The 42,882-nt window shown below is 70.9% G+C and carries 34 protein-coding genes and 1 pseudogene; 15 read left to right on the top strand and 20 right to left on the bottom strand.

Annotated features, from left to right (window positions below):
- Window positions 1–133 precede the first annotated feature (133 nt).
- The 3 genes from FF096_RS27595 (at window position 134) to npdG (ending at window position 3,201) form a co-directional block, all read left to right on the top strand.
- Window positions 134–751 (top strand): histone H1-like repetitive region-containing protein, encoded by a 618-nt coding sequence (locus tag FF096_RS27595; RefSeq protein WP_375335385.1) that lies wholly within the window; start codon window positions 134–136, stop codon window positions 749–751.
- A gap of 80 nt (window positions 752–831) precedes the next feature.
- The gene (locus tag FF096_RS24495; RefSeq protein ID WP_155221914.1) at window positions 832–2,265 is read left to right on the top strand and encodes an RNB domain-containing ribonuclease; all 1,434 of its coding nucleotides are present in this window, start codon (window positions 832–834) and stop codon (window positions 2,263–2,265) included.
- Between the two features lie 237 nt (window positions 2,266–2,502).
- Entirely contained in the window at window positions 2,503–3,201 is a 699-nt protein-coding gene (gene npdG, locus FF096_RS24490; protein WP_155221937.1) for an NADPH-dependent F420 reductase, read from the top strand.
- Between the two features lie 60 nt (window positions 3,202–3,261).
- On the opposite strand, the gene FF096_RS24485 is transcribed toward npdG, so the two are convergent.
- The 3 genes from FF096_RS24485 to FF096_RS24475 all read right to left on the bottom strand — a co-directional run bounded on the left by FF096_RS24485 (window position 3,262) and on the right by FF096_RS24475 (window position 6,667).
- Window positions 3,262–3,777: a hypothetical protein gene (locus tag FF096_RS24485; RefSeq protein WP_155221913.1), complete on the bottom strand. Its 516-nt coding sequence runs from the start codon at window positions 3,775–3,777 to the stop codon at window positions 3,262–3,264.
- Between the two features lie 103 nt (window positions 3,778–3,880).
- A complete protein-coding gene (gene panB / locus FF096_RS24480; protein ID WP_309223875.1) occupies window positions 3,881–4,726 on the bottom strand; it encodes a 3-methyl-2-oxobutanoate hydroxymethyltransferase in 846 nt (281 codons plus the stop codon).
- A 168-nt stretch (window positions 4,727–4,894) separates the two neighbouring features.
- Window positions 4,895–6,667, bottom strand: a complete 1,773-nt coding sequence (locus tag FF096_RS24475) for an NAD+ synthase (protein ID WP_155221912.1) — start codon at window positions 6,665–6,667, stop codon at window positions 4,895–4,897.
- 203 nt (window positions 6,668–6,870) lie between these two features.
- Here FF096_RS24475 and glnA (FF096_RS24470) point away from each other — a divergent pair, with 203 nt between their 5' ends.
- Window positions 6,871–8,220, top strand: a complete 1,350-nt coding sequence (gene glnA / locus FF096_RS24470) for a type I glutamate--ammonia ligase (RefSeq protein WP_309223872.1) — start codon at window positions 6,871–6,873, stop codon at window positions 8,218–8,220.
- Between the two features lie 113 nt (window positions 8,221–8,333).
- The gene (locus tag FF096_RS24465) at window positions 8,334–8,759 is read left to right on the top strand and encodes a DUF350 domain-containing protein (protein WP_309223871.1); all 426 of its coding nucleotides are present in this window, start codon (window positions 8,334–8,336) and stop codon (window positions 8,757–8,759) included.
- A 107-nt stretch (window positions 8,760–8,866) separates the two neighbouring features.
- Here FF096_RS24465 and FF096_RS24460 read toward each other — a convergent pair whose 3' ends face one another.
- Both FF096_RS24460 and FF096_RS24455 read right to left on the bottom strand, forming a co-directional pair.
- A complete protein-coding gene (locus FF096_RS24460) occupies window positions 8,867–9,406 on the bottom strand; it encodes a hypothetical protein (protein ID WP_155221911.1) in 540 nt (179 codons plus the stop codon).
- A 147-nt stretch (window positions 9,407–9,553) separates the two neighbouring features.
- Window positions 9,554–10,429 (bottom strand): LD-carboxypeptidase, encoded by an 876-nt coding sequence (locus FF096_RS24455; protein WP_155221933.1) that lies wholly within the window; start codon window positions 10,427–10,429, stop codon window positions 9,554–9,556.
- Between the two features lie 210 nt (window positions 10,430–10,639).
- On the opposite strand from FF096_RS24455, the gene FF096_RS24450 reads away from it, so the two are divergent.
- The 5 genes from FF096_RS24450 (at window position 10,640) to mptB (FF096_RS26890) (ending at window position 19,556) form a co-directional block, all read left to right on the top strand.
- Entirely contained in the window at window positions 10,640–11,404 is a 765-nt protein-coding gene (locus FF096_RS24450; RefSeq protein ID WP_309223870.1) for a type 1 glutamine amidotransferase, read from the top strand.
- The gene (locus tag FF096_RS24445; RefSeq protein WP_155221910.1) at window positions 11,404–14,526 is read left to right on the top strand and encodes a bifunctional [glutamine synthetase] adenylyltransferase/[glutamine synthetase]-adenylyl-L-tyrosine phosphorylase; all 3,123 of its coding nucleotides are present in this window, start codon (window positions 11,404–11,406) and stop codon (window positions 14,524–14,526) included. Before FF096_RS24450 ends, FF096_RS24445 begins: the two co-directional genes overlap by 1 nt.
- Window positions 14,527–14,606: 80 nt before the next feature.
- Window positions 14,607–16,232 carry a hypothetical protein gene (locus FF096_RS24440; protein ID WP_155221909.1) on the top strand — a complete coding sequence of 542 codons (1,626 nt, stop codon included), beginning with the start codon at window positions 14,607–14,609 and terminating at the stop codon, window positions 16,230–16,232.
- A gap of 57 nt (window positions 16,233–16,289) precedes the next feature.
- The gene (mptB, locus tag FF096_RS24435; RefSeq protein ID WP_309223869.1) at window positions 16,290–17,702 is read left to right on the top strand and encodes a polyprenol phosphomannose-dependent alpha 1,6 mannosyltransferase MptB; all 1,413 of its coding nucleotides are present in this window, start codon (window positions 16,290–16,292) and stop codon (window positions 17,700–17,702) included.
- Between the two features lie 45 nt (window positions 17,703–17,747).
- Window positions 17,748–19,556 (top strand): polyprenol phosphomannose-dependent alpha 1,6 mannosyltransferase MptB, encoded by a 1,809-nt coding sequence (gene mptB, locus FF096_RS26890; RefSeq protein WP_309223868.1) that lies wholly within the window; start codon window positions 17,748–17,750, stop codon window positions 19,554–19,556.
- 179 nt (window positions 19,557–19,735) lie between these two features.
- On the opposite strand, the gene FF096_RS24420 is transcribed toward mptB (FF096_RS26890), so the two are convergent.
- The 3 genes from FF096_RS24420 to glnA (FF096_RS24410) form a co-directional block, all read right to left on the bottom strand.
- Entirely contained in the window at window positions 19,736–20,737 is a 1,002-nt protein-coding gene (locus FF096_RS24420) for a hypothetical protein (RefSeq protein WP_155221907.1), read from the bottom strand.
- A complete protein-coding gene (locus FF096_RS24415) occupies window positions 20,734–21,093 on the bottom strand; it encodes a PadR family transcriptional regulator (RefSeq protein ID WP_309223867.1) in 360 nt (119 codons plus the stop codon). The genes FF096_RS24420 and FF096_RS24415 overlap by 4 nt, the downstream gene beginning before the upstream one ends.
- Window positions 21,094–21,191: 98 nt before the next feature.
- A complete protein-coding gene (glnA, locus tag FF096_RS24410; RefSeq protein WP_309223866.1) occupies window positions 21,192–22,616 on the bottom strand; it encodes a type I glutamate--ammonia ligase in 1,425 nt (474 codons plus the stop codon).
- Window positions 22,617–22,952: 336 nt separating this feature from the next.
- Between glnA (FF096_RS24410) and FF096_RS26885 the strand changes: the two genes are divergently transcribed.
- Window positions 22,953–23,351, top strand: coding sequence for an RDD family protein (locus FF096_RS26885; RefSeq protein WP_309223865.1), 399 nt, complete (start codon window positions 22,953–22,955; stop codon window positions 23,349–23,351).
- A gap of 167 nt (window positions 23,352–23,518) precedes the next feature.
- Here FF096_RS26885 and FF096_RS24400 read toward each other — a convergent pair whose 3' ends face one another.
- Both FF096_RS24400 and lipA read right to left on the bottom strand, forming a co-directional pair.
- Entirely contained in the window at window positions 23,519–24,208 is a 690-nt protein-coding gene (locus FF096_RS24400) for a DUF4191 domain-containing protein (protein ID WP_155221906.1), read from the bottom strand.
- Window positions 24,209–24,356: 148 nt separating this feature from the next.
- Window positions 24,357–25,406 carry a lipoyl synthase gene (lipA, locus tag FF096_RS24395; protein WP_309223864.1) on the bottom strand — a complete coding sequence of 350 codons (1,050 nt, stop codon included), beginning with the start codon at window positions 25,404–25,406 and terminating at the stop codon, window positions 24,357–24,359.
- A 282-nt stretch (window positions 25,407–25,688) separates the two neighbouring features.
- Here lipA and aspS point away from each other — a divergent pair.
- Window positions 25,689–26,879 (top strand): annotated as a pseudogene (gene aspS, locus FF096_RS24390) (aspartate--tRNA(Asn) ligase); the annotation flags it as partial.
- Between the two features lie 63 nt (window positions 26,880–26,942).
- Here aspS and lipB read toward each other — a convergent pair.
- Complete coding sequence (gene lipB / locus FF096_RS24385; RefSeq protein ID WP_309223863.1) at window positions 26,943–27,584, bottom strand: lipoyl(octanoyl) transferase LipB; 642 nt, start codon at window positions 27,582–27,584, stop codon at window positions 26,943–26,945.
- 47 nt (window positions 27,585–27,631) lie between these two features.
- Window positions 27,632–29,449 (bottom strand): DUF2079 domain-containing protein, encoded by a 1,818-nt coding sequence (locus tag FF096_RS24380; RefSeq protein WP_309223862.1) that lies wholly within the window; start codon window positions 29,447–29,449, stop codon window positions 27,632–27,634.
- Window positions 29,450–29,714: 265 nt separating this feature from the next.
- Here FF096_RS24380 and FF096_RS24375 point away from each other — a divergent pair, with 265 nt between their 5' ends.
- Window positions 29,715–31,028 carry a PHB depolymerase family esterase gene (locus FF096_RS24375; protein WP_309223861.1) on the top strand — a complete coding sequence of 438 codons (1,314 nt, stop codon included), beginning with the start codon at window positions 29,715–29,717 and terminating at the stop codon, window positions 31,026–31,028.
- 4 nt (window positions 31,029–31,032) lie between these two features.
- Here the strand turns inward: FF096_RS24375 and FF096_RS24370 are convergent, their stop codons facing one another.
- The 7 genes from FF096_RS24370 to FF096_RS24340 form a co-directional block, all read right to left on the bottom strand.
- A complete protein-coding gene (locus tag FF096_RS24370; RefSeq protein ID WP_155221904.1) occupies window positions 31,033–31,932 on the bottom strand; it encodes a TIGR01777 family oxidoreductase in 900 nt (299 codons plus the stop codon).
- 47 nt (window positions 31,933–31,979) lie between these two features.
- Window positions 31,980–32,987: an aldo/keto reductase gene (locus FF096_RS24365; protein WP_155221903.1), complete on the bottom strand. Its 1,008-nt coding sequence runs from the start codon at window positions 32,985–32,987 to the stop codon at window positions 31,980–31,982.
- Window positions 32,988–33,223: 236 nt separating this feature from the next.
- Window positions 33,224–34,465 carry an erythromycin esterase family protein gene (locus FF096_RS24360; protein ID WP_155221902.1) on the bottom strand — a complete coding sequence of 414 codons (1,242 nt, stop codon included), beginning with the start codon at window positions 34,463–34,465 and terminating at the stop codon, window positions 33,224–33,226.
- Window positions 34,466–34,595: 130 nt separating this feature from the next.
- Complete coding sequence (locus tag FF096_RS24355) at window positions 34,596–38,009, bottom strand: DEAD/DEAH box helicase family protein (protein ID WP_155221901.1); 3,414 nt, start codon at window positions 38,007–38,009, stop codon at window positions 34,596–34,598.
- Between the two features lie 113 nt (window positions 38,010–38,122).
- A complete protein-coding gene (locus FF096_RS24350; RefSeq protein WP_155221900.1) occupies window positions 38,123–38,437 on the bottom strand; it encodes a hypothetical protein in 315 nt (104 codons plus the stop codon).
- Window positions 38,438–38,439: 2 nt separating this feature from the next.
- Window positions 38,440–38,733 (bottom strand): hypothetical protein, encoded by a 294-nt coding sequence (locus FF096_RS26425; RefSeq protein WP_196222632.1) that lies wholly within the window; start codon window positions 38,731–38,733, stop codon window positions 38,440–38,442.
- Between the two features lie 53 nt (window positions 38,734–38,786).
- On the bottom strand, window positions 38,787–39,911 hold the full coding sequence (locus tag FF096_RS24340) for a helix-turn-helix domain-containing protein (RefSeq protein ID WP_309223860.1): 1,125 nt from the start codon (window positions 39,909–39,911) through the stop codon (window positions 38,787–38,789).
- 579 nt (window positions 39,912–40,490) lie between these two features.
- Here FF096_RS24340 and FF096_RS24335 point away from each other — a divergent pair.
- Window positions 40,491–41,294: a helix-turn-helix transcriptional regulator gene (locus FF096_RS24335; protein WP_155221899.1), complete on the top strand. Its 804-nt coding sequence runs from the start codon at window positions 40,491–40,493 to the stop codon at window positions 41,292–41,294.
- The gene (locus FF096_RS24330) at window positions 41,285–41,479 is read left to right on the top strand and encodes a DUF397 domain-containing protein (protein ID WP_155221898.1); all 195 of its coding nucleotides are present in this window, start codon (window positions 41,285–41,287) and stop codon (window positions 41,477–41,479) included. The genes FF096_RS24335 and FF096_RS24330 overlap by 10 nt, the downstream gene beginning before the upstream one ends.
- A gap of 93 nt (window positions 41,480–41,572) precedes the next feature.
- On the opposite strand, the gene FF096_RS26420 is transcribed toward FF096_RS24330, so the two are convergent.
- Window positions 41,573–42,882 (bottom strand): restriction endonuclease subunit S (locus tag FF096_RS26420; RefSeq protein ID WP_230462920.1); only part of this gene is annotated, 1,310 nt, incomplete at its 5' end.

Here is a 42,882-nt window from a genome sequence, read left to right as displayed (position 1 = left end):
GGCGAAGAAGACGGCCCCCGCGAAGAAGGCGACGGCGAAGAAGACGGCCCCCGCGAAGAAGGCGACGGCGAAGAAGACGGCCCCCGCGAAGAAGGCGACGGCGAAGAAGACGGCCCCCGAGAAGAAGACGACGGTGAAGAAGACCGTCTCCGCGAAGAAGACGGCGACGCCCGCGAAGAAGGCGGCACCGGCGAAGAAGACGACGGCGGCGGCGAGGAAGGCCGCTCCGGCCCGTAAGACGGCCCCGGCGAAGAAGGCGACGGGTACCCGGAGCACCTCGGCGGCGCGTACCGTCCCCGCGCGGACCGCGACCTCGGCGGCGAAGAAGGCGGCGGCGCGCAAGACGGCGGCGAAGAAGTCACCCGCGAAGACGGCGGCGAAGAAGTCACCCGCGAAGACGGTGGCGGCCCGGAAGGCCCCGGCCCGGAAGAGCACGACGGCGTCGACCCGCACGTCGGCGGCGAAGAATGCCTCCGCGACCAAGACTGCGGCGCGGACGGGCTCCGCGACCAAGACTGCGGCGCGGACGGCCTCCGCGACCAAGGCGACGGCGAAGAAGGCCCCGGCGACCAAGGCGGCGGCGCGGAAGGCCCCGGCGACGAAGACCGCCGCGAAGAAGGCCCCAGCGACCAAGACCGCCACCAAGAAGGCCGCGGCGAAGAAGGCACCCGCGACGAAGACGGCGGCGCGTAAGACGGCGGCGAAGAAGGCGCCCGCCAGGAGCGCCGGGCGGGGCGGCAGCACGCGGTAGACGCCCGCCGACCCGGCGTACGCCGACCACCCGTCACTCGGAGGAGGGCGCGGGGTGCCCGGCACTGTCAGGATTGGCCCATGGTCATCCGACGTGTCGTGGCACCGCGCATCGACTTCGGGGCGCTGCGCCGAGAACTGGGGCTGCCCGAGCTCTACCCGGCGGCGGCGCAGCGGGAGGCCGACGAGGCCGCCGCCACCCCACCCCGCCCCGCTCTCGACCACACCGACATCCCGCTGGTCACGGTGGACCCGCCCGGCTCGCGGGACCTGGACCAGGCGATGCATCTCAGCCGCCGATCCGGCGGCGGCTACCGGGTGCGGTACGCGATAGCCGACGTCGCCGCCCACGTACGTCCCGGCGGTGCCATGGAGGACGAGACCTGGCGTCGCGGGCAGACGATCTACCTCCCCGACGGCAACCTGCCGTTGCACCCGCACTCGCTCGGCGAGGGCGCGGCGAGCCTGCTGCCCGACGTGGACCGGGCTGCCGTGCTGTGGACCATCGACCTCGACGCCGACGGTGGCACCAGCGCGGTGGTGGTGCAGCGCGCCCTGGTCCGCAGCCGGGCCCAACTGGCCTACCCGCAGGTGCAGGCGGACGCCGACGCGGGTCGGCTACCCGAGCCGATCGCCCTGCTGCCCGAGATCGGTGAGTTGCTCACCGCCCGAGGGCTGCGTCGGGGAGCGATCAACCTGCCCATCCCCGAGCAGGACGTGGAAGCCGACGGCGACGGTTGGCGGCTCGTGTTGCGGGCACCGGTGCCGATGGAGGAGCACAACGCGCAGATCTCCCTGCTCACCGGGATGGCCGCCGCCGACCTGATGCTGGCCGGCGGGATCGGCCTGCTGCGGACCATGCCCGCGCCGAAGCCCGAGGCGGTGCAGCGGCTACGGGCCGCTGCCGCCCCGCTGGGCGTGCACTGGCCCGACGACGTGGGCGTCGGCGAACTGCTGCTCCGGCTCGACCCGGCGCAGCCCCGGTCCGCCGCGTTCATCGACCAGGCGGCCGAGCTGATGCGGTCGGCCGCGTACACCCCGTTCGACGGCGAGTCGCCGGAGCAGCCGACACACGGCGGGGTCGCGGCCGCGTACGCCCATGTCACGGCGCCGCTGCGACGACTGGCCGACCGGTACGCCACGGAGGTCTGCCTGGCCCTGCACGACGGCCGTGAGGTGCCCGACTGGGCCCGCGCGGCGCTGCCTCGGCTGCCCGCGGTGATGGCGGCCACCGACCGCACCGCGTCCGCTGCGGTTCGGGGCGCGATCGACCTGACCGAGGCGGTGCTGCTGGCCGACCGGGTGGGGGAGACCTTCGACGCGGCGGTGCTCGACGTCGACGCGCCGACGAACGGCAAGGCCCGTCCGGGCCGTCCGCCCGGCGGCACGGTGGCCCTGGACGACCCGCCGGTACGCGCCCGCTGCCTCGGTGAACTGCCCCTCGGCACCCGGGTCCGGGTACGCCTGGTCGCCGCCGACCCCGCCACCCGCTCCGTCACCTTCGAACGAGCCTGACCCCACCCCCACCCCCACCCCACCCCCCTGCACGAGTTGATCAAGAAGTTTTCGTCAGCGAGAGCGCGATTCCTGACGCAAACTTCTTGATCAACGCGGCGGGGGGCCTCCGCAGGGGGGCGGGGGGGCCTCCGCAGGGGGCGGGGGCGGGGGTAACGGGGAGGGACCCTGCGGCAGGGGGATTGTCACAGGGGTGGGCGCTGCTGGCGGGCAGGGGGATTTGCGAGGATGGCGACCATGGCATACGACCCGAGCACCCTGCCCGACGTTTCCGGGCTCACCATCGGCATCATCGGTGGCACCGGCGACCAGGGCCGAGGGCTCGCCTACCGGTTCGCTCGGGCGGGGCTGACGGTGCTGATCGGTTCCCGCTCGGCACAGCGGGCCGCCGAGTCGGCCGCCGAGATCGCCGCCCTGCCCGGTGTGCCGGCCGACGGCAGTGTCAGCGGTTCCGACAACGACGACGTGGCCTGTCGCTCCGACCTGGTGATCATCGCGGTGCCCTGGGACGGGCACGCCGCCACCGTCGGGGCGCTCGCCGAACCACTCACCGGCAAGATCGTCGTGGACTGTGTGAACCCGCTCGGCTTCGACAAGCAGGGCCCGTACGCGCTGCCGGTGCCGGAGGGCAGCGCCGTCCAGCAGGCCGCCGCGCTGCTGCCCGACTCCCGCGTGTGCGCCGCCTTCAACCACGTCAGCGCCCCGCTGCTGGCCGATCCCGAGATCGACCGCATCGAGTTGGACGTGCTGATCTGCACCGAGGAGCGGGAACTGGTCGGCATCGTCGGCGCGCTCGCCGCCCACATCCCCGGCATGCGTGGCATCTACGCCGGTCGGCTGCGTAACGCCCACCAGATCGAGGCGTTCACCGCGAACCTGATCGCCATCAACAAGCGTTACAAGGCGCACGCCGGGGTCCGCGTCACCGACCTCTGACGGTACGACCACCGACAGGGGTGTGGCCCGGCGGTCGGGCCGGGCCACACCACGCAACTGTCAGAAGATGACGTCGACCCCGGCGGACTTGCAGGCGGTGGTGACGGAACGGCCGGCCTTGGCGAAGGCCGGGTTGTCTGCGGCCGTGGCCGGATCCTCGGCGTTGGCGGCCTTGCCGGCCTCCGCAGCGAACCGCTCCAGCGCGGCGACCACCTTGCTGCCGGTGGCACCGGTGGCAGCCACCCTGATGACCTCGTTCTGCAACCCGGACAGGATCTTCTGGAACAGGGCCGGCGACGTGTCGGTTCCGGATTTCAGCGCGGCCGTCAGGTTCTTCTTCATCTCCTCGGAGGCCTGCTTCGCCGTCCGACAGAGTTCCTTGTCGCTCACCACGTCCGACGCGGCGGCGGTGGACGGTGCCGAGCTGGGTGGGGCCTCGGCGGGCGGGGCGGAACTGGCGGACGGCACCGTGGCCGACGGCGAGGCGTCGGTCGTCGGCTTCTCGTCACCGCAGGCGGTCAACGCCAGCAGCGATGCGCAGGCCAGGGCAAGGAAAGCAGTACGGACCCGTCTCACGAGCGAAACCGTAGCGGTTTTCAGGCGAACCCGCTCGCCTCACCTTCCGGTGGTGTCGTACCCGCCGCCGCCCGAGATGGCGTGCGGCGGGTACGAGGTGGACTCAGAAGGTGTGTTCGGGGGCGGGGAACTGGCCGGAGCGGACCTCGTCGGCGAAGCGGCGGGTGGCCTCGTCGAGCGCGTCGGCCAGGGCGGCGTACCGCTTCACGAAGCGTGGTGTCCGGCCGGTGCGCAGACCGGCCATGTCCTGCCAGACGAGCACCTGCGCGTCGGTGTCCGGGCCCGCGCCGATGCCCACCGTGGGGATCGGCAGTTCGGCGGTGACCCGCTTGGCGACGTCGCCGGGCACCATTTCGAGCACCACGGCGAAGGCGCCCGCCTCGGTGACCGCCCGCGCGTCGGCGAGGACCTCGTCGGCGGTGTCGCCGCGCCCCTGCACCCGGTATCCGCCGATGGTGTGCTCACGCTGGGGCGTGAAACCGATGTGCGCCATCACCGGAATGCCGGCACCGACGATCGCCTCGATCTGCGGGGCGTAGCGCTGGCCGCCCTCCAGCTTCACGGCGTGACAGCCGCCCTCCTTCATGAACCGTACGGCCGTCCGCAGCGCCTGGGTCGGGCCCTCCTCGTACGAGCCGAAGGGCAGGTCACCGACGACCAGGGTCTGCCGGGTGGCCCGGACCACCGCCCGCACCAGCGGCAGCAGTTCCTCGGCGGTCACCGGCAGGGTCGTCTCGTAACCGAACACGTTGTTCGACGCCGAGTCGCCCACCAACAGCACCGGGATCCCCGCGGCGTCGAAGATCGCCGCCGTGTACTGGTCGTACGAGGTGAGCATCGACCATTTCTCGCCGCGCTCCTTGGCGGCGAGCAGGTCGCGGGTGCGGACGCGACGGGTGGCCGGGCCACCGTAGAGGGCGGTCACTTCGCCGGATGTGGATTCCACGATGTTCTCCTTTCCTCGAGGCCGCGTACGCGGTCCCCGGGTCCTGCCGCGATCGTCCCACCGGGTGGGCGGTCGACGGCAGGGCGAAGTGGAGGATGTCACTCCGGCCGGGCACCACCGTCCGGCCGGAACCGCCCCCGGCCCGTGCCCACCGAGCTGCCCCGTGGGCGGTCAGCCGTCCTCGCGCCAGCGGTTGGTGATCGGCAGCCGCCGGTCCCGTCCGAACGCCTTCATCGAGATCTTCGTGCCCGGCGCGGACTGGCGACGCTTGTACTCGGCGGTATCCACCAACCGCAGCACCTTGTCCACCACCGCCGGGTCGTGACCGGAGGCGATCAGGCCGTCCCGGCCGAGGTCACCGTCGACGTAGCCGATCAGGATCGGGTCGAGCACGTCGTAGTCGGGCAGCGAGTCGCTGTCGAGCTGCCCCGGGCTCAGCTCGGCGCTCGGCGGCTTGCCGATCGAGTTCTCCGGGATCGGTGGGGTCTGCCCCAGCCGTACCGCCTCGGCGTTGCGCCACTTGGCCAGCCGCCACACCAGGGTCTTCCACACATCCTTGATCGGGTTGAAGCCGCCGACCGAGTCGCCGTACAGCGTCGAGTAGCCGACCGCCAGCTCACTCTTGTTGCCGGTGGTCAGCACCAGATGGCCCTCCTGGTTCGACAACGCCATCAGGATGACGCCGCGTACCCGGGCCTGGAGGTTCTCCACCGCGACGCCGGAGAGCGACAGGTTCGCCAGGAAGGTGTCCACCATCGGCTGGATCGGCTCCACCCGGTAGTCCAGTCCGGTCCGCTTGGCCAGGTCGGCCGCGTCGGTGCGGCTGTGCTCCGAGGAGTGCTGGCTGGGCAAGGAGACACCGACCACCCGGTCGCCGCCGATGGCGTCCACCGCGATGGCCGCCGCCACCGCCGAGTCGATGCCGCCGGAGAGCCCGAGCACCACCGAGGGGAAACGGTTCTTCTCGACGTAGTCACGCAGGCCGAGCACCAGCGCCTGCCACACCTCGGCCTCGTCGGCCACCGGCTCGATGAGGCCGCCGACAGCCGCCGGGCCGGTGGGCGAGGGCGGGATCTGCTCGACGGTACGACGGACCACCCGTAGCCCGTCGGTGACCTGATCGTCGTCCGCGCCGGGCTCGGCGCTGGCCTCGTCGGCGGCGGGCAGGTCGACGTCGTGCACGAGCAGGTGGTTGACGAACTGCGGTGCTCGGGCGAGCACCGTCCCGTCCGCCGCGACGATCATCGAGTCGCCCTCGAAGACCAGCTCGTCCTGGCCGCCGATCATGTTGACGTAGGCGATGGTGGCACCGGCCTCGGCGGCCCGGCGGCGGACCACCGGAAGTCGCACGTCGTCCTTGTTCAGCTCGTACGGCGAACCGTTGATGTTGACCACCAGCCCCACCCCGGCCCGCCGGGCGGCGGCGAACGGCCCGCCGGCCTGCCAGAGGTCCTCGCAGATGGTCAGCGCCACGTCCACCTCGCCGAGCCGGACGACGGTGAGCATGTCCCCGGGCACGAAGTAGCGGTCCTCGTCGAAGACGCCGTAGTTGGGCAGGTGGTGCTTGAAGTAGGTGGCGACCACCGCGCCACGGTGCAGCAGCGCGGCGGCGTTGCGGGTGCCCCGGCCCGGCTGGGCGTCCGCGCCGAGCTGCGACGGACCGTCGGCGTCCAGGTAGCCCACCACCACCGGCAGCTCGCCCAGACCGTCGGCGGCCAGATCGGCGGCGAGCCGGTCCAGCGCCGCCCGGGAGGCGGCCACGAAGGAACTCCGGAAGACGAGGTCCTCCACCGGGTACCCGGTCAGCATCATCTCCGGGAACAGGACGAGCTGGGCGCCGGAGTCGGCGGCCCGGCGGGTCCAGGCCCGGACGAGACCGGCGTTGCCGGTGAGGTCACCGACACTGGGGTTGACCTGGCACAGGGCGAGACGCAGGGTGGGCATGTCCTCATCTTGCCCCAGCGGCACCGGGCCGACACGTCGGCATGGGGCGGTACGACCGGGCCCGACCGCCGGTCGGGACGGGACGGGACGCAATGGCCGCGGTTCGGTTAACGTCTGCGTAATCGGGTCGATGGAGACTGGTCGGTCAGGTCGGGCATAGTCCGACCGCAGCCGGACATAGAGTGTCGCGGAAGGTTGGGGAAGTGGACCGTCAGCAGGAGTTCGTCCTCCGTACGCTGGAAGAGCGGGACATCCGGTTCGTCCGGCTGTGGTTCACCGACGTGCTCGGCACGCTCAAGAGCGTGTCGGTCGCCCCCGCGGAGTTGGAGGCCGCCTTCGAGGAGGGCATCGGCTTCGACGGGTCGGCCATCGAGGGGTTCGCCCGGGTCTTCGAGTCGGACATGGTCGCCGTGCCCGATCCGACCACCTTCCAGGTCTTCCCGTTCGAGGGTGGGGTCAGCGGCGAGAGCGCCCGGATGTTCTGCGACATCTCACTGCCCGACGGCAGCCCGTCCTGGGCGGATCCGCGTCACGTGCTGCGCCGCGCGCTGTCCCGGGCGGCCGACAAGGGCTTCACCTTCTACACCCACCCGGAGATCGAGTTCTTCCTGCTGGAGAACGGCCCGATGGACGGCTCGGTGCCGGTGCCGGTGGACACCGGCGGCTACTTCGAGCACACCACCCACGCGGTGGCCCGTGACTTCCGCCGTCAGGCGGTGCTCGCGTTGGAGCGCATCGGCATCTCCGTCGAGTACAGCCACCACGAGGTCGCCCCCGGCCAGCAGGAGATCGACCTGCGGTACGCCGACGCGCTGACCACCGCCGACAACATCATGACCTTCCGGCACGTGGTCAAGGAGGTGGCGCTCTCCACCGGCGTGCAGGCCACCTTCATGCCCAAGCCCTTCACCGACCAGCCGGGCAGCGGCATGCATACCCACCTGTCGCTGTTCGAGGGGGAGCGCAACGCGTTCCACGACGCCGGTGACCCGATGAAGCTGTCCAAGGTGGCGCGGGCGTTCATCGCCGGGCTGCTGGCCCACGCCCGGGAGTACACCGCCGTCACCAACCAGTGGGTCAACTCGTACAAGCGGTTGTTCCCGCAGGCGCTGCCGGACCGGGTCACCGAGAGCCCGGCGTACGTCTGCTGGGGGCACCTGAACCGCTCCGCGCTGGTCCGCGTCCCGGCGTACGGCAAGCCGAACTCGGCCCGGGTGGAGATCCGCTCGCCCGACTCGGCCGCCAACCCGTACCTCGCCTTCGCGGTGCTGCTCGGCGCCGGGATGAAGGGCATCGAGGAGGGGTACGAGCTGCCACCGGGCGCCGAGGACGACGTGTGGGCGTTGACCAGCGCCGAGCGGCGGGCGATGGGGTACGAACCGCTGCCGGAGAACCTGTCCGAGGCGATCGACGTGATGGCCGGTTCGGAACTGGTCGCCGAGGTGCTCGGCGAGCACGTCTTCGACTTCTTCCTGCGCAACAAGCGGTCCGAGTGGGAGCAGTACCGCCGCGAGGTCACCCCGTACGAGCGTCAGCACTACCTGTCGCTGTAACCGCTGGTCCGCCCGGCGGCCCGTCACCGGGCAGCCGGGCGTTGCGGGGTGCCGCTATCGTCTCGATCACCGTGCCGGCGTCCGTCGGCCGGAGATTCGTCGGGAGGCAGTCGGTGCTGGAGGACCTGCTCAGCGGAGCCTGGCAGAGCGTGGTGTTCGGGGTTGTCGGAGTCGGCCTGATGGCCGCCGGCTTCTTCCTGGTCGATCTGCTCACTCCGGGCAAGCTGCGGGAGCTGATCTGGATTCGCCGTAACACCAACGCCGGCCTGCTGCTCGCCGCCAACCAGCTCGGCGTCGCCGGCATCGTCTTCACCGCGATCCTGACCAGCTACAGCGACTTCGCCAAGGGGCTGGCCTCGACGATCATCTTCGGGCTGATCGGTCTGGTCATCATGGCGCTGGCCTTCTTCGTGCTGGACCTGCTCACGCCGGGACGGCTCGGCGAGGTCATCTGCGCCGACGAGCCACACCCGGTGGCCCGGGTCAGCGCCGCCAGCCACTTCGGCGCCGCGCTGATCGTCTGCGCCTGCATCGCCTGACGCGGACTCGCCGCTGGTCGGCCCCGCCGCGAGTGCGGGGCCGACCTCGGACGGCAGCGGCCGACCGTGCCCGGCGGCAGCGCGGCCGACCACCCTCGGGTGCGGCGTTACTTGCCGGCCGGTCGACCCCCGCCGGCCCAGCCACCGAAGACACCGGCCTCGACGGCGGCGGTGATGGCGTCGGCCTGCTCCTGGGTCAGCTTGCCCTCCTCGACCGCCCGCGCGAGCCGCTCGGTCAGCGCCTTCTTGCGCTCCTCGGCCGACGGCGGGGTCCGCCGCTCACCGGGCTTGCGGCCCTCGGCACCGTCGCCGCGCTCGCCGCGCTTGTGGCCCTCGGCGCCGTGGCCGCGCCCGAGGAGACCCCGGCGGCCCTCGTGGTCCGTGCGGCGCTGCTCGCGCAGCTCCTCCAGCGCCTCGGTCACCTTCTCCGTCGGTACGCCCAACTCCGCGGCCAGCGCCTCGGCGAACGGAGCGTGCCGCGCGGCGCGCGGCTCCTGCGGATCGCCCTGGTCCGCCCTGCTGGTGCTGGCGCTCGGGGTGGTTTCGTCGTCGGCCAGCGCCACGGTGGGAGCGGCGATCCCCACGCCGAGTACGCCCGCCACGGCCAGACCGGCCAGCAGGTTCTTCTTCGAGATCGTGCGGGACATCGTTCCTCCAACTCGTCGTGACACGGTGAGGTCACCGTGCTGCGGTGACGTCACCGACAGTGGCCGGTCCGGCTGGGCGGCAACCGTGGCGAAGCTGTCAACGCGCTGGCAATTTCGAGCACTGATCCGGACACATCGGGTGAAGGGTCAGCGGACGGCGGCGGTGACGGTGAGGGTACCGGCGTCGGCGTCGAGGGTCGCGCGGGTGCCGAACGGCACGGTGAGCTGACCCGGACCGTGACCGATCGGCAGGCCGCCGAGCACCGGCACGCCCAGGTCACCGAGGCGCTCGACGAGCACGTCGGTCACCGTGGTGTCCCAGCCGTCGGCGCAGTCGGTGAACTGCCCCACGGCCACCCCGGCCAGCCCGTCCAGCGCGCCGGCCCGGCGCAGTTGGGTCAGCATCCGGTCGACCTTGTACGGCGGCTCCTGCACCTCCTCCAACAGCAGCACCGCGCCGGTCAGGTCGGGCATGTCCGGGGTGCCGAGGGAGGCCACGACCAGGCAGAGGTTGCCGCCCAACAGTCGGCCGGTGGCCCGCCCCGCGACGCGTACGCCGAAGGTCTCCTCGTCCTCGACGGCGCGTACGGTGACCGGCTCGGTGCTGGTCATCGCCGCGTGCAGCGACTCGGCCGAGGCCAGCGGGGTGCGCTCGTCCCGCCAGGCCGCACCGGGACCGTGCACCCCGGCCAACCGGGCACCCCGCCACAGGGCCAGGTGCAGCGCGGTGATGTCGGAGAACCCGGCGACCACCTTCGGGTCACGGCGTACCGCCGCCATGTCGATCGCGTCCACCACCCGCTGCGCCCCGTAGCCGCCCCGGGTGCAGATGACGCCCCGCACCTCCGGGTCGGCGAACGCGGTGTTCAGGTCGGCGGCCCGCAGTTCGTCCGGCCCCGCCAGATAGCCCTGCCGGGCGTACGCGTTGGGCGCGAGCACCGGCCGCAGGCCCCAGCCGGTGAGTAGTTCCAGGCCCCGGGCCACCCGTTCCGGCCGGGTCGGTCCGGACGGCGACACCAGCATCACCGTGTCACCGGGGCGCAGGGCAGGCGGGCGTACGACGTCGTCGGGCGTACTGCGGTCGGACACAGCGGGACAGCCTAGTGCGGTGGCCGGGTGGGCTCACCGAGCGCGCCGGAACCGGACGAGCGGCGGCGTGCCGTGTCGGAGCCGACGACCCGGCACGATCCCCTCACGCTGGTCGGATCGGCCGGACCGGATAGCCTCGACGGTGTGGCAACTGCGTTGGTGATCGAGAACGACCCGACCGACGACCCGCGCCGCCTGGGGGAGTGGCTGACCGAAGCCGGGTTGGAGTTGTCGGTGGTCCGCCCGCACGCGGGCGACGCCCTGCCCGCCGACCTGGACGGGCACGCCGCCCTGGTGGTGCTCGGCGGTGACCAGCAGGCATACCCGCTGGTCGACGGTCGGCCGGGCGCGGCCTGGTTCCCGGCCGTGGAGAAGCTGCTCCGCAAGGCGGTGCGGCACCGGGTGCCGACCCTGGGCGTCTGCCTCGGCGCTCAGCTGCTGGCCACCGCCCACGCCGGCACCGTCGAGCGCAGCCCGTCCGGGCCGGAGGCCGGACCGGGCGTGGTGGGACGGCGCGACGCGGCCGAGAAAGACCCGCTCTTCCGATATGTGCCGCTGATCCCCGACGTGTTGCAGTGGCACGCCGACGAGATCACCGAACTGCCCGCCGGCGCCACCCTGCTGGCCGCCTCCACCCGCTATCCGCACCAGGCGTTCCGCCTCGGCGACCGGGCCTGGGGGTTGCAGTTCCACATCGAGTGCGACACCGCCATGATCGCCGAGTGGGCCACCGACTCGGCGCTGCTGGCCGAGCTGGGTTACGACCCGCAGCTGGTGATCTCCGCATGTGACGCGGTGATGGCCGACGTCGAGGAGGTCTGGCAGCCGTTCGCGGCGCGGTTCGCCGCGCTCGCCCTCGGTGAGCTGGAAGACGGATCGCGTCGCAGCCTGCCGCTGCTCGGGCACTGATGGGACGGCCGACCAGCGCCACGGGCCGACTCGCCCGCTACGGCTTTGGCGTGACCGACGACGACGCGGGCGCTCGCGCCGCCGACCTGCTCGGGCCGGACGGGCTCGACCTGTGGCGGCCCGAGAGCCAGGAACCCATCGACGAGCAGGCCCAGGAGTTGCTCACCGCGCTGTCCCGGGTCGCCGACCCCGACCTGGCGCTGCGGCAACTGCACCGACTGGTGGAGGCGGAGCAGCGCGCCTCGGCCGGGCCGAACGGCACCGGCACGGGCGGTGCGGTGCGGCAGCGCGGTGCCGGTCCCGGCCAGGCCACCGCGACCGGCGGCAACGCGGGCGCTGCCGCCGGTGCCGGTGGGGGCATCGGGGCGGGTTCTGCGGTGCTGGCCGCGCTGCACGACGACCCGGGTCTGCGTCGGCGGCTGCTCGCCGTGCTGGGCGCCTCCTCGGCGCTCGGCGACCACCTCGTGGCCAACCCGGACCACTGGTCGGTGCTGCGCACCGAACCGGACGGTCTCGCCCCGACCGCGGACGGCAGCCTCGACCTGTCCGGCGAGGGCAACCCGGTCGCGGTGCTGCGGCGGGCGTACCGGCTGGCGTTGCTGCGGATCGCGGCGGCCGACCTGACCGGCGGGCGTGGCCTGGAGCAGACCATGGCCGCGCTCTCGGCGCTGGCCGACGCGACACTGTCGGCCGCGTACCGGACCGCCGTGGCGGAGCTGCCCGAGGGCACCCGGGAACCCCGGCTGGCCGTGGTCGCGATGGGCAAGTGCGGCGGTGGCGAGCTGAACTACGTCTCCGACGTCGACGTGATCTTCGTGGCGGCCGAGGACGACGACCTGACCGCCGCCACCACCGTGGCCACCCGACTGATCCACATCTGCGGTCTGGTCGCCTGGCCGGTCGACGCCGCCCTGCGCCCCGAGGGCAACCGGGGCCCGTTGGTGCGGACCCTCGCCAGCCACCTGGCCTACTACCGGCGCTGGGCCCGGACGTGGGAGTTCCAGGCCCTGCTCAAGGCCCGCCCGGCCGCCGGTGACCTGGCGCTCGGCCAGGAGTGGATCGACGCACTGGCACCCCTGCTCTGGCAGGCGGCCGAACGCCCCGAGGCGGTCGAGGACGTCCGGGCCATGCGGCGCAAGATCATCGACAACATCCCGCCGAAGGAGCTGGAACGCGAGATCAAACGCGGCCCGGGCGGGCTGCGTGACATCGAGTTCGCGGTGCAGCTGCTGCAACTGGTGCACGGCCGGGGCGACGACACGCTGCGGGCACCCGGCACCATCCCCGCGCTGCGCGCGCTGGTCACCGGCGGCTACGTCGGCCGGGCCGACGGCGAGGCGCTGCTGCGCGGCTACCGCTTCCTGCGTACCGTCGAGCATCGGCTGCAACTCCAGGGCCTGCGGCGCACCCACACCGTGCCGACCGAGCCGGGTGCCCTGCGCTGGCTCGCCACCGCGCTCGGCTACACCGCCACCCCCGGCCGCAGCGCCGTCGAGGAGTTCCGCGCCGAGTGGGTCACCCACGCCTCCGAGGTACGCCGACTGCACGCCAAGCTGCTCTACCGGCCGCTGCTGGAGTCGGTGGCCCGGGTACCGGCCGACGGGCTGCGGCTGACCCCGCAGGCGGCCCGCAACCGGCTGGAGATCCTCGGTTTCGCCGACCCCGCCGGGGCGCTTCGTCACCTCCAGGCCCTCACCGGCGGGGTGAGCCGCACCGCCGCCATCCAGCGCACCCTGCTGCCGGTGCTGCTCAGCGAGTTCGCCGACGCGCCGGAGCCGGACCGGGGGCTGCTCAGCTACCGGCAGGTCTCCGACTCGCTCGGCAGCACCCCCTGGTATCTGCGACTGCTGCGTGACTCCGGGCCGGTGGCCCGCCGGTTGGCCCGGGTGCTCTCCTCCTCCCGGTACGTGGCGGACCTGCTGACCCGCGAGCCGGAGGCGCTGCGCCTGCTGGCCGAGGAGAGCGAGTTGAGCCCCCGCCCGCGCGAGGTGCTCTTCGAGGGCCTCACCGCCGCCGCGGCCCGGCACAGCGACCCGGTCGAGGCGACCCGCGCGGTGCGCGCCTTGCGCCGCCGGGAACTGCTCCGGCTCGCCTGCGCCGACCTGCTCAGCCGGGCCGGTTCGCTCGCCCCGGGACGCGCCGACGGCGGCCGGTCGGCCTCCCCGCTGTCCGACGTCACCGCCGTCGGCACCGCGTTGTCCGACGTCACCGACGCGACCCTCGCCGCCGCGCTGCGGACCGCCCGCGCCAGCCAGCCGGCCATGCCGGAGCTGACCTTCGCGGTGATCGGGATGGGTCGGCTCGGCGGGTACGAGTCGAACTACCTCTCCGACGCCGACGTGCTCTTCGTCTACGAACCACCCGAAGGGGTCAGCGAGAGCGCGGCCAGCGCCGCCGCCCAGGCCATCGCCGAGGAGCTACGACGACTGCTGGGCATGCCCGCGCCGGACCCGCCGCTGGGTGTCGACGCCGACCTGCGACCCGAGGGTCGGCAGGGGCCGCTGGTCCGCAGCCTCGCCGCCTACCAGCAGTACTACGCCCGCTGGTCGCGGGTGTGGGAGGCGCAGGCGCTGCTGCGCGCCCGCTGTGTCTGTGGTGACGCCGAGTTGGGCACCCGGTTCGAGCGGCTGGTCGACCCGATCCGCTACCCGGCCGACGGCCTGACCCGGGAGCAGATCATCGAGATCCGGCGGATCAAGGCGCGGGTGGAGACCGAACGGCTGCCCCGGGGCGCCGACCCGGCCACCCACACCAAGCTGGGCCGGGGCGGTCTGGCCGACGTGGAGTGGGCGGTGCAGCTGCTCCAACTGCGGCACGCGGGCGCGTACCCGCAGCTGCGCGGCACGCGTACCCTCGACGCCCTCGCCGCCGCCCGGGACGCGGGCCTGGTCGACCCGGCGGACGCCGAGGCGATGACGGCCGGCTGGACCCTCGCCGCGCAGGTCCGCAACGCGCTGATGCTGGTCCGGGGCCGCGCGGGCGACCAGTTGCCCCGGCACGGCGTGGAGCTGGCCGGCGTGGTCCGGCTGCTCGGCCGCGACGACCCGGGCGAGTTCCTCGACGAGTACCTGCGCACCGGCCGCCGCTCCCGCGCCGCCACCCAACGCGTCATGGAGATGTAAGGAAGGGCACCCTGTTAACGCCTGCGGTAGAGCAGGGGCCCCTGCTTAACACCCCGGCCGGTCGTGGTACGACTGCTCGGGTGTCGACACCCATCCCTGCCGCCGCCCCGGACGCGCGCGGCAACGGTGCTTCGTCAGGTGTCGGCGGCCCTCCGACCCTGGCCGTCGTCGGCGCGCTGGTGGTGTCGCTGGTGTTGGCGGTCCTGTTCCTGCTGGCCCCGCCGATGGGCACCGACCTCTCCGCGCAGATGGCCCGCGCGGGTTTCGCCGAGCGCAACGGTTTCGCCCCGCTGGACTTCTCCTGGTACGGCGGGGTCAACCAGTTCGGCTACAGCCTCTACACCCAGACGCTCGGCGGATGGGTGGGCGTGCGTACGGTCGGCGCGGTCGCGGCGGTGCTCTCCGCCGTGGCACTGGCCTGGTTGCTGGTGTTGACCGGAGCCCGCCGTCCGCTGCTCGGCAGTCTGCTGGGTGCGGTCGTCCTGGTGGGGAACCTGGCCAGTGGTCGGATCACCTTCGCCGTCGGCCTGATGTGGGCGCTGGTCGCGCTCTGCGCGGTGGCCGTGTCCCGGCCGGCGTGTCGGTGGCAGCTCTCGGCCGCCGGTGCGGCGGCGGTGCTCGCCACGGCGGCCAGCCCGGTGGCAGGACTGTTCATCGGCCTCACCGGCGGCACCCTGCTGGTCCTCGACCTGGTGCGGCGTCGACGGCCGGGAGCCGCCGCCCTGGTCCTCTGCCTGGCACCGCTGGTGACGGTGGCACCGATGGCGGTGCTCTTCGGCAACGGTGGCTGGCAGCCGTTCACCGCCGAGTCGCTGCGGGTCAACCTGGCGCTGGTCGTGGTGGTGCTCGCGTTCGTGCCGGTGCGAGCCGTGCGGGTCGGCGCGGGGCTCACCGCGCTGCTGCTGGTCGCCGCCTACTACCTGCCCAGCCCGGTCGGCTCGAACGCGCTGCGGCTACCGATGCTCTTCGCCCTGCCGGTCGTCGCGGCCTACGCCGAGATGAGTCGACGGTGGCTGGCCGCGCTGCTCGTCGCGCTGTTCTGGTGGCAGTCCCCGGTGATGACCAACGACATCGTCCGTCGAGGGTCGGCACCGGTCTACGCCGCCTTCTACCAGCCTCTACTGGACGAGCTGGACCGGCGGGCACCGGTGGGCCGGGTCGAGGTGGTGCCGCTGCGGGACCACTGGGAGAGCGCCCACGTGGCCGCCGCCGTGCCCCTGGCCCGGGGCTGGGAGCGGCAGGTCGACGCGGGACGTAACGGCCTCTTCTACGACGGCAGCCTCGATGCCGCCCGGTACGGCGACTGGCTGCGCCGAAACGCCGTCAGCTACGTCGCCGTCGCACCGGACGCGGCCCTCGACCGGTACGGCCGGGACGAGGCGACGCTGGTCCTGGCCGGTCAGCCGTACCTGCGTGAGGTCGGACGCCCCGGCCGGTGGCGGCTGTACCAGGTGCTCGATCCGCAACCGCTGGTCTCCGCTCCGGCCCGGCTCGTCGCCTCCGACGACGCCGGTGTGCGGTTCACCGTCGAGGAGCCCGCCGACGTGCTCGTCCGGGTCCGGTGGTCCCGGTGGCTGTCCCTGAAGTCACCAGCGGGCTGCGTGCGACCAGGCGCGGACGGTTGGGTCACCGTACGGGCCCACGATCCGGGCACCTTCGAGATCACCAGCAGTCTGCGGCCGTCCGGTCACTGTCGGTCGGCCTGAAGCCCGGCAACAGCCCACCTCCGTACCGCGCTCACGATTGCTGGCAGCATGACGGACGTGCCCCATCACCTCGTGCGCTGGACCGGACTGGCCGGATCGATCATGCTCTCCGTGGCGGCGTTCCTCGGCGGCGCCCTGCCCAGCGGGGACCTGCGGCCGAACCCGGTCAAGATCTGGCTGGGGCCGAACGGGCCGCTGATCATCGGGCTGTGGCTGTTCGGTACCGCAGCCATGGCGGTGGCGTGGTGGACGCTGCGTGACCGGGTGCCGTCGGCCCGGTGGGCGCTGGTCACCGCCGGGCTCTGGGCGCTGCCGTTCCTGGTGACCCCGCCGATGGGCAGCCGCGACGTCTACGCGTACGCCTGCCAGGGGGCGAGCTACGCCAACGGCATCAGCCCCTACGAGTACGGGGTCTCCACGCTGCCCTGCCCCTGGCTGGACACCATGTCGTACATCTGGCGGGACACCCCTGCGCCGTACGGTCCGCTGTTCGTGGTGCTCTCCGGCGCGGTGGTCGCCGCGACCGGTTCCCTGGTCGGCAGCATCGCGCTGTTCCGGGCGCTCGCGGTGGCCGGCGTGGTGCTCACCGCGGCCTGCCTGCCGGTGCTGGCCCGTCGCTGCGGCGTACCGGTCGGCCGGGCGCTCTGGCTGGCGTTGGCCAGCCCGCTGGTGGGGGTGCACCTGATCGCCGGGGCGCACAACGACGCCCTCATGGTCGGGCTGATGGTCGCCGGGCTGGCCGTGGTGGTCGCCCGACCCGGGCGGCCCTGGCCGCTGCTGGTCGGCGGGGTGGTGCTCGGCCTGGCCGCCGCGATCAAGGTGACTGCGGTGGTGGTGGTGCCGTTCGCGGCGCTCGCCGCGATCACCGGCGGCTTCTCGCTGCGCGCGCTGCTGCGCCACGGTACGCCGGTGGTCGCCGGTGCCGTGACCACGCTGTTCGGGGTGACCCTCGCCGCCGGGCTGGACCTCGGTTGGATCACCGGACTGTCCCACGGCAACGAGGTGGTCGCCTGGACCTCGCCGCCGACCGCCATCGGGCAGACCGCCGGCTACCTGGCGCTGCCGTTCGGCCAGCACATCGACGCGCTGCCGGTGACCCGGGGCATCGCGGTGCTGGTGCTGGCGGGTCTGCTGGTGTGGCTGTGGTTCCGGGCCCGGCACCGTGACCCGCTCTGGCACGCCGCGCTGGCGTTGACCGCGACGGTGGCGCTCGCCCCGCTGTTCCACCCCTGGTACTGGTTCTGGCCGCTGGCCCTGCTCGCCGCCACCGCGCAGCGCACCTGGTGGTTCAGCGCGGTGACCGTGGTCTCCGCGTTTCTGGTGCTGGCCGACGGTACCGGGCTGCCCCGCTACACCAAGACGGTCGGTGCACCCCTGATGACGCTGTTCGTGATCGTGGTGACGATCCGCTTGGTACGGTCGGCGAAGGAGGCCCGAGCGGCGGCGCGCCGACCGGTGCCTGTCGAGTAGGCCGGTTCCGGCGGGGCGACCCGCACTCAAGGAGAGGTACCGCCGGTGACCGAGCCCGGCGCCCGGCCCGTCGGTCCCCGTGACCGGGCGGCCCGCTACACCGGGCTGGTCGGGGCGCTGCTGCTGGCGGTCGCCGGGTACCTCGGGGGAGCCCTGCCCGATTCCGCCACCACCCGGTTCTGGAACACCGACGTCGGCCCGCTGACCGTCACGGTGTGGCTGCTCGGCACAGCCGCCATGGTGGGTGCCTGGTGGGCGCTACGCGACGGCGCGCCGTCGACCCGGTGGGCGTACGTCACCGCCGGGTGGTGGGCGCTGCCGCTGCTGGTCACCGCCCCGCTGGGCAGTCGGGACGTCTACTCGTACGCCTGCCAGGGGTGGATCTACGCCGACGGTGGTGATCCGTACACCACCGGAGTGGCCGCGGCCGGTTGCCCGTGGGTCGAGGCGGTCGCACCGGTCTGGCGGGACACCCCGGCACCGTACGGGCCGTTCTTCGTGCTGCTCGCCGCGCTGGCGGTGGTGCTCGGTGGCGGGTTGGTCGGCACCGTGCTGCTGTTGCGGCTGCTGGCCCTCGCGGGCGTACTGGCGGCGGCGGCCTGCCTGCCCGGCCTGGCCCGCGCGGCCGGGGTACCACCCCGACGGGCGACCTGGCTGGTGCTGGCCTGTCCACTGGTCGGGGTACACCTGATCGCCGGGGCGCACAACGACGCGGTGATGCTCGGCCTGCTACTCCCGGCCCTGCTGCTGCTGACCCGCCGCGATGCTCCGCAAGCGGTATCACCGGTCCACCGCAACGCCCCACCGCCGCGAACCTCGCGGAGCCGGCCGTCGGTCGACTCGCGCTGGTGGCGGCCGGTCGGGTCGCTGCGGCGTTGGCGGCCTTCGGCTGGTTCGTGGCGGCGGTCGGTCGGGTCGTGGTGGCGGTTGGTTGGCTTGGGTCGGGGGCCGTCGGCTGGTTCGTGGCAGTGGTCGGTCGGGTCGTGGTGGCGGCCGTCGGTGGGGGTGCTGCTGGTGGCCGGGTTGCTGCTCGGGCTGGCGGTGTCGGTAAAGGTCACCGCCGTGGTGGTGCTACCGTTCGTGGCGCTGACCGCCGTACGGGGTCGGCCCGTGGTGCGGGCGCTGCTGCGGGACGGTGGCCTGCTGGGGGTCGGGGCGGTCGGCGGGCTGCTGGTGCCCTCGCTGCTGACCGGTCTGGGGCCCGGTTGGCTCGGCGGGCTGGGCCGCAGCGGTGACACCGTGCAGTGGACCTCGCCGCCGACCGCCGTCGGCATGGTTGTCGACTACGTCGGTGAACTGTCCGGCCGACAACCCGACGCGGTCCCGATAACCCGTGTTCTAGGCCTAGCCCTACTAGCCACCCTCCTCCCCCTCCTCTGGCACCACACCCTCCACACCCTCCAAACCCTCCCCCCACCCCCACCCGTGTTGATCAAGAAGTTTTGGTCTTCTGGACCGGCGTGTCGAGACCAAAACTTCTTGATCAACCCGGGCAAGGGCGGGGGCGGGGGCGGGGTGGGGAGTGGGGTGGGGAGTGGGGTGGGGAGTGGGGTGGGGAGTGGGGTGGTGTTGGGGGCGGTGGGGGTGGCGTTGGGGGTGACCGTGGTGCTGGCGCCGGTGTTTCACCCCTGGTACGCGACCTGGCCGCTGGCGGTGCTCGCGGTGGCGGCGACCCGGACCGTCTGGTTCGTACTGCCGTGTGCGCTGGCGTCGTTCCTCGCCCTGCCGGACGGCACCAACCTGGCCCGGCTGACCAAGGCGCCGGGCGCGATCGGGATGACCATCCTGCTGCTCACCGCAGCCGCCTGCTGCCTGCCCAACCAACGCCCCCGCCCGTCACCCCCACCCCGCTGACCACCCCACCCCGCCGATCACCCCCACCCCGCTGACCACCCCACCCCGCCGATCACCCCCACCCCGCTGCTGCCGGGTTGCGCCGGAGCCCTACCGGACTGTGGCAGTGCGGCTGCTCGACACGCCGGTACGCAAGCAGCTGCCCTGCCACAGTCACCGGTCCCACCGCGAGGACTCGGTCAGCGGCGGGCGCCGCAGGTGGGGCAGGGGTCGGCCGGGGTGGTTCTCAGCTGGCCCGCCCCGTCACGCTGCCTGCGACGGTGCAGGGCTACGGCGGCTGGCAGCACGAGCGGTCCGAGTAGCCCGACGGCGAGGGCGGCACCGACCATGGTCGGGTAGGTCGGTCGCGGAGCGCCACTGAGGCCGTCCACCGCGCCGGCCAGGATGTGCACACTGAGCAGACCGATGGGGGTCAGCAGGGCGACCGCCGCCCAGCTGCCCCGCCAGTCCCGCCGCATGGCCAGCCCGGCGGCGAGCAGCAGCGCGACCCCCAGCAACACCGCCCCGACAGCTGGCAGCAACTGTTCCGAGGTCCACCGGTACGACCCCCAGTAGAGCTTGTTGCCGGCTGTGGCGGCGAACGTCCCGCCGATCGTTGCCGCGATCGTCGGTAGGGTTCGAGCCGCCAACGGCAGGTGTGCGTCGACGGCCAGCGCCAGCACCCCGAGGGCGACCTGTGGGACCAGCACCAGCAGCGGCGGCCGGGGCAGCCCGGCGACCGGGCTCACCAGGAGAACCGCCCCGGTGACCAGCACCGCCCCGGCGACAGCCACCCGGGTGGGTCGACCCGGTGCGACGAGCACCAGGGCGACCGCCACCAGCCACGTCAGCCACGCGACGATGCCGGTCGAGGTGAACGGGCCGAACACCGGCAGGCCCGCCTCGGCGGGTGGTGGGTTCTGCTCGACGAGGGCCCAGAAGCCGGCCAGGAAGGCGGCGGTGGTCAGCGCGAGCAACGCTGCGAGGCGTACCCCGGGGATCAGGTCGGTGGCACCGGCGGCCCGCAGCCGCTGGCGGAGGCCCCCGCGCACGAGGTCGGCGGCGTCCGCGGGCGACGGCCAGCGCCGTCGCGGGTCCGCCAGGTCGAGGTACGTCCCGACGATCTCGTCGCCCCGGTCGTGGCGGTAGTCCGCCGGGTACGCCCGCAGCAGGTGCCGGTATCGACGCTCCAGGGCGCTCATGCCAGACCTCCGGCGGTACGCAGGACGAGCGGTCGTGCCGAGCGGGCGCGTAGCCGTGCGGTGGCGGCCTCGACGTTGCGGCGCAGCCGTTCGGTCTCGGCGGCGAGCGTGGCGTCTCCGGAGGGGGAGAGGCGGTAGTAGCGGCGCAGCCGCCCGTCGACGGTCTCCTCCCGGTCGAGTTCGACCAGACCGGCGTCGGTGAGCCGGTCCAGCGCGCCGTAGAGGGTGCCGGGGCGTAGCGACAGCCGCCCGTCGGAGAGGGCCGCGACCTCGCCAATGATCGCGTAGCCGTGCATGGGCTCGCGGGCGAGCGCGGTCAGGATGAGGAAGGTGGGTTCGCGCAGCGGTGTATCCACGCGCTGAATATATCGGACGCGAAGCTATTGGGTGGCCCGTCAATGCGTTCGGGCCGACCCCGCGAACGCGGAGCCGGCCCGAACGATGCTGAGTGGAATCAGCAGTCGAAGTACATCGCGAACTCGTGCGGGGTCGGGCGCAGACGCACCGGGTCGACCTCGTTGGCCCGCTTCCAGTCGATCCAGGTGGAGATCAGGTCGGGGGTGAAGACGCCACCGTCGAGCAGGTAGTCGTGGTCGGCTTCGAGGGAGTCCAGCACGGCCGGCAGGGAGCCCGGCACCTGCTTGACGTTGCCCCACTCCTCCGGCGGGAGGTCGTAGAGGTCCTTGTCGATCGGCGCCGGGGGTTCGATCTTGCTCTTGATGCCGTCCAGACCGGCCATCAGCATCGCCGAGAAGGCGAGGTAGACGTTGGCCGACGGGTCCGGCACCCGGAACTCGACCCGCTTGGCCTTCGGGTTGCTGCCGGTGACCGGGATACGGGTGCAGGCGGAACGGTTGCGCTGCGAGTAGACCAGGTTGACCGGGGCCTCGAAGCCGGGCACCAGGCGGCGGTACGAGTTGACCGTCGGGTTGGTGAACGCCAGCAGCGACGGGGCGTGGTGCAGCAGACCACCGATGTACCAACGGGCCATGTCCGAGAGGCCGGCGTAGCCGGTCTCGTCGTAGAACAGCGGCTCGCCGCCGAGCCAGAGGCTCTGGTGGGTGTGCATGCCGGACCCGTTGTCGCCGAAGAGCGGCTTCGGCATGAACGTGGCGGTCTTACCGGCGGCCCAGGCGGTGTTCTTCACGATGTACTTGAAGAGCTGGAGCTGGTCACCGGCGTGCAGCAGGGTGGAGAACTTGTAGTTGATCTCCGCCTGACCGGCGGTGCCGACCTCGTGGTGCGAACGCTCCACGGTGAAGCCGGTGTCGATCAGCCTGCGGACGATCTGGTCCCGCAGGTCGGCGTAGTGGTCGACCGGCGGCACCGGGAAGTAGCCACCCTTGTACGCGGTCTTGTAGCCGCGGTTGCCGCCCTCCTCCTCACGACCGGTGTTCCAGGCGCCCTCGATCGAGTCGATGTAGTAGTACGCCTGGTGGGCGGAGGTCTCGTGGCGGATGGAGTCGAAGATGTAGAACTCCGCCTCGGGGCCGAAGTAGGCGGTGTCGGCGATGCCGCTGGCAGCCAGGTAAGCCTCGGCCTTCTTCGCCACGTTCCGCGGGTCACGCGAGTACGGCTCCCGGGTGAACGGGTCGTGGATGAAGAAGTTCAGCGCGAGGGTCTTCTGCGCGCGGAACGGGTCGATGAAAGCGGTGGCAACGTCCGGGAGCAGGAGCATGTCCGACTCGTGGATCGCCTGGAAGCCGCGGATCGACGACCCGTCGAAAGCGAGACCGTCGGTGAAGAAGTCGTCGTCGACGGACTCCACCGGCAGGTTGAAGTGCTGCATGACGCCGGGCAGGTCACAAAACCGAACGTCGACGAACTTCACGTCCTCGTTCTTGAGGTAACGCAGGAGTTCCTCGGGATTGGCGAACACTCGTCCTCCTGGCACGTCCACGGATAGCTAAGCTTTTGGCGACGCTATGGCCGTGCCGTTGCCCGGCCATGTCTCCAGTGTTTCTGCCGTGTTACGTCACTCGCGTTGGGACGCCCCGGTGCCTGGCCCGGACACCTCAACCCGAGGAAACGGGTCCGGCTGTGCCAGTGTAGTGAAGCTTGATGAGAATGGTCCTTTTTGACGCCACGCGTCTGCTCGCCTCCGGGCGTACCCCCGCTGGTCAGCCGGTCGGCGCGTGCGCACCCTCCGGTCAGGTCGGCGCACTCGCCACGGGGCTCGGTCCAGGCCGTCCGACGTCGCACTAGGCTCGTCCGGGTGACCACCCAGCCGTCTCCCTCGCCGCCGCCCGCCACGGACCCCGACTTCGCCCCGGCCGATCTCGGCCGCCGATTCGGGGCGCTGGTCGTCGACTGGATCCTCTGCCTGCTCGCGTCGGGCCTGTTCGCCAGCCCGACTCGGGACGCCTGGGCCCCCGTGCTGGTGTTGATCCTGCTGTACTGCGTCTTCCTGGGCCTGTTCGCCCAGACCCCCGGCATGTACCTGACCCGGATCCGTTGCGTCGACTGGTCCGACGGTGGGCGGATCGGCCTGCCCCGGGCGCTGCTGCGTGGGGTGCTGCTCGCCCTGGTCGTGCCCGCCTTACTGATGGACCAGCACCGACGTGGTCTGCACGACCGTCTCACCGGCTCGGTCGTCACCCCCGCACCGCGCTGACCGAGGCATCCGCCGCGCTGACCCGCGCCACCTGCCGTGCTGATCGCGACATCCGCGCTGATCCGGGAACTCCCGCGCCGCGCTGACCCGCGTCACCTGCCGTGCTGATCGCGACATCCGCGCTGACCCGCGCCGCGCTGACCCGCGCGGCGGGTGCGGGCAGCGGGTCAGCGACCGCGCATCTGGCGGAACGCCCCGCGCGGCGGGCGGAGGTTCTTGGGGATGGCGCCCTTGGGCATCTGCGGCCGGGCGGTGAGCGCCTTGAGTCGCTTGTCCAGGGCGTTGACGTCCTTGCCACTGAGGTTGCGGGGCAGCCGCATCAGCGTCATCCGCAGCTTGCGGATCGGCAGCTCGCCCTCGTTCTGCCCGATGACGTAGTCGTAGAGCGGGGCGTTGCCGATCACCTTCGCCAGCCGACGCTTCTCCTGGCCGAGCAGCCCGCGAATCCGTTGTGGGTTGCCCTCCGCCAACAGGATCACGCCAGGTCGGCCGATGACCAGGTGCACCATGTCCATCTGCGTGGTCGAGCTGACCGCCGGGGAGACCCGCCAGTCACCACGCATGTTCTCCATGATCTGCGCGGCGGCGCCCGGCTGCCCCTCGGCCGCGTTCATCATCGCCCGGTTGGAGCGAAGATTGAGCACGATCAACAGGCAGAGCAGGGTGAACAGGATGCCCAGCGGCAACCAGAGCCAGCCCCAGAACACGATCGCGACCACGGTCAGCGCGAGCGGAATCAGCACCGCACCAGTGGCCAAGGGCGCGAACCACTTGTCCTGCTTGGCGGTGAACCGGAACACCAATCCGATCTGCTTCAGCCGCTGGCCGAACGAGACCTTCTCCTGGGGCTTTGCCATGCCGTCGAGTCTAGTGGTCGCCCGCCGCACCGTTGATCCGCGCCCGACTCGACGGCCAGGCAGACACCGCACCACCCGCCGACTCCGCCGATCACGTGGTCTGCGGTCGTACCCATAGGGCACAAATGCCGCACGAAGCCCGGAGGGTTTAGCGGGTGGCCGCGGCCACGGTCTCGCGGGCGGCGAGGGCCTGCTGGTAGAGGCGACCGGCGCGGTACGACGAGCGCACCAGCGGACCGCTCATCACACCCGCGAAGCCGATCTCCTCGGCCTCCTCGCGCAGCTCGACGAACTCCTCCGGCTTGACCCAGCGTTCCACCGGGTGGTGTCGGGAGGAGGGGCGCAGGTACTGGGTGATGGTGATCAGCTCGCAGCCGGCGTCGTGCAGGTCCCGCAGCGCCTGGGAGATCTCGGCCCGCTCCTCGCCCAGCCCCAGGATCAGGTTGCTCTTGGTGACCAGACCGTCGGCGCGGGCCTGCCGGATGACGTCCAGGGACCGCTCGTAGCGGAAGGCCGGCCGGATCCGCTTGAAGATCCGGGGGACCGTCTCGACGTTGTGCGCGAGCACCTCGGGCCGGGCGCCGAAGACCTCGGCGAGCTGTTCGGGCACCGCGTTGAAGTCCGGAATCAGCAGCTCGACACCGCAACCGGGCTGGAGAGCGTGGATCTGCCGGACGGTCTCGGCGTAGAGCCAGGCGCCGCCGTCGGGCAGGTCGTCACGGGCGACACCGGTGATCGTGGCGTACCGCAGGCCCATCGAGACCACCGACTCGGCGACCCGGCGCGGCTCGTCGGCGTCGAACTCGGCCGGCTTGCCGGTGTCGATCTGGCAGAAGTCGCAGCGGCGGGTGCACTGGTCACCGCCGATGAGGAAGGTGGCTTCGCGGTCCTCCCAACACTCGTAGATGTTGGGGCAACCGGCCTCCTGGCACACCGTGTGCAGCCCCTCGCGGGCGACCAGCCCGCGCAGCTCGGTGTACTCCGGGCCCATCTTGGCCTTGACCTTGATCCATGGCGGTTTGCGCTCGATCGGCGTCTCGGCGTTGCGGGCCTCGATTCGCAGCAGTCGCCGCCCCTCGGGGGCGGGAGTCGCGGAACTCGCGGCCTGGCCGGTCGTCGGCGCGGAGTGCTCGATCGTCACAAAAACGAGCCTACGCCGGACGGTGGCTGTCGATGAACTGCGGGCGACCGCCGTCACCCCGCAAATCCTGTGACGCCGGACACCGAGGACCGGACAAACGGGTAACACAACGACGGCGAACAGCCCCCCGTGAAAGGAAGGGCACCCTTTTAACGCCTCCGGTAGAGGAAGGGCCCCTTCTTAACACCGGTGCTCAGTAGAGCCCGCCCGGCTGGCCCCGGTGAAAAGGCGACGAACGAGGCTTCCGCTGCGGCGGGAGCGAAGGTGTGGTGGCATCGCGAGGTTCCCGCTCGCCCACACCTCCCGGGGATCGCGTTGCGATTGATCGAGGAGGTAGCCATGCAACGCATCCTGTCCGACCAGCTCACCCGGCACACCGGCGGTACCGTCCGGATCGGCGGCTGGGTCCACCGCCGCCGACTGCTCAAGTCGGTGGCCTTCCTGATCGTCCGGGACGCCGCCGGCCTCGCGCAGGTCGTGGTCACCGACCCGGCGGTACGCGCCGAGATCGAGACGCTGCCCGAGGAGTCGGTGGTCGAGGTGGTGGCCACCGTGGCCACGAACCCGGCCGCGCCCGCCGGGGTCGAGCTGACCGCCCCGACCGTACGCCCACTCGGCCCGCCTGCCGCACCGCCGCCGTTCGACCTGTACCGGCCCACCCTCACCGCCAGCCTGCCCACCCAACTCGACCACGCGCCCGTGGCGCTGCGTCACCCGACCCGCTCGGCGGCGTTGCGGATCTCGGCGGCGGCGGTGGCGGGTTTCCGCGCCTCGCTGGACGCCCGGCGGTTCGTGGAGATCCACACGCCGAAGGTGGTCGCCTCGTCCACCGAGAGCGGGGCGAACGTCTTCGCCCTGGACTGGTTCGGTCGGCCCGCGTACCTGGCTCAGTCACCGCAGTTCTACAAGCAGCTCATGGTCGGGGTCTTCGAGCGGGTGTACGAGGTCGGGCCGGTGTTCCGTGCCGAACCACACGACACCGTGCGGCATCTGGCGCAGTACACCTCACTCGACGTCGAGCTCGGCTTCATATCCGACCATCGGGACGTGATGGCGATCCTGCGGGACACCCTGGCCGGGATGCTGGACGCCGTCGCGGACCGGGCCGGTGCCGCACTGGCCACCCTCGGCGTGAGACCGGCGCAGATTCCGGAAGCCCACTTCACCGAGGCGGTGCGGATCGCCGGTGTTCCCGTCGACGAACCGGACCTGGCACCCGCGCACGAACGGGCGTTGGGTGAGTGGGCGCGGCGGGAACACGGCTCGGAGTTCGTCTTCGTCACCGGGTACCCGATGGCGAAGCGACCCTTCTACACCCACCCGGACCCGGCGCGGCCGGGCTATTCCAACGGCTTCGACCTGCTGTTCCGGGGTCTGGAACTGGTCACCGGCGGGCAGCGGCTGCACCGCCACGCCGACTACCTGGCCGCCCACGGCGAGCCACTCGACCCGTACGCGGGCTACGTCGACGCCTTCCGCCACGGCATGCCCCCGCACGACCCCCTGGCACCAGGAGTTGACCAAGAGGTTTGCGTCAGCGACAGCGCGATTCCTGACGCAAACCTCTTGATCAACGCGGTGCAGACCGGGAGGTCAGGTGGCGGTGATGGTGGGGAGGTGGCGTTCGACCACGGGGAGGACGTCGGCGACGGTGACGGGGCGGCCCAGTTCGGCGGTGAGGGAGGTGACGCCTGCGTCGCGGATGCCGCACGGCACGATCCGGTCGAAGTACGCCAGGTCGCAGTCACAGTTGACGGAGAAGCCGTGCAGGGTGACGCCCCGGGCGACCCGGATGCCGATCGCCGCGACCTTGCGTTCCGGGCCCCGCTCGTCGGCCGGCACCCAGACCCCGCTGCGCCCCTCGACCCGGCCGGTGGCCAGGCCGAACTCGGCGCAGACGTCGATGAGCAACTGCTCGACCCGCCGCACGTACGCGACCACGTCGACCGGGTCGGGCAGGCGCAGGATCGGGTACCCCACCAGCTGCCCGGGACCGTGCCAGGTGATCTTGCCGCCCCGGTCCACGTCGACCACCGGGGTGCCGTCCATCGGGCGGTCCCACGGTTCGGTGCGCTTGCCGGCGGTGTAGACGCTCGGGTGCTCCAGCAACAGGACGGTGTCGCCCTGCTCGCCGGTCACCACCGCCTCGTGCAGGCGGCGCTGTTCGTCCCAGGCGGCGGTGTATTCGAGGACACCGGCGCGTACGGCCGTCAGGCCGGAAGTCGTCACGGTCACGATTTCAGCCTAGACCCGTACTCGCTGGTCACCTGGGGTGAGCCGGGTCACCGGCGGACGTGCCACACCCAGACGTCCTCGACCCGTTCCGGCTCGCCGAAGAGCAGGATCAGGGTGCGGCGGATGGCGTCCTCGTCGACCGGCCATTTGGCCCCGTGCACCTCGTCGGCGAGGACGACGGTCTCGATCCGCCAGTGCTCCAGGTCGGCCCGGACCTCCTCGCGGGTGCCCTCGGTGACGATCGGCGGCAGCCCGGTACGGGCGGCCTGGTCCAGCAGCGCGCCGAACGGGCGCGGCACCGGGCCGATGCGGCCCCGGTCGTCGGGTCCGCCGGGGCCGAGGAAGAACCCGGACGGGATGGCGAACTCGCCCTGCCGGTTCGCCAACGCGTACGCCTGCCAGCGCTGACCGTCGGGGTAGACGTCCAGGGCGAGCGGCGCGGGGGTCAGCACCCCACCCGGGGAGACGTGGTCCCGCCAGGCACCGGAGGTGATGAAGCGGGGGATCGGCTCACGTTCGCTGGTCAGCAGCGGGGTGGGGAACAGCGGTGCCAGGGCCACCGCGAAGCCGAGCGTCCAGGCCACCGCCGCCGGGCGGGACGGTGGACGTCGACGGAGCTGGTCCACCGCGTACGCCAGTAGCAGGCCGACCACCGGCGTCACCACCAGCGCGAACCGGGCGGGCAGCGCGGCGTTCACCACCGGCAGGTGGCCGAGCAGGTCGAACGGCATCGGCAGGTCGGTGCGCCGCCCGTTGACGGTGGCCACCGGCCCGAAGGAGAGCGCGGCGAAGACCACCGCGACGATGCCGAGGGCCCACAGGGTCGCCCGTCGACGGGCGTCACCGGTGCGCCACAGCAGTACGAAACAGCCGACGGCGAGCACCAGCAGTGGCAGCCCGAAGAAGGAGTTCTCCTCGGTGGGATTCGGCGCCAGCGAGGTGCCGAAGCCGGCCTCGCCCGCCAGCGAGCGGCGCGGGTAGGCGGCGTAGGCCGCGATGTCCTCGGAGTGGATGACGGCGTCGAAGCCGGTGCCGTGGAACCGCTGCGGCCCGGCGAAGTGCAGCCACAGCGGGTAGGACAGCAGCACGCCAGCCACCACCGCGGTCACCGCCAGCCCTTGCAGGAACTCCGGCAGTACGGCACGGGCCTCGGCGCGGTTGGCCGGGTGCAGCGCCCAGACGGCGACGAAGAGGGCGAGCGCCAGCGCGGTGAAGAAGAGGCCCTCGGCGGCGATCGAGAAGGCGACCGCGACGAGTACGCCGAGGATGGCGCCGTCGCGCACCCGGTGGCCGGGGCGGCGCAGCGCGAACAGCCGCCACACCAGCAGCGGCACCAGCCAGCCGGCGGTCCAGTTCAGGTGGGCGTTGGCGTGCGAGACCATCCCCGGGGAGAAGCCGATGAACAGTCCACCGACGGCGGCGGCGAGCGGGCTGCGGACCAGGTGTCGGGAGAGCAGCCAGTACCAGGCGACGGCGGTGGCGGCCAGGTTGAGGGTGAGGATCACCAGGAAGGTGGCCGGCGGCCCGATCAGGTACGTCAGCGGGGCGAAGACCACCGCGTACACCGTGATCGAGGTGTTGACCGCGAGGTTCACCCCGTCCGGCACGTTGATCAGATAGGTGAAGAGGGGGTTGTCCCCATGGGTGACCGCGTGCCCGCCGAAGGCCAGCAGCCACTCGAACAGTGCCTGGTCGCTGGAGTTGACGGTGATCGCCCGCCCGTTCGGGTCGATCCAGAGCCCGCTGGTCACCCAGACGGAGAGCGCCAACGCCACCAGCACGACGATCAGGTCGGTGCGGCGGTGGGCGACCCGGGAGGGCGACGGCGAAGCGGGCGCGGACGCCACGGACGGGGAGGTGGGCACCTAGCGGACGTTACCAATCGCACCGGGACACGCCGGTCAGACCCGGCACCTCCGCTTGCAAGGAAGGGCACCCTGTTAACGCCTCGTGTATTAAAAGGGACCCTTCCTAACGCTGGCGCGGTCTGGCGCGGTCTGGCGCGGCCCGTACGCCTCGACACATCTGTGCATCGACGAATGTGTGTACGGCCACCATGTCATCGGTGCGACACACCTGCGTAACGTCGCGGCAATCATTGGTGATCCAGCTCACACTATGGAGGCTCTCGTGCGCCGCACCCGTACCCGGCTCGCCGGTGCGCTGGCCGGGCTGGTCCTGGCCGCCGCCGCGCTGGTGGTCGTCGCCCCGCCCGCCCAGGCCGCGTCCCTGACCCAGGTCACCGGCTTCGGCTCCAACCCCGGCAACCTCGCCATGTACGCGTACCGGCCGGACAACCTGCCCGCCGGCGCTCCGGCCGTGGTGCTGCTGCACGGCTGCGCCCAGAACGCCAGCGGCTACTTCGCCAACTCCGGCTGGCAGAAGTACGCCGACCAGTGGCGGTTCGCGCTGATCGTGCCCGAGCAGCGCTCGGCCAACAACTCCAGCTCCTGCTTCAACTGGTTCGAGACCGGCGACACGGCCCGGGGGCAGGGTGAGGCGCTGTCCATCAAGCAGATGGTCGACCACGCACGGTCGGCGTACGGCATCGCGGCCGACCGGGTCTACGTCAGCGGCCTGTCGGCCGGTGGGGCGATGAGCGCGACGATGCTCGCGACCTACCCGGACGTCTTCGCCGGTGGCTCGATCATCGCCGGGACGCCGTACCGCTGCGCCACCAGCATGGTCAACGCCTTCTCCTGCATGAACCCCGGCGTGGACAAGACCCCGGCGCAGTGGGGCGACCTGGTCCGCAACGCCCACCCCGGCTACTCCGGCACCCGCCCGAAGGTGGCCATCTGGCACGGCACCAGCGACTACACGGTGGCGACGGCGAACGCCACCGAGTCCCGCGACCAGTGGACCAACGTGCTCGGTGTCTCGCAGATGCCCACCAGCACCCGACAGCTCCCGGCGGGCACCAGCGTGGAGGTGTACGGCGACGACGTGGTCCGCGTACACCGGGTCTCCGGGATGGGGCACGGCACCCCCGTCGACCCGGGCTCCGGCGCGGACCAGTGCGGTACCGCCGCCGCGTACTTCCTGGACACCATCTGCTCGACGTACCACGACGCGGTCTTCTTCGGCCTGGACGGAGGCATCACCCCGACCCCGACGGCGACCCCGACCCCGACGGCGACCCCGACCCCGACGGCGACCCCGACCCCGACGCCGACCCCGACCCCGACGGCGACCCCGACGACGTCGCCGACGACGTCGCCGAGCCCGACCACCTCGCCCAGCCCGACCGCCTCGCCGAGCCCGACCGGTGCCCCGGTCTGCGTCACCGCGAGCAACTACGCCCACGTCACCGCCGGGCGCGCCTACCACTCCGGCGGCTACGCCTACGCCAACGGCTCCAACCAGCGGATGGGCCTCTACAACACCTTCTACACCACCACCCTGCGCCAGACCGGCCCCAACCACTGGACCATCGGCTGCTAGCTCGTCAGTCGTGGAGGGCGGCGTGCAGGGCGGTGCGCAGGTCAGGGTGCCGGAAGGTGAACTGGGCACGGTTCAGCACGCCGGGGAGGACGCGGGTGCTGGTCAGCGCCTCCTGGGCGAAGCCGCCCAGGGCGACCTTCAGGGCCAGCGCCGGGATCGGGATGACCGCCGGACGGTTCAGCTGGCGGGCCAGCTCGCGGGTGAACTCGGCGTTGGTCACCGGAGCCGGGCCGACCACGTTGACCGGCCCCGCGAGGTCCGCCCGAGCCAACAGGAAGGTGGTGGCGTTGAGCCAGTCGGTCATCGAGATCCACGGAATCCACTGCTGGCCGCTGCCGAGCCGACCGGCGATGCCCAGCTTGAACGGCAGCAGTTGCGGCTTGAGCAGCCCGCCGTCGCGGTGCAGCGGCAGCCCGGTACGCAGCCGCACCACCCGTACCCCGGCGTCCTCGGCCGGTCGGGTGGCCGCCTCCCACACCCGGGCCACGTCGGCGAGGAACCCCTCGCCAGCCGGCGCGTCCTCCTCCACCACCCGGTCGCCGGTGTTGCCGTACCAGCCGATCGCGGAGGAGTTCAGCAGCACCTCCGGCCGGTCCGCCGCCGGCAGCCCGGCGATCGTGGTGGCCAGGGTGGTGGTGGTGTCGACCCGGCTGGACCGGATCAGCTGCCGGTACCGGTCGTTCCAGCGCTTGTCGCCGACGCCCGCGCCGGCCAGGTTGATCACCGCGTCGGCCTCGGCGACCACCGCCGGGTCCAACTGCGCCGCCGACGGCGACCATCGTCGCTCGTCGGCGGCGCGTGGTGGTCGCCGCACCAGCCGGGTCACCTGGTGCCCGTCGGCGACGAGCAGGTCGACCAGCCGGGTGCCGAGGAAGCCGGACGCGCCGGCCATGAGGATCCGCATGCCCTACATCTTCGGGTACGCGCGGCGACCTGAACGCGTCGAGTCGGTCATGCCCCCGTATCGACGCCGCCGGAACGCAGCTCCGACAGCTCCCGCTCGACCTCGGCGTAGGCGTCGGCGGGCAGCGGCCCGAGGGTGAGCACCCGGGTGTTCTCCTCGACCTGCGCCACCGTGCGGAAGCCGGGGATCGGCACCGTACGCGGGCTGCGGGCCAGCAGCCAGCCGAGCGCGCCCTGGGCGAGGGTACGGCCGTCGGCGGTGAGCGCCGCCCGGACCCGGTCGATGCGGCGCGACCACTCCGGCGCGGGCTGGCCGTCGGTGAACCAGGGCAGCCACTCGGGCGCCCGCCCCCGCACGTCGTCGTCGCCCAGCGACCTGGTGGCGGCGGTGAGCAGACCCATCGCCAGCGGCCCCCGGTTGATGCTGGCCAGGTCGTACTTGTCGCAGACCGCGAGCATGTCGGCGTTGTCCCGCAGCACGGACTGGTCGTGTTGGATGGCCGTGCAGTGCGGGGCGGCCGGGGCGAACACGCCCGCCGAGGCAGGGTGGTCGGTGCTCCACCCGTACGCCCGGATCTTGCCCTGGGCGACCATGCGCTCCAGGGTGTCGACCAGGTCGAGCGCGAGCGTCGGATCCAGATCGTTGAGGTGCAGCTGCAACAGGTCGACGTAGTCGGTGCCGAGCCGGCGCAGCGACGCCTCCAGGCTGGCCACCGCGTACTCCGGGCGGTGGTCCTCGCCGGTGGCCCGGCGGGTCGCCTCCGCCGAGGTGTGGCCGAACTTGGTGGCGATCACCACCTGGTCGCGGCGGCCGGTGAGCGCCCGGCCGAGCACCCGCTCGCTGTGCCCGGCCCCGTAGTTGCTGGCCGTGTCGAAGAAGGTCACCCCGTGCGCGATCGACGCGTGCACGGCGCGTACCGACTCCTCGTCGTCGACCTCGCCCCAGCCCAGCGGCTGTCGGTCGTCGCCCCACAACGGCCCGCCGATCGCCCAGCACCCCATGCCGATGGCGCTGACCTCGATCCCGCTGCGGCCCAGTTTCCGTGTCATCGTCATGGGCGCCAGCGTCCCCTTTAGAGCGCGCTCGAAGTCAAGCGCGCCGCCGCGACCTCCCTCCGGCCGCGCTGGCCCGCCGGCTGCGACCTCGCGGGTGGCCGCGACCTCGCGGGTGGCCGCGAACATGGGGCGACGACGCCACGTTCACGAAGTCGGACGTCGTCGCCCCAGATCTTGGAAAGTTTCCGTCATCAGCTAACGAGAACTGTCCAAGATTTCCTACGGCGGTGGGTGGATCAGAAGGCGACGGTGTGGTCGCGGGTTGCTGTCGGAGTGGTCAGGACGGCGTCGAAGGCTTGTCGTACGTCGGTCTCCAGCGCCGCGCTCTGCGTTCGGATGCTGGCCAGCGGCGATTCCGCCGCGCGTGGGTCGGTCAGCGTGATCTTCGCGGTGAATCCCGCGTCGAGCACTGCCTGTTCCACGCTGCCGGGCGCGGGAGCGGGCACGTCGACGTCCTCGACGGTGAAGCCGACCGGTGACCCGTCGGCGGGAAAGGCCATCTCGGGTACGCGATCGCCGGTGTGCGTCAACGCGACGGCACGATAGTCGCGGCCGAGACCGTGGGCCAGATAGTGGCCCATCGGAAGGGCGGTGAGCGTGCCGTCGAAGCACACCGGGGTCTTCTGGATGTGGTTGTTGTGGGCGACCACGGCCATGCGGGCGTCCGGCCCTGCCGCCGAGAGGTGCCACTGCACGGTGGCCGCCATGAAATGGTCACGGATCGAGGTGTCGCCGGGCAGGCCCTCGCCGCTGAACAGATCACTCATGGCGCGCAGCATGTACTCGGTGTGACAGGCGGCATCGAGGTGACGGCGCGCGGTGGCGTAGCGGTCCGGGTCGCTGCGGGAGAGGTAGACGGGTTGGAGAGCCCGCATCCGCAGCGACAACCGGGCGAGTCCAGCCGCGAGGGCGTCCTGCCGGGCTGGGTCCAGGGCGCTCCACTGCGGCGCCGACACCGCGGCGGAGCCGCCGCTGATCTCGTCAGCCACCGGGAACAGGCGATCCAACAACTCGGCGGCCTCGCTGTCGACGCCCCGTAGGTAGTCCGCCACCGGCTGGAGGTCGGGGCGCAGGGTCAAGGTGTTCGGTAGGTCGATGCCGACGATACCCAGGGGATGTGGCCGGCTGCGGTTGTAGCGTCGTAGCCAACTCAGTAGCTCCCCGAAGAGTCCGGCGGTCAACGGCCCGGCGAGCCGGTGCAAATCGGCGTCGTCGCCGTCGCCGGCAAGCCACGGGTTCAGGGCGTCGGCCTCGCTCGCGCCCAACTCGAACGCCAGGATGGTGAGGCCGCACTCCTCGACGAGATAGCGCAGGAGGCGGGCACGGGCGAGGGTGAACTCGCGGACGAAGTGGGAACCTTCGCCGACGCCGACGACCCGCGCCCCGGCGAGGAGGGTACGCAGCGGTGCCAGGTCGGTCAGGTCCGGCTCAGCCGGATCCAGGGTACGCAGGACAGCAGTTCGGTCACGCAAAGCCATGATGGGCGCTCATTTCTCTGTGAAAGGACACGACGTCGAGGACGCACGATCGATGTCGCGCGTCGAGCAGGCGAGTGCGCCGTGTCAGAGAAAGAGGCTGCCGGTGGCCATAGGCAGATCCTACCGGTCGCTAGGCGACCTCGTGGGTGGGTGTGGCGGTGGCGCGTACGGAGGTGAGGATCGCGTCGATGCGGTCCACGTCGGCGGGGGCGAACAGCGACTCCGGGCCATGTGGGGCGATCTCGGTGAACGGCGACTCGTAGAGCCTGTCGATCTTCATGGCGCCGTTCTGAGTCAGGTGACCGATGACCATGTGGATGAAGTGGATCTGGTTCCTGCTCAGCGTCCGTCCGTCGAGGAACTCGTTGAACGCCTCGGTGGCGGCCTCGCGGTCCAGGCCGACCAGCGACCGGATGAACAGCCCAAGTCCGTCAGCCGACCGTCGGGCGCGTTCGAGGTCGTCGGCGGTGCCGACACCGCTGTCGGCGAGCATCCGCTCCAGCTCGGCGAGGTCGGTGGGGGAGAGCTGCCGATTGCGGAGCACCTTCTGCAACGCCACGTGATCCTCGTGCTGACGTAGGTAGGCCCGCGTCTTGGCCCGGAACCGCTCGTGATCGGTGCCGACCCGCGCCTGCGGAATGGAGACCTCGGTCAGCTCACCGAGTTGGTCGACGAAGTCGGTGTAGACGACGGTGCGTTTGTTCCGCTCGATCAGGCGCACCAGAGAGCGGACCCGGCGGCGCACCAGCTCCAGCATCGGCAGGGTCACGTCCTGCCACCACTCGTCGCCGGCAACCTCGTCGAGCAGCTCCCGCTGTTCGCGGATGGCCGGGATGCTGGTCTGTTCCAGCAGCGCCGAGGCGATCTCCTGCACCTGCGTGCGTAGCCGCTCGTAGGCCGGTTCCACGTCGAGCTGACCGAGTTGCAGACGCAGCATCATCAGGTCGAAGCGCTTGGCGGTCTCGTCGTCGTCCTTGACCGAGGTGGGCAGCCCGGCCAGGTCGCGTCCGATCTTCTCGACCGCCTCGGGGGTGAGCCGGTGCCAGTTGGCGAAGTCGGCGTAGTACTGGACGGTCCGCCGTTTGGACCGGACGACGAAATTGTCCAGATGCATGCCGCTGACTCGCTCGTGCAGGTGGTGGGCGATGTCCCAGCGCAGGCCGGACTCGCTGCGGGTACCGTCCACTGCGGGCTCGCCACCCCGCGGCAGGCGCTGGTCGAGCCGGTAGAGCAGTTCGACCCGCGCCTTGAACAGGCGAGCGGTGAGGGGCTCGCCGAGCGAACCCTCGCTGACCGGCACGTCCTGACTGAAGTACGCGAAGTTCGCGCAGCAGTCGAAGACGAAGAAGTTCTCCTTGTCCTGGCCGGGACCGAACAGGTCCGGGCACAGCCGGGTGCCCCGGCCGATCATCTGCCAGAACTTCGACTTGGACCGGACGACCTTGAAGAAGACCAGGTTGACGACCTCCGGCACGTCGATGCCGGTGTCGAGCATGTCCACCGAGATGGCGATGTGCGGGGCCTTGTCCTTGACCGAGAAGTCGTCGATCAGGCCCTGCGCCCGCTCGACCTGATGGGTGATGACCTGCGCGAAGTGGCCCGCGAGGTGCGGGTAGTTGGCGTCGAACCGTTCGCGGATGAACCTCGCGTGGTCGTTGTTCTTGGCGAAGATGATCGTCTTGCCGAGCCGGTCGCCACCGGCGACCGTGTGCCCGTGCGTCATCAGGGTCTTCAGCACCTTGTCGACGGTGTCGGTGTTGAACAGCCACTTGTTGACCGCATCGGGGTCGACGCCGTCCGGCGGACCGTCCTCGCCCCAGTCGAGGGCGTCCCAGCGTTCCTTCTCCGCCTCGCTGAGGTCGTCGTAGCGGATGCCCTCCTGCGGGAATTTCAGCGGCACCGCCACCGCCCGAGGCGGCACCAGGTAGCCCTCCTCGACCGCCTCGTCCAGGTCGTAGTGGTCGGTGGGCACGCCGTCTTCCAGGTTGAACAGGCTGTAGGTGTTGCGGTCGATCTCGTTGCGCGGGGTGGCGGTGAGCCCGAGCAGCAACGAGTCGAACCAGGCGAAGATCGCCCGGTACTTCTGGTAGACCGAGCGGTGCGCCTCGTCGATGATCACCAGGTCGAAATGCCCGGGGCCGAAGCGCCGTACGCCACTCACGGTCCCGTTGGTCAGGCCCATCATGGTCGGGTACGTGGAGACGTACACCCGGCCGTCGGTGTCCTTCTCGGTGACCAGGTTGACCGTGGCCACCTCCGGCAGGTGCGCCTTGAACGCGTTGACCGCCTGGTTGACCAGCGCGTTGCGGTCGGCGAGGAAGAGCACCCGCTTGACCCAATTTGCCCGCATGAGCTGGTCGACCAGGGCGATGACGGTGCGCGTCTTGCCCGCGCCGGTCGCCATCACCAACAGCGCCTGGCGCTGCCGGTGCACCTCGAAGGCTTCACCGACCGCCCGGATCGCCCGCTTCTGGTAGTGCCGCTCGACGATCCGCCCGTTGATGTCCAGCTCGGCCAGCGGTCGGCGGCTCTCCCGTCGCTGCACCAGCAGTTGTAGCTCCGCCTTGGTGTAGAAGCCCTGCACCGGTCGGGGCGGGTAGGCGGTGTCGTCCCACAGCCAGTGGTCGTATCCGTTGCTGTAGAAGATGACCGGGCGCTGTCCGTACGCCTGTTCCAGGCAGTCGGCGTAGAGCTTGGCCTGGTACTGGCCGGCGGTGGCGTGCCGGCGGGCGCGCTTGGCCTCGACCACGGCGAGCGGCTTGCCGTCGTCGCCCCACAGCACGTAGTCGACCGCGCCCGCGCCACTGCCGCCGGGCATTCCGGTGACCGGGAACTCCCGGTCGCGCTCCTGGTCGAGTGGCCAGCCTGCTTCCTTGAGGAGTACGTCGATGAAGAGGTCCCGGGTCTGCGCCTCGTTGTAGTCGTGGTCGTCCGGGCGGGTCTCGTTGGCGGCCTTGGCGGCGGAGATCTGGGCGCGTAGCTTCGCCAACTCGGCGTCCAGGTTGGCGTTCTTCTCCCGTTCGGCGGCGAGCGCGTCGTCCTGCGCGGCGAGCTTGTCGGCCAGCGCCTTGATCTCGGCCTGGCTGGTTCGCTGCGGTCGCCCGTGCGTCGGCCGGGGGAGAAGCGTTTCGTCGAAGGCGAGGGTGCTCGGCGGGACCTGCGACTGGTCGCGGGTGTAGCGCCGGGCCACCCAGTACATGACATGGAACAGTTCCCGCACGACAGGAATGGAGTCGGTGGACTTGACCGGCGCGGTCTTGTGCACCGCCCAATTGCCCTGCTTGCGGATGATGTCCATCTTGGTATTGAGCACCGGGCCGACGAGATGCCGCAGCGTCGGCTCGTGGATCATGCCGTTGAGATCTTTCTTGTACGGCTGGTTGAGCGTGCTGTCGACCTCGAACAGCCAGGTGAGCGTGTGTTCCAGCGTCCGTCGGGCATAAAAGCAGGCGGTACGCGGATCGAGCACCGTATTCCGCTCGGCCTTGAACGCCTCTCGGAACAGATCCGGCCACTCGGCCCGCAGAAAGTGAAAATTGCTCATTTCCGGCGCCACCCCACGGTCGACAGCGGCCTACGATCATTCCACATCACCTCTTCAACGACACACGAGAAAGCCCCGCCCACCGATCGGCGAGCGGGGCAAGCGGGTTTAGATCAGACGTCTTGCAGTTCCTGGAGGTTCCGGTCTGTCGCCACGTACTGTGGCCAGTTGCCGGTGTGGCACTCGGCGGCATGAAGCGCGGTGCGAATGTCGACAAGCAGGGTGTTGACCGCTTCCTCGAAGGTGGCAGCCTCGAGGGTGGTGGCGAACTCGGCGGTGCGACGGGCGAGGCTTGCGGCTATCTGCACCTCGCGGTCAAGGTCATCGAGTTGCTGCTGTACCGCGTCGAGGAACTCTTCGAACTGCTCGTCGGTGCCGTGCGGGTTGCTCTCGAACGTCATCTGGATAGCGATCCGATGCTGTCGCACGATCAGTCGTCCTTCCAGCACGTGACCCGCTTGAGTTGGCCGGTCAGATCTCGTAGGTAGTTGGGGTTCGAGGGTGTGCATTTAACGGTCTTGAGGTGTTTATCAGGGCAGGGGCACAACATCTTGAAGTACCTGTCACCGCCGCCGGTAACCCTCCATCCTTGTCGCTCGGCTTGCCGGAGAAGATCCTCAAGCTCCTTAATCCTGTGCCTGGGGCGTGACACTCGGTAGCGAACATGAGCGCAGCGGAGCTCGACGAGTTCGTCGCCGAGGCCGAGGATCTCGCCGCCGAGCACCTGTCGTAACGATGTCCGCCTGATCGCTGCGCTGGTAAACCTCGTCGCCTTCCTCATGTTCTGCCCGAGGTCAGGCCGATCGTGGTGGCGAGGCGGGTGAGGTCGGCTGGGGTGGGGCCGGCGCGTAGGACGGCGGTCAGCGCGGCGCGGGCGGCGGGTCGGATGCGGGTTTCGGCGGGGGCGATCTGGTCGGCGGTGACGAGGGCGCGGGCGGCGGCGCGGTGGTCGCCGATCGGCAGGTACGCGCGGCTCATGTCGATGAGGTGGGCGGCGCGGTGTTCGGCGGGGAGCCGACGCCAACCGTCGGTGCGGGTGGCCGCCTGGTGAATGGCGATGGCGAGTGCATGATCGCCGAGGATGGTGGCGGCCAGGGCTCGGGCGAGTTCCACTGTGGTCGGCCCGAACCCGTCGCTGTCGGGGCACTGCCTGGCCTGGTTGGCGAGGTCGTCGGCGGTGCTGGCGTCGCCGTGACTGGCGGCGGCGAGGGCTGCCTCGACCAGCAGGGTTCCGGCGAGAGCGGCCTGCTCCGGTGGCGCGTCGGGGCAAGCCGCCGGGTCGAGGTGGCGTAGCGCCGTCGTGGTGACGGTCAACGCCAGGCGGCCCCGACGCTGGGCGCGTAGGGCCTGGGCGAGCGGGATCACGGCCGTGCCGGTTTGCCGTGGGTCGCCGCTGGCGGTGGTCATGGCCCGGTCGGCGGCGAGCCACGCCAGGTCGGCCTCGCCGAGCTTGACCATCAGGTGGGCGGCGAGCCGGTACGCCCCGACCAGCAGGTCGACGGCGGCGGCGTGGCGGGCGGCGGTGAGCAGGTCCGGCAGCATCCGCAACACCTGCGGATGCTGGGCGTGCCGATAGGCGGTGTACGCGTAGTCGAGCTGCCGGTCCAGGTCGGTGACGCGGTCAGCGGGGGTGTCGTAGCGGACCAGGGCTTCGCGTACCCGCTCCACAGCGGCGGCGATCTCGGTGACGGTCGCCTGCCGGGTCCGACCGCCCACCAAGAGGTCAGGGGCCACCCCGAGCACCCCGGAGATCGTGTGGATCACGGACAGCCGGTCGAGGTTGCGTACCCCGCGTTCGACCTTGTCGACCCAGCTCTTCGACTTGCCGATCCGGTCGGCGAAGACCTGCTGGCTCATTCCCCGGCGGACCCGTAGCTGCGCGACCCGCCGTCCGATCGGCACCTCACGACGCTCGTGTCGGCCGGGGGCGGTCACCGCCGGACCCCCGGCGGCCCGGAGTGGGTCGACGCGCCGCAGCGCGGACACCACCGCGACTTCACCCGGAACGCGAACAACCCCGCCAGAAACCCCAGCAGTACGGCACCGAGCAGCATCACGCTCACCACCGGCCCCCGTTCGCACGGAACCGCTGCCCCGGCGTCAGCGTCCCGGCGCGACCAGGTTGGACGGTCGGGATCGGCCGGGTGGGCGCGAACAGGGCGGCTGGCAGATTCGTACCCCGGACACGCTGGGGCACCGGGGCAGGGGCGGGCTTGCGACGCCAGAACCGAAGACGCACGGCGGGGACCTCCTTCGCAGTCTGGGGAGGGGCCGCCCCGGTTGCTCGCCCAGGGGCGGCCCCGACAGCACGACCGGCAGCTTGGGGGCCGCCACCGACTCGCGCCGTCTGTTCCACTCTGCTCAGTAACCGCATAGTGTCGGAAGGTGTTCGGCCGCGTTGGAGACGCTCTGACGTCCTCTGTTTTCCCTGCTGGGGAGCTATGGGGATACGAGGGTCCGTGTTGGGGGAGGTTTGAGGAGATGGGCATGACGGGGGCCGAAATCTTGCTGGACGAGCTTCGTCAGGCACGCACCTCGCACGGGCTGAGTCAAGATGACTTCGGCAAGCTCATCAGCTATTCGGGTACGCACGTCAGCGCCGTGGAGACCGGCACGCGCCCGCCAACGGGCGACTACGTCGCGGCTATCGACCGCGCCCTGAAGACCGGCGGCTTGTTTGCCCGCCTGCTTGAACGGCTCTCAGAACTCGACGTCGCACCACTCTGGCTGCGGGAGTGGATTACCTTGGAGCAGCAGGCGCGGGCAATGCGTTGGTATGGGATGGCGTGGGTGCCGGGCCTGCTCCAGACCGAGGAGTACGCCCGCGCTGTCTTCGACACCGATGGGCGGCTCACTGCCGAGGAGGTGGAGACGCGAGTAGCGGCGCGTCTTACCCGGCAACAGATCCTTGCCAGCGACGATCCACCACAGCTCGTCGCGGTCGTGGATGATGCGGTTCTTCGTCGGCCGGTCGGCGGCGCAGCCGTGATGCGGGAACAACTCTTTCATCTGGCGCGGCTCAACCAGGACAGTCGGCGGGTGAGAATCCATGTCGTGCCGCAGGGAGTCGGCGCGTACGCTGGCCTCGACGGGCCGTTCATCATCGCGACCCTGCCGGGCCAGGTCGACGTGGGCTACCTCGACAACAGGCTTCAAGGGCAGGTGATAGAGAGGATCGTCGATCTTGCGGCGCTGCGAGAGCAGTGGGAAGCCACACTCGCCGAGGCGCTGACCTTGCACCAATCCACCGAGTTGATGTTGGAAGTGGCAAAGTCATGGATCTGACGGGCGCACATTGGCACAAGAGCACTCGCAGCGGCACGAACCAGGGGGCCTGCGTGGAGGTCGCCGACAACCTCGCGGCAGCGGTCTACGTACGCGACACGAAAGACCACGGCACCGGGCCGGTTCTGGCATTCTCCCGGAAGTCTTGGCGCGAGTTCGTCGCGTGCGTCAGCAAACAAGGCTGAGAGCCCTTGAGCACACGACGGCGTCCGCCCCGATACCGGGGCGGACGCTTCTTTACGTCAGGGTTGCGCACACTGATCGCAGCGCTCGGGTATCTAACTGCATAGCCCACCCTGAAAAGCGCGATCCTGCAACGACGCGAACAGTTCGTCCAACTCGGCGAGGCTCTTGCTGTGGGCGGCCTTCAGAGCGCCGATCGATGTAGCCCTGTCTCTGAACTCAAGCTGCTCGGCGAGTGGGGGTGCCGGTATGGGGATGTTCTTCACGTCGGCCAGGTTGATCCCTTGGACAGCTGCCCCTTTCGTTCGTCTCGCCATCCAGTTCTGCAGTGCCGGCGTGCGGATGCACTCCATAACGTAATAGGCGGAGCGGAGGTCGACCGCGAGCCTCGCGGAATCCTGGGTTATGTTAGCTCCGTTCAAAGATTCCGGAACGACCGCTAACCTGCCAACATGACCGCGAATAGACATCAATAGATCGCCGCCGCGCAGTAGCGACCGTCGGTACTGATCGGAGATCGTCTGAGTTGTCCGCCGAATATTCGTCGGGTCAATCCGGCCGTTCTTCATGTCGACAACGCGAACATATTTTGGCCCGTCCGATGTTCCTTCCCCGGGCTTCAAGATGCCGTACGTGATGGGCCTTCCCGGGTCTATCCATTCGATCAGTGGACGGACTTCAAAGTTTTTTGGGTTCTCTACAGGGTCACCGAACATGTCGCGAAAGATGGACTGGGTGAGATCGTCGAGGTGGGCGAGGGATTCGCGGCGCTTGGCGCGCAGATCGTCTGCCCGATCCAGAACCTCCGCAATCCTTCGCTGTTCGGGTAATGGCGGAACCGGTACCTCAACCCGCGAAACAACGGCCTTAGAGATCTCTTTAAAAGTTGCCCCATTTCCTAGGGATTCCAGGTAGGCGCTGTTCGTCTTCAGCCACCAGTAGAGGTACTTCGGTTCCAGAATGGCTGCGTCGGGGACAAGGCTCTTGAAGCCCTGGTTTGTAGCCATCGGAACAGTATTGATAGCCACATGTCCGATGGGTGCGCGGGAGCTAAGTAGAACCGAACCGGGCGGAAGTACGGATGCTGCGCAACTCTTCAGTCCCGCCTCGGTGATCTTTCGGGGCGTATCGTGGATGAAGGCGGCGCCGTGAAGATCGCTCAGGTCCTTCGGGGTTGCCCAACTAATGTTCCCGTCCCAATACTCGCCCACGCCGGTTTTTGGGGTGGCGCCCGATACAATCTCGCAGCAATCACTGAGGCGGATCTTTTGCCACTTGTTCATCCCAGCAGCGCCTTTAGGTCGGACATGCCCCGCTGGATTTCGGATTCTAGTACGGCAGCCGCCATTGGCGGTCTGACCTGGCAGGATGCGGTGGTGGGGCGTGCGAAGTGGACGCAGCCGCC

This window comes from Micromonospora sp. CP22, from assembly GCF_009712475.1.
Classification (GTDB): domain Bacteria; phylum Actinomycetota; class Actinomycetes; order Mycobacteriales; family Micromonosporaceae; genus Micromonospora.
The sequence above is the reverse complement of the archived record's forward strand: the minus strand, read 5'-3'. Positions and strand labels throughout refer to the sequence as shown.

Excerpts from the sequence above, each read along its gene's own strand:
- FF096_RS24495 (WP_155221914.1), top strand. The coding sequence starts at position 832 with ATGGTCATCCGACGTGTCGTGGCACCGCGCATCGACTTCGGGGCGCTG.
- npdG (WP_155221937.1), top strand. The coding sequence starts at position 2,503 with ATGGCATACGACCCGAGCACCCTGCCCGACGTTTCCGGGCTCACCATC.
- FF096_RS24475 (WP_155221912.1), bottom strand. The coding sequence starts at position 6,667 with ATGCCCACCCTGCGTCTCGCCCTGTGCCAGGTCAACCCCAGTGTCGGT.
- FF096_RS24460 (WP_155221911.1), bottom strand. The coding sequence starts at position 9,406 with ATGTCCCGCACGATCTCGAAGAAGAACCTGCTGGCCGGTCTGGCCGTG.
- FF096_RS24455 (WP_155221933.1), bottom strand. The coding sequence starts at position 10,429 with ATGCTGGTGTCGCCGTCCGGACCGACCCGGCCGGAACGGGTGGCCCGG.
- FF096_RS24445 (WP_155221910.1), top strand. The coding sequence starts at position 11,404 with ATGGGACGGCCGACCAGCGCCACGGGCCGACTCGCCCGCTACGGCTTT.
- FF096_RS24420 (WP_155221907.1), bottom strand. The coding sequence starts at position 20,737 with ATGAGCGCCCTGGAGCGTCGATACCGGCACCTGCTGCGGGCGTACCCG.
- FF096_RS24400 (WP_155221906.1), bottom strand. The coding sequence starts at position 24,208 with ATGGCAAAGCCCCAGGAGAAGGTCTCGTTCGGCCAGCGGCTGAAGCAG.
- FF096_RS24370 (WP_155221904.1), bottom strand. The coding sequence starts at position 31,932 with ATGCGGATCCTCATGGCCGGCGCGTCCGGCTTCCTCGGCACCCGGCTG.
- FF096_RS24365 (WP_155221903.1), bottom strand. The coding sequence starts at position 32,987 with ATGACGATGACACGGAAACTGGGCCGCAGCGGGATCGAGGTCAGCGCC.
- FF096_RS24360 (WP_155221902.1), bottom strand. The coding sequence starts at position 34,465 with ATGGCTTTGCGTGACCGAACTGCTGTCCTGCGTACCCTGGATCCGGCT.
- FF096_RS24355 (WP_155221901.1), bottom strand. The coding sequence starts at position 38,009 with ATGAGCAATTTTCACTTTCTGCGGGCCGAGTGGCCGGATCTGTTCCGA.
- FF096_RS24335 (WP_155221899.1), top strand. The coding sequence starts at position 40,491 with ATGGGCATGACGGGGGCCGAAATCTTGCTGGACGAGCTTCGTCAGGCA.
- FF096_RS24330 (WP_155221898.1), top strand. The coding sequence starts at position 41,285 with ATGGATCTGACGGGCGCACATTGGCACAAGAGCACTCGCAGCGGCACG.